The organism is Pantoea pleuroti (assembly GCF_014156615.1).
Lineage (GTDB): Bacteria > Pseudomonadota > Gammaproteobacteria > Enterobacterales > Enterobacteriaceae > Pantoea > Pantoea agglomerans.
Window position 1 is genome coordinate 619,825 of the sequence record NZ_SBFD01000001.1, and the last position, 56,274, is coordinate 676,098.

The 56,274-nt window shown below is 55.0% G+C and carries 57 protein-coding genes, 3 tRNA genes, 1 other RNA gene and 1 other annotated feature (2 of these 62 cut by a window edge); of the genes, 27 read left to right on the top strand and 34 right to left on the bottom strand.

The genetic code is table 11. The features are described from left to right. A protein-coding gene (locus EPG66_RS03025) for an MFS transporter (protein WP_182685934.1) crosses the window boundary here: on the top strand, positions 1-1,069 show its 3' portion. Its footprint begins 80 nt before the window's first position; only the last 1,069 of its 1,149 coding nucleotides appear in the window; the start codon falls outside the window, past its left edge; it ends in the stop codon at positions 1,067-1,069. Positions 1,070-1,219: 150 nt separating this feature from the next. Here the strand turns inward: EPG66_RS03025 and EPG66_RS03030 are convergent, their stop codons facing one another. Then, a complete protein-coding gene (locus EPG66_RS03030; protein ID WP_182686035.1) occupies positions 1,220-1,453 on the bottom strand; it encodes a hypothetical protein in 234 nt (77 codons plus the stop codon). Positions 1,454-1,742: 289 nt separating this feature from the next. On the opposite strand from EPG66_RS03030, the gene EPG66_RS03035 reads away from it, so the two are divergent. The 3 genes from EPG66_RS03035 (at position 1,743) to EPG66_RS03045 (ending at position 4,039) form a co-directional block, all read left to right on the top strand. Then, the gene (locus tag EPG66_RS03035) at positions 1,743-2,264 is read left to right on the top strand and encodes a GNAT family N-acetyltransferase (protein ID WP_031591514.1); all 522 of its coding nucleotides are present in this window, start codon (positions 1,743-1,745) and stop codon (positions 2,262-2,264) included. 100 nt (positions 2,265-2,364) lie between these two features. Next, positions 2,365-3,576 carry a diguanylate phosphodiesterase gene (locus EPG66_RS03040; RefSeq protein ID WP_182685936.1) on the top strand — a complete coding sequence of 404 codons (1,212 nt, stop codon included), beginning with the start codon at positions 2,365-2,367 and terminating at the stop codon, positions 3,574-3,576. 229 nt (positions 3,577-3,805) lie between these two features. Beyond that, entirely contained in the window at positions 3,806-4,039 is a 234-nt protein-coding gene (locus tag EPG66_RS03045) for a DUF4060 family protein (RefSeq protein ID WP_010245542.1), read from the top strand. 46 nt (positions 4,040-4,085) lie between these two features. Here EPG66_RS03045 and anmK read toward each other — a convergent pair whose 3' ends face one another. Further along, entirely contained in the window at positions 4,086-5,207 is a 1,122-nt protein-coding gene (gene anmK, locus EPG66_RS03050; RefSeq protein ID WP_115758997.1) for an anhydro-N-acetylmuramic acid kinase, read from the bottom strand. A gap of 282 nt (positions 5,208-5,489) precedes the next feature. On the opposite strand from anmK, the gene slyB reads away from it, so the two are divergent. Further along, entirely contained in the window at positions 5,490-5,957 is a 468-nt protein-coding gene (gene slyB, locus EPG66_RS03055) for an outer membrane lipoprotein SlyB (RefSeq protein WP_010245548.1), read from the top strand. Positions 5,958-5,997: 40 nt separating this feature from the next. Here the strand turns inward: slyB and slyA are convergent, their stop codons facing one another. After that, positions 5,998-6,435: a transcriptional regulator SlyA gene (gene slyA, locus EPG66_RS03060; RefSeq protein WP_010245551.1), complete on the bottom strand. Its 438-nt coding sequence runs from the start codon at positions 6,433-6,435 to the stop codon at positions 5,998-6,000. A gap of 150 nt (positions 6,436-6,585) precedes the next feature. On the opposite strand from slyA, the gene EPG66_RS03065 reads away from it, so the two are divergent. Genes EPG66_RS03065 through EPG66_RS03075 form a run of 3 tightly spaced genes read left to right on the top strand, consistent with a single transcriptional unit; the run spans position 6,586 to position 9,682 of the window. Next, positions 6,586-6,822 carry a DUF1656 domain-containing protein gene (locus EPG66_RS03065; RefSeq protein WP_010245554.1) on the top strand — a complete coding sequence of 79 codons (237 nt, stop codon included), beginning with the start codon at positions 6,586-6,588 and terminating at the stop codon, positions 6,820-6,822. Between the two features lie 5 nt (positions 6,823-6,827). After that, the gene (locus tag EPG66_RS03070; protein ID WP_010670044.1) at positions 6,828-7,685 is read left to right on the top strand and encodes an efflux RND transporter periplasmic adaptor subunit; all 858 of its coding nucleotides are present in this window, start codon (positions 6,828-6,830) and stop codon (positions 7,683-7,685) included. Then, the gene (locus EPG66_RS03075; protein WP_182685938.1) at positions 7,682-9,682 is read left to right on the top strand and encodes an FUSC family protein; all 2,001 of its coding nucleotides are present in this window, start codon (positions 7,682-7,684) and stop codon (positions 9,680-9,682) included. Before EPG66_RS03070 ends, EPG66_RS03075 begins: the two co-directional genes overlap by 4 nt. Here EPG66_RS03075 and EPG66_RS03080 read toward each other — a convergent pair whose 3' ends face one another. From EPG66_RS03080 to EPG66_RS03095, 4 genes are all read right to left on the bottom strand, one after another. Continuing rightward, a complete protein-coding gene (locus EPG66_RS03080) occupies positions 9,683-10,150 on the bottom strand; it encodes a hypothetical protein (protein ID WP_031590459.1) in 468 nt (155 codons plus the stop codon). It abuts the gene before it with no gap. A gap of 130 nt (positions 10,151-10,280) precedes the next feature. Continuing rightward, positions 10,281-10,799, bottom strand: coding sequence for a superoxide dismutase family protein (gene sodC, locus EPG66_RS03085; RefSeq protein ID WP_182685940.1), 519 nt, complete (start codon positions 10,797-10,799; stop codon positions 10,281-10,283). An 84-nt stretch (positions 10,800-10,883) separates the two neighbouring features. Then, on the bottom strand, positions 10,884-11,780 hold the full coding sequence (locus EPG66_RS03090; RefSeq protein ID WP_031590461.1) for an aldo/keto reductase: 897 nt from the start codon (positions 11,778-11,780) through the stop codon (positions 10,884-10,886). A gap of 68 nt (positions 11,781-11,848) precedes the next feature. Beyond that, positions 11,849-12,088, bottom strand: coding sequence for a DUF1289 domain-containing protein (locus EPG66_RS03095; protein ID WP_010245573.1), 240 nt, complete (start codon positions 12,086-12,088; stop codon positions 11,849-11,851). 175 nt (positions 12,089-12,263) lie between these two features. On the opposite strand from EPG66_RS03095, the gene EPG66_RS03100 reads away from it, so the two are divergent. The 4 genes from EPG66_RS03100 (at position 12,264) to rnt (ending at position 15,321) form a co-directional block, all read left to right on the top strand. After that, entirely contained in the window at positions 12,264-12,860 is a 597-nt protein-coding gene (locus tag EPG66_RS03100) for a TetR/AcrR family transcriptional regulator (protein WP_039391834.1), read from the top strand. A gap of 50 nt (positions 12,861-12,910) precedes the next feature. Then, the gene (gene nemA / locus EPG66_RS03105; RefSeq protein ID WP_010245578.1) at positions 12,911-14,008 is read left to right on the top strand and encodes an alkene reductase; all 1,098 of its coding nucleotides are present in this window, start codon (positions 12,911-12,913) and stop codon (positions 14,006-14,008) included. Between the two features lie 116 nt (positions 14,009-14,124). After that, a complete protein-coding gene (gene gloA, locus EPG66_RS03110) occupies positions 14,125-14,532 on the top strand; it encodes a lactoylglutathione lyase (RefSeq protein ID WP_182685942.1) in 408 nt (135 codons plus the stop codon). Between the two features lie 120 nt (positions 14,533-14,652). Continuing rightward, positions 14,653-15,321: a ribonuclease T gene (gene rnt / locus EPG66_RS03115; RefSeq protein WP_010245582.1), complete on the top strand. Its 669-nt coding sequence runs from the start codon at positions 14,653-14,655 to the stop codon at positions 15,319-15,321. A 43-nt stretch (positions 15,322-15,364) separates the two neighbouring features. Here rnt and EPG66_RS03120 read toward each other — a convergent pair whose 3' ends face one another. Continuing rightward, positions 15,365-15,700, bottom strand: coding sequence for a Grx4 family monothiol glutaredoxin (locus EPG66_RS03120; protein WP_170933470.1), 336 nt, complete (start codon positions 15,698-15,700; stop codon positions 15,365-15,367). Between the two features lie 365 nt (positions 15,701-16,065). Here EPG66_RS03120 and EPG66_RS03125 point away from each other — a divergent pair, with 365 nt between their 5' ends. Beyond that, on the top strand, positions 16,066-16,863 hold the full coding sequence (locus tag EPG66_RS03125; RefSeq protein ID WP_010245589.1) for a C40 family peptidase: 798 nt from the start codon (positions 16,066-16,068) through the stop codon (positions 16,861-16,863). A 47-nt stretch (positions 16,864-16,910) separates the two neighbouring features. Here EPG66_RS03125 and cydH read toward each other — a convergent pair whose 3' ends face one another. Next, a complete protein-coding gene (gene cydH / locus EPG66_RS03130) occupies positions 16,911-17,000 on the bottom strand; it encodes a cytochrome bd-I oxidase subunit CydH (protein ID WP_010245592.1) in 90 nt (29 codons plus the stop codon). 281 nt (positions 17,001-17,281) lie between these two features. On the opposite strand from cydH, the gene purR reads away from it, so the two are divergent. After that, the gene (gene purR, locus EPG66_RS03135) at positions 17,282-18,307 is read left to right on the top strand and encodes an HTH-type transcriptional repressor PurR (protein WP_010245595.1); all 1,026 of its coding nucleotides are present in this window, start codon (positions 17,282-17,284) and stop codon (positions 18,305-18,307) included. On the opposite strand, the gene punR is transcribed toward purR, so the two are convergent. Further along, positions 18,304-19,209: a DNA-binding transcriptional activator PunR gene (punR, locus tag EPG66_RS03140; RefSeq protein WP_069026167.1), complete on the bottom strand. Its 906-nt coding sequence runs from the start codon at positions 19,207-19,209 to the stop codon at positions 18,304-18,306. The genes purR and punR overlap by 4 nt on opposite strands. Before the next feature lie 107 nt (positions 19,210-19,316). Here punR and punC point away from each other — a divergent pair, with 107 nt between their 5' ends. Both punC and cfa read left to right on the top strand, forming a co-directional pair. Then, a complete protein-coding gene (punC, locus tag EPG66_RS03145; protein WP_039391828.1) occupies positions 19,317-20,519 on the top strand; it encodes a purine nucleoside transporter PunC in 1,203 nt (400 codons plus the stop codon). Between the two features lie 309 nt (positions 20,520-20,828). Next, complete coding sequence (cfa, locus tag EPG66_RS03150) at positions 20,829-21,977, top strand: cyclopropane fatty acyl phospholipid synthase (RefSeq protein WP_010245604.1); 1,149 nt, start codon at positions 20,829-20,831, stop codon at positions 21,975-21,977. A gap of 336 nt (positions 21,978-22,313) precedes the next feature. Here the strand turns inward: cfa and EPG66_RS03155 are convergent, their stop codons facing one another. Beyond that, entirely contained in the window at positions 22,314-22,973 is a 660-nt protein-coding gene (locus tag EPG66_RS03155; protein ID WP_010670039.1) for a riboflavin synthase, read from the bottom strand. A 202-nt stretch (positions 22,974-23,175) separates the two neighbouring features. On the opposite strand from EPG66_RS03155, the gene EPG66_RS03160 reads away from it, so the two are divergent. From EPG66_RS03160 to EPG66_RS03185, 6 genes are all read left to right on the top strand, one after another. Beyond that, complete coding sequence (locus tag EPG66_RS03160; protein WP_143790049.1) at positions 23,176-24,549, top strand: MATE family efflux transporter; 1,374 nt, start codon at positions 23,176-23,178, stop codon at positions 24,547-24,549. A 152-nt stretch (positions 24,550-24,701) separates the two neighbouring features. Next, a tRNA-Val gene (locus EPG66_RS03165) sits at positions 24,702-24,778 on the top strand. Positions 24,779-24,781: 3 nt separating this feature from the next. After that, a tRNA-Val gene (locus tag EPG66_RS03170) sits at positions 24,782-24,858 on the top strand. Positions 24,859-24,869: 11 nt separating this feature from the next. Next, positions 24,870-24,946, top strand: a tRNA-Val gene (locus tag EPG66_RS03175). 344 nt (positions 24,947-25,290) lie between these two features. Continuing rightward, positions 25,291-26,703 carry a pyruvate kinase PykF gene (pykF, locus tag EPG66_RS03180; protein ID WP_010245613.1) on the top strand — a complete coding sequence of 471 codons (1,413 nt, stop codon included), beginning with the start codon at positions 25,291-25,293 and terminating at the stop codon, positions 26,701-26,703. 304 nt (positions 26,704-27,007) lie between these two features. Then, complete coding sequence (locus tag EPG66_RS03185) at positions 27,008-27,244, top strand: major outer membrane lipoprotein (RefSeq protein WP_009090492.1); 237 nt, start codon at positions 27,008-27,010, stop codon at positions 27,242-27,244. Between the two features lie 80 nt (positions 27,245-27,324). Here EPG66_RS03185 and EPG66_RS03190 read toward each other — a convergent pair whose 3' ends face one another. Genes EPG66_RS03190 through sufA form a run of 7 tightly spaced genes read right to left on the bottom strand, consistent with a single transcriptional unit; the run spans position 27,325 to position 33,987 of the window. Further along, complete coding sequence (locus EPG66_RS03190) at positions 27,325-28,350, bottom strand: L,D-transpeptidase family protein (protein ID WP_083068161.1); 1,026 nt, start codon at positions 28,348-28,350, stop codon at positions 27,325-27,327. 56 nt (positions 28,351-28,406) lie between these two features. After that, entirely contained in the window at positions 28,407-28,823 is a 417-nt protein-coding gene (sufE, locus tag EPG66_RS03195) for a cysteine desulfuration protein SufE (RefSeq protein ID WP_182685944.1), read from the bottom strand. 21 nt (positions 28,824-28,844) lie between these two features. Then, positions 28,845-30,068 carry a cysteine desulfurase SufS gene (sufS, locus tag EPG66_RS03200; RefSeq protein ID WP_182686037.1) on the bottom strand — a complete coding sequence of 408 codons (1,224 nt, stop codon included), beginning with the start codon at positions 30,066-30,068 and terminating at the stop codon, positions 28,845-28,847. After that, positions 30,068-31,348: a Fe-S cluster assembly protein SufD gene (gene sufD / locus EPG66_RS03205; RefSeq protein ID WP_039391819.1), complete on the bottom strand. Its 1,281-nt coding sequence runs from the start codon at positions 31,346-31,348 to the stop codon at positions 30,068-30,070. Before sufD ends, sufS begins: the two co-directional genes overlap by 1 nt. Further along, on the bottom strand, positions 31,323-32,069 hold the full coding sequence (gene sufC / locus EPG66_RS03210) for a Fe-S cluster assembly ATPase SufC (RefSeq protein WP_010245631.1): 747 nt from the start codon (positions 32,067-32,069) through the stop codon (positions 31,323-31,325). The genes sufD and sufC overlap by 26 nt, the downstream gene beginning before the upstream one ends. A 42-nt stretch (positions 32,070-32,111) precedes the next feature. Then, complete coding sequence (sufB, locus tag EPG66_RS03215; RefSeq protein WP_003853227.1) at positions 32,112-33,605, bottom strand: Fe-S cluster assembly protein SufB; 1,494 nt, start codon at positions 33,603-33,605, stop codon at positions 32,112-32,114. A 7-nt stretch (positions 33,606-33,612) separates the two neighbouring features. Next, positions 33,613-33,987 carry a Fe-S cluster assembly scaffold SufA gene (gene sufA / locus EPG66_RS03220; protein ID WP_010245637.1) on the bottom strand — a complete coding sequence of 125 codons (375 nt, stop codon included), beginning with the start codon at positions 33,985-33,987 and terminating at the stop codon, positions 33,613-33,615. A 388-nt stretch (positions 33,988-34,375) separates the two neighbouring features. Between sufA and EPG66_RS03225 the strand changes: the two genes are divergently transcribed. Next, positions 34,376-34,780, top strand: coding sequence for a hypothetical protein (locus tag EPG66_RS03225; protein WP_031590472.1), 405 nt, complete (start codon positions 34,376-34,378; stop codon positions 34,778-34,780). Between the two features lie 33 nt (positions 34,781-34,813). Here the strand turns inward: EPG66_RS03225 and ydiJ are convergent, their stop codons facing one another. Then, positions 34,814-37,867 (bottom strand): D-2-hydroxyglutarate dehydrogenase YdiJ, encoded by a 3,054-nt coding sequence (gene ydiJ, locus EPG66_RS03230; protein WP_031590473.1) that lies wholly within the window; start codon positions 37,865-37,867, stop codon positions 34,814-34,816. A gap of 205 nt (positions 37,868-38,072) precedes the next feature. On the opposite strand from ydiJ, the gene ydiK reads away from it, so the two are divergent. Both ydiK and rprA read left to right on the top strand, forming a co-directional pair. After that, positions 38,073-39,191, top strand: a complete 1,119-nt coding sequence (ydiK, locus tag EPG66_RS03235) for an AI-2E family transporter YdiK (RefSeq protein WP_423210982.1) — start codon at positions 38,073-38,075, stop codon at positions 39,189-39,191. A gap of 292 nt (positions 39,192-39,483) precedes the next feature. Beyond that, positions 39,484-39,591: antisense sRNA RprA (rprA, locus tag EPG66_RS03240), an RNA gene on the top strand. A gap of 69 nt (positions 39,592-39,660) precedes the next feature. Here rprA and ppsA read toward each other — a convergent pair. Continuing rightward, positions 39,661-42,045 carry a phosphoenolpyruvate synthase gene (gene ppsA / locus EPG66_RS03245; protein WP_010245649.1) on the bottom strand — a complete coding sequence of 795 codons (2,385 nt, stop codon included), beginning with the start codon at positions 42,043-42,045 and terminating at the stop codon, positions 39,661-39,663. 438 nt (positions 42,046-42,483) lie between these two features. Between ppsA and ppsR the strand changes: the two genes are divergently transcribed. Further along, entirely contained in the window at positions 42,484-43,311 is an 828-nt protein-coding gene (gene ppsR / locus EPG66_RS03250; RefSeq protein ID WP_010245652.1) for a posphoenolpyruvate synthetase regulatory kinase/phosphorylase PpsR, read from the top strand. Positions 43,312-43,462: 151 nt separating this feature from the next. Then, entirely contained in the window at positions 43,463-44,509 is a 1,047-nt protein-coding gene (locus tag EPG66_RS03255) for a 3-deoxy-7-phosphoheptulonate synthase (RefSeq protein ID WP_182685946.1), read from the top strand. Positions 44,510-44,516: 7 nt separating this feature from the next. Here EPG66_RS03255 and EPG66_RS03260 read toward each other — a convergent pair whose 3' ends face one another. The 14 genes from EPG66_RS03260 to thrS all read right to left on the bottom strand — a co-directional run. Beyond that, a complete protein-coding gene (locus EPG66_RS03260; RefSeq protein ID WP_031590477.1) occupies positions 44,517-45,968 on the bottom strand; it encodes a protein adenylyltransferase SelO in 1,452 nt (483 codons plus the stop codon). A gap of 80 nt (positions 45,969-46,048) precedes the next feature. Beyond that, a complete protein-coding gene (locus EPG66_RS03265; protein ID WP_069026159.1) occupies positions 46,049-46,795 on the bottom strand; it encodes an EAL domain-containing protein in 747 nt (248 codons plus the stop codon). A 295-nt stretch (positions 46,796-47,090) separates the two neighbouring features. Further along, positions 47,091-47,549, bottom strand: a complete 459-nt coding sequence (locus EPG66_RS03270; RefSeq protein WP_010245666.1) for a C40 family peptidase — start codon at positions 47,547-47,549, stop codon at positions 47,091-47,093. A gap of 68 nt (positions 47,550-47,617) precedes the next feature. Continuing rightward, positions 47,618-48,367: a vitamin B12 ABC transporter ATP-binding protein BtuD gene (gene btuD, locus EPG66_RS03275; RefSeq protein WP_083068172.1), complete on the bottom strand. Its 750-nt coding sequence runs from the start codon at positions 48,365-48,367 to the stop codon at positions 47,618-47,620. Next, a complete protein-coding gene (locus EPG66_RS03280) occupies positions 48,368-48,913 on the bottom strand; it encodes a glutathione peroxidase (protein ID WP_182685948.1) in 546 nt (181 codons plus the stop codon). 50 nt (positions 48,914-48,963) lie between these two features. Then, on the bottom strand, positions 48,964-49,947 hold the full coding sequence (btuC, locus tag EPG66_RS03285; protein ID WP_083068175.1) for a vitamin B12 ABC transporter permease BtuC: 984 nt from the start codon (positions 49,945-49,947) through the stop codon (positions 48,964-48,966). A 179-nt stretch (positions 49,948-50,126) separates the two neighbouring features. Then, positions 50,127-50,429: an integration host factor subunit alpha gene (gene ihfA, locus EPG66_RS03290; protein WP_003853259.1), complete on the bottom strand. Its 303-nt coding sequence runs from the start codon at positions 50,427-50,429 to the stop codon at positions 50,127-50,129. A gap of 4 nt (positions 50,430-50,433) precedes the next feature. Further along, entirely contained in the window at positions 50,434-52,821 is a 2,388-nt protein-coding gene (pheT, locus tag EPG66_RS03295) for a phenylalanine--tRNA ligase subunit beta (protein WP_115764835.1), read from the bottom strand. A 14-nt stretch (positions 52,822-52,835) separates the two neighbouring features. Then, positions 52,836-53,819 carry a phenylalanine--tRNA ligase subunit alpha gene (gene pheS / locus EPG66_RS03300; RefSeq protein WP_010245680.1) on the bottom strand — a complete coding sequence of 328 codons (984 nt, stop codon included), beginning with the start codon at positions 53,817-53,819 and terminating at the stop codon, positions 52,836-52,838. Positions 53,820-53,890: 71 nt separating this feature from the next. Beyond that, positions 53,891-54,016, bottom strand: a sequence feature (Phe leader region). Further along, a complete protein-coding gene (gene pheM / locus EPG66_RS03305; RefSeq protein ID WP_106120997.1) occupies positions 53,967-54,011 on the bottom strand; it encodes a pheST operon leader peptide PheM in 45 nt (14 codons plus the stop codon). (Overlaps the previous feature by 45 nt.) 117 nt (positions 54,017-54,133) lie before the next feature. After that, on the bottom strand, positions 54,134-54,490 hold the full coding sequence (rplT, locus tag EPG66_RS03310; protein ID WP_003853267.1) for a 50S ribosomal protein L20: 357 nt from the start codon (positions 54,488-54,490) through the stop codon (positions 54,134-54,136). A gap of 44 nt (positions 54,491-54,534) precedes the next feature. Beyond that, a complete protein-coding gene (gene rpmI / locus EPG66_RS03315; protein WP_010245683.1) occupies positions 54,535-54,732 on the bottom strand; it encodes a 50S ribosomal protein L35 in 198 nt (65 codons plus the stop codon). 99 nt (positions 54,733-54,831) lie between these two features. Further along, positions 54,832-55,383, bottom strand: a complete 552-nt coding sequence (gene infC / locus EPG66_RS03320) for a translation initiation factor IF-3 (RefSeq protein ID WP_029519030.1) — start codon at positions 55,381-55,383, stop codon at positions 54,832-54,834. A gap of 3 nt (positions 55,384-55,386) precedes the next feature. Beyond that, on the bottom strand, positions 55,387-56,274 hold the 3' end of the coding sequence (gene thrS / locus EPG66_RS03325; protein WP_010245687.1) for a threonine--tRNA ligase. It continues 1,041 nt past the right edge of the window; the window shows 888 of its 1,929 coding nt (coding positions 1,042-1,929); the start codon falls outside the window, past its right edge; the stop codon is at positions 55,387-55,389.

Consider the following 56,274-nt stretch of genomic DNA (forward strand, 5'->3'; position numbering starts at 1 on the left):
ATTGATGTTGCCCGCTATCTCAGCGGAGATCCCGTTCAACCCGCAGCAGGCGGGTATGCTGTCAGCCTGCAGCTTTGTGGCATATTGCCTCACTATTCTTACCGCAGCCGCGCTGGCGGATCGCTATGGCACCCGGCTGACGGCGCTGCTGGCCTCACTCAGTGCGACGGCGGGTCTGCTGCTGCTCGCCTGTGCCTCATCAACGCTGCTGCTGGCGGCCGGACTCTTTATTGCCGGATTGAGTGCCGGTCTGGCTTCACCTGCTCTGGCGGCGGCGGTCAGTGATCGAATTCCTGCTGCGGGTCAGCCGCGCATCAATACCCTGATCAATGCCGGCACCAGCGCGGGCATTATCCTGACGGTAGTCATCCTGAGCGTTCTGCCCGGCGGCTGGCGTGCCGCCTGTCTGCTGTTCGCTCTGCTGTCGCTGGCCTGTGTACTGCCGGTGATGCGCGTGTTATCAGGTCACGCCGCCAGTCGCCCCACCAGAGTGCGTCACTGGCACCAGCGGCTGTATCGCCGCTCCATGCATCGTCTGATGAGTATTGCGTTGATTTCGGGTCTGGTCAGTGCTGCCTGGTGGAGCTTTGGGTCAGCGCTGCTGCGACAGCATGTCGGTGTTGATGAGGAGACCGCCCGCTTACTCTGGCTGATTGCCGGAGGAGCAGGCATCGTGGGTGCGGCAACCGGCCCGGTCGCTGCCCGTATCGGGCTGAAGGGTGTATACCGGCTCTCACTGTGCGGGATGGCAGTGCCACTGCTGGTGCTGGCCTGGAGTCGGGGCGAATCCACCGGCTTAGCGATCGCGGTTGCCTGCTGTGGCGCAGGTTACGTCACGCTATCGGGCGTGCTGCTGGTGTGGGGCGCACGCGCCACTGCTGAAGATCCGGCGACCGGCGTCGGCATCCTGTTCTTTATGCTGGCGGTGGGCCAGGTAGCGGGATCGCTGCTGTTTGGTCAGCTCTACGCCTCTTTGGGAGCCAGTACGGCATTAACGCTGTTTGCGTTCAGCGCCCTGCTGCTGCTGTTTATTGCACCCGCGCAGAACAGCAGCGAGTCGGGTAAATAAGCAGGCGTAAACGAATGGGTTGGCAGAAAACAGGGAAGGTTAAATAGCGTCGATGCTATTTACCAGACAGCGCCAATATTATCGCCCGGTTAATGAGAAACTATTACGCAGGTGTTATGGCTGAAGCGATAAACTCATCGCGGCGTCCGTTCAGATCGCGCGGATATTTTTAATGCGTGGATTTATTTTCTGCTGAAGCAAATCATCTTCGGGACCCAGATAATAAGGCACAGCACACTGCTTACCATCTTTGGTAAAAATAATCTGGTTATCATGCAGGAATAACGCAGTAAAATGGCCCAGTACCACACCATTTAATTCAAAGCAGTGATTTCTTGCTGCATGCAGCCCCTGCTTACTATTCAGAAAATCAACAAATCGCATCACGCTGCGCCTCCAGTTAATAAATCAACCCCATCAGAACCGCGACGATAATAGCCTTAACGCCGGCACGGATCATCCGGCTGACGCTGTTTTCAGAATAGGCTTAATTACCATTCAGTAGTGGCACTAAACCGACGTGATTTTTTATCCGTTTCCTGCCAGGAATAATCCTGGCGAACGACGCACTCATAAAATTTCATGAGCACGAAATATTTATATTGCGCCCTCACATCGCCCGCTATACCGTTGTTTTTTCACCAGGTGCAGACTTTCGGGGCAAAACCGCATAATGGAAATTTTTGAGGCAGATGAACGCCACATCACGGCGATTCAGCAGATCTACGCCTGGCATGTCCTTAACGGCACCGGCTCATTTGAGACAGTGCCGCCCGATGCGGCAGAGATTGGCGAGCGGATGCGGAAGATTCAGCAGGCGGGCCTGCCGTGGTTTATCGCCGTCAGCGACGGAGAAGTACGTGGGTTCTGCTATCTGACACCTTATCGTCCGCGCCATGCCTACCGGCATACGCTGGAAGACTCAATTTATATCGATCCCGGATTTCAGAAGCGCGGAGCCGGTTCGCGCCTGTTAAACCATGCAATCCGCTGGGCTGAGCAGGCAGGGTTCCGCCAGCTGATCGCCAACGTCGGCGACAGCGAGAACCAGGGCTCGATTGCCGTACATCGCGCCGCAGGCTTTGAAATGACAGGTATCCTGCGCTCGGTGGGTTTCAAACAGGGTCGCTGGCTGGATACCGTTTTTATGCAGCGCTCTCTGGGAACGGGCGATACCACGCTGCCGGTTGACTAAAACAGAGTCAGAGTGAGAAAGACGTACTGGCCCTCGTTTTCCCCGGAAGAAGCTTCTGGTAAGGTGCCATAACAAAAAATAAAAAATTCCGGAAATCTTTATGTTGTCGACAATCATCTATCGCAGCCACATTACCGAACATGTGCCGCTTGAGATCCTGAATGGTTTGGCGCTGAAAGCGAATAAAATCAATAAATCCTCCAGCATCACCGGAATTTTATTATTCAATGGCACGCATTTTTTCCAGCTGCTGGAAGGCCCCGAGGCGGCGGTCAATGCAGTCTACAGCCGGATTTGCCAGGATCCTCGCCACCATAATCTGGTTGAACTGCTGCGCGATTACGCCCCGGCACGCCGTTTTGGCCACGTCGGTATGGAGCTGTTCGATCTGCGACTGCATGATAAAGAGACGGTACTGGAGGCGGTGCTGGCAAAGTGCACCACAAAGTATCAGATGACCTATGCCGATCGCGCACTGCAGTTCCTGCGCACCTTTGTCGAAGCGCGGGAAAAAGAGAACTATTTTGAGATCCCTGCTGCCAGCGGCTGGACGTTTATCCGTGACGAGTCAGAACAGCGTGAAGGCAACGCATCGCTGGTGGCAGCGGATGAGGTCAGCTTTGCTTTTCAGCCGATCGTTGACCCCTTCGCCTGCGAAATCGTCTCGCTGGAAGCGCTGCTGCGCGGCCCGCAGGGTGAACCGCCGCTCGACTATTTTGCCCGACTGTCACGTGAGCAGCTCTATCAGCTCGATCTGAGGTCGAAAAAGATCGCCTTCGCGCAGGCGAAGCAGCTGGGGATTGAGGGCATGACTCTGTCGATCAATCTGCTGCCGATGACGCTTGTGGAAGTGCCCGACGCCGTCCCGTTTTTGCTGGATGAGATTGCTGCGCAGGGACTGGTGCCAGAGCAGATCATGGTTGAATTCACCGAGAATGAAATTATCTCGCAGCCTGAGGCCTTTGAAGCGGCCATCAGGCAGCTGAAGGCGGCCGGCATCAGCCTGGCGCTGGATGATTTCGGTGCCGGTTTTGCCGGCCTGTCGCTGCTGACGCGCATTCAGCCCGACAAGATTAAAATCGACCGTACCATCATCGCTGATGTGCATAAAAGTGGGCCGAAGCAGGCGATCATTCATGCCATTCTGAAATGCTGCTCCTCGCTGGAGATCGGTGTTATCGCCGAGGGTATTGAACAGCCGGAAGAGTGGATGTGGCTTGAAGCGGCAGGCGTGACCCAGTTTCAGGGCTTTCTGTTCTCAACACCTGAACTCAATGGCGTTGCGGCCGTGGCCTGGCCGGAGCTGATCTGACCGCCCCTGCGATTTGGATGAATTTGCGATTTCCTGCCTTGCTGGATCCCCCGGCGGCTGCTAAATAATTAACAGCCCCGGGGGATCATCTTTCTGTCATCTTCCCGCGGCAGAGTCAGTCATTACCCAGTCAGTGATTAAATGTTTAGCAGTCAGATGTTCAGTGTTTAGGCCAGCGCTACGCGCCATGCGTGCGACGTGACTCCAGGGACAGCATTTGAGGAACTGAATGAAGCAAATCATCCGCGGTGATAAAGAACCCTCCCATATTCTCGCAGCGACCCGTGCGCTTGAAGCGCACTACTCCCGCTACGGAGAAGGTAATAAGTACCATCCCGTTATCTATTCCATCGCCTACCGCAGCCGGTTTTATCAGGTTGAGGTGATTACCCGACGTGAAACCATGGTTGCCTCGGTGATTACTGGCGTTCGCAACCTGACGCATCTCTCCGGCGCCGCCTGAGGGCCGCCTGTAATTCTGCGGGGGCAGATTGCCCCCGACTCCCCGCTTAGCGTCGGTAGAGTGAATTCGCCGGAAAGATTGCGCCAATCACGCTTTTTTCCCGTGCGCCCGTCACCGCAGGCAGATTGCCCGGCAGGCCGGAGAGCGTGCGGAAAGCCAGCCAGGCAAACGCCAGCGCCTCCATATCGTCACCACTGACACCCGCCGCATCGGTAATTGTTACTTCCGTTCCCGGAAGATGCGCTGCCAGACGTGCCATCAGCAGCGGATTGCGGCTGCCGCCGCCACACACCAGCAGACGGTCGCAGCCATCATTGAGTAACACCTGCTGCGTGATGGTGATGGCGGTCAGCTCGACCAGCGTTGCCTGCACATCCTGCGCAGCCAGACCCGGGAAATAGCGCAGATGCTGCTCCAGCCAGCTGAGGTTGAAATGTTCGCGCCCGGTGCTTTTCGGCGGCGGCAACGCAAACCAGGGCTCACGAAGCAGCGCCTCCAGCAGTGCCGGAATCACTGACCCGCTGCGCGCCCACTGCGCATCTTTGTCATACGGCTGAGCCTGATTACGCCAGATCCAGGCGTCCAGCAGCATATTGCCGGGGCCGGTATCGAAGCCGCGCACCGGCTGACCCGGGATCAGCAGCGAGAGATTGGCGATGCCGCCAATATTCAGCACCATGCGGCGTTCAGTGGCATCCATCAGCAGCGCCTGATGAAAGGCAGGCACCAGCGGCGCACCCTGCCCGCCCAGCGCCATATCACGGCGGCGGAAATCCCCTACCACGGTGACGCCTGTGGCCGCCACGATCTGGTTATGATCGCCTATCTGCAGCGTATTGGGTGCGTCACTCTGTGGCTCATGCCAGACGGTCTGACCATGACAGCCAATCGCCGTGATATCGCTGGCGTCAAGCGATTCGCGCTTCATTAATGTCACTACCGCTTCAGCAAACAGCTGGCCGAGGCGGGTATCGAGCTGGCCGAGCTGCGACAGCGTCAGGGACTGTCCCTGACATATCGCCAGAATCGCCTGACGCAGTTCTGGTGGCATCGGATGGCAGTAGCTCGCCTGCTGCGCCACCATATTTTCATCAATGGCAGCCAGCACCACATCCACTCCATCCAGGCTGGTGCCTGACATTACCCCAATATAGCGTCCTGATTTCATAGCCATTCCTTACTTCCGGCGGGAAGTGCGATTCATCTGCGGTTAGCCTGACAAATAATGATCGCTAATTCTATGATTAAATTCTTTTTATCCAATCGTGCTGACTGATAACGTAATGGGACTATTTTTAGTCCACGATTGAATTATTGTTGATCCTGCATAGTCTATGCTTCGTCCAGCCGTGTTTTATTCGGACAGGGATTAATTTGCCAGGTTTGTGTCTTATACTGTGAGCAGGATACAGCGGTAAACGTGGCACCTTCTCGACTAAAGGAGTTTCAAATGATTAAGCGTGTAATTGTGGTCGCTCTGGCCGGTGTGATGCTGGCAGGTTGTAGCAATACCAGTACGCTGTCGGGTGATACCTACAGTGCCAGTGAAGCTAAGCAGGTGCAGAGCGTTTCGTACGGTACCTTAGTCTCAGTACGTCCGGTGAAAATCCAGGGCGGCGATGAGAGCAATGTCATCGGTGCTATCGGTGGTGCGGTGCTGGGTGGCTTCCTGGGTAACACCATTGGCGGCGGCAGCGGACGTAGCCTGGCGACAGCCGGTGGTGCGGTTCTGGGTGGCGTAGCAGGCCAGGGCGTACAGGGCGCAGTCAATAAAACCGATGGCGTTGAGCTGGAAATCCGTAAGGATGATGGCAACACCATCATGGTGGTTCAGAAACAGGCCGCCACGCGTTACTCTGTTGGCCAGCGTGTTGTGATGGCATCCAACGGCAGCCAGGTGACGGTTTCACCTCGCTAATGAAGCTAAACAAAAAACCGACGCCTGGGCGTCGGTTTTTTTATTTCTCTTTATGCTGAAGTTCGAGAATGTTTTTCTCAAGCCGGGCGATCAGCGTCACCATCTGACTGATCTCTTCCCGACTGATGCCGGACAAAATGTCATCCCGCGTCTCATCAATCACACTCTCAACCTGTTCGATAATCGGCTCGGCCTGCTGCGTCAGCTTAATGCGCTTGGCACGACGATCGTTGGCGCAGGTCGAACGGGTGATTAATCCTTTCTCTTCCAGCTGATCCAGCGTGCGCACCAGCGAAGGCTGTTCAATACCAATCGCCTTGGCTAACTGAATCTGCGACTGTTCGGGCGGCAGTTGATGAATATTGTGCAACGTCACCCAGTGAGTCTGAGTCAGCTCAAGCGGCTTCAGCCGCTGATCAATCAACGCGCGCCAGATGCGCACCAGGCGAGATAAATCCGTTCCGAGGGGCGTATCCATTTCATCTCCTTATAATTAGCTTGCTAGCTATCAAGCCAGATTTTACACTATTCTGCGAGTTTACAGGACAAATTACAAATCCCGGACCAGGCTACGATAACGTGGCAGCGCTTTCACTCTGCCGTTTGGGTTAACGAAGGATGTTATCACGTGCTCACTCCTGCTTTTTCAGGTGCGAATCCGCTGACCGATCTGGTGGTGGGTGCCTCACTGTTTTTCCCGCCGATATTCAAAGCGGTGATCCTCGGCTTCTTTTTCTGGCTGCTGATCCACCCTCTGGTGCGTGGCTGGATCTACTCCGGCGATGTCTGGCATCCCACCCTGTTTGATCTCTCCCTGTTTGTGCTGTGCGTTACCGCCGCACTCTGGCTCATCGGTCACGGATAATCGATATGAAATTTAACGCGGTAAAATACTTCTCCACGCTGATTGTGTTTGCCCTGGCGCTGCTGGCCGGTGGCTGGCTCTGGAACTACTACATGCAGTCGCCCTGGACCCGTGACGGGAAAGTACGGGCAGAGCTGGTGGATATCACACCTCAGGTGTCGGGCCGGATTACGCAACTGAAGGTCAGAGACAATCAGTTTGTGCATCAGGGCCAGCAGCTGTTAACGCTGGACCCGGTGCCGTGGCAGATCGCGCTCGACAATGCCGCCGCCCAGCTCAGCAAAGCGCAGGCGGATCTCGCGAAAGCGCAGCATGAATTTAACCGTCGCAGCAGCCTGCCGCGCAATATCATCTCCGCAGAGGACCTTGATGCCGCGCGATTAAGCGCCGGCGCGGCGGCCGCCAGCACCAAAGCGGCACAGGCGGAGTGGGAACGGGCGCGCTGGAATCTGCAGCAGACGACGCTGACCGCACCGGCGGATGGCTGGATCACCAATCTGACGCTGCGTCCCGGCAACTATGCCACCGCGGGTTCGCCTCTGTTTGCCCTGGTCGACAGCCACTCTTACTACGTAATGGGCTACTTCGAAGAGACCAAACTGCGCCATATTCACCCAGGCGCAGCGGCCCAGGTGGTGCTCTACAGCAATGGCATGCGGCTGCAGGGTCAGGTGGATAGCATTGGCCGCGCCATCTATGACCAGAGCATTGAGACCGACAGCGGTCTGGTGCCCGATATCAAGCCCAACGTGCCCTGGGTGCGGCTGGCGCAGCGGGTGCCGGTGCGTATTCGTCTCGACCCGCTCCCTGCCGATGCAGACCTGGTGGCGGGAACCAGCTGCACCATCACCATCCAGCCATGAATTTTCAGTGGCTGGCCTGGGATCAACTGCCCTGGATTAAGGCTAACGCCGGCCAGTGGCGCTATGCGTTGCGCAACGCTATTGCGATGTGCCTGGCGCTGAGCATCGCCTACGCACTGGATCTTGATGAGCCGTACTGGGCAATGACCTCTGCCGCCGTGATTAGCTTTCCCACCGTCGGCGGCGCGATCAGTAAAAGCCTGGGGCGCATCGTTGGCAGTCTGATGGGGGCCAGCGCTGCGCTGCTGATCGCCGGACATACGCTGAATGAGCCGTGGCTGTTTACCTTCGCCATTGCCGGCTGGCTGGCGCTCTGCACCGGCATAGCGAACCACTACCAGAATAACGTTGCATACGCCTTTTCGCTGGCGGGCTACACCGCCGCCATCATCGCCTTTAGCAGCGTTAATATCACCGATATCACCTCGCTATGGACCATCGCTCAGGCACGTGTCTGCGAGGTGATCTCCGGCATTCTCTGCGCCGGATTGATGATGATGGTACTGCCGAGTACCTCCGATGGTGAGACGCTGATTACCTCACTGAAACAGATGCATGCCCGGTTGCTGGAACATGCGGTGTTACTGCTGCAGCCCTCAGCCAGCGAGACCATCCGGACCGCGCATGAAAATGTCATCAGCCAGATCCTGACCATGAATCTGCTGCGGATTCAGGCGTTCTGGAGCCACTACCGCTTTCGCCGACAGAACAACGTGCTGAACTATGTGCTGCACCAGCAGCTGCAACTCACCAGCGTGCTCTCCAGCCTGCGACGTATGCTGCTGAACTGGCCCGACGCGCCAGAGGCGCTGTTTGAGGCGCTGCAACAACTGCTGGCGGAGCTGGCGAAACCGGCGTGTGATAAATATCGTCTGGCGCAAATCCTGCGCAGCGTAACCCCGGCAGCGGATGGTGACTACCGGCAGCGCGCTTTTTGTCAGCGGCTGCGTTACTTCTGCTGGATGTACCTCAACGTGCAGCGCTGGATCCGCCTGCTGGATCGCGCCGATGCCGACACCCGCTTTCAGCCACCGCCGGTTCCGGCGCTGGCGCGCGACAGTGACAGTGCCGAGGCGGGCTGGAGCGCCCTGCGTACTTTCTGCGTTATCGTGCTGGGCTGCGCCTTCTGGATCAATACGCAATGGTCTTCCGGTGCCGCCGCGCTCACCTTAACCGCCATAGCCTGTGTGCTCTACGCTTCATCACCCTCACCTGGCGGCAGCGTCACGCTGCTGCTGAAAACCCTGCTGTGGCTGTTTGCGTTTAGTTTTGTGATGAAGTTTGGGCTGATGGTGCAGATTAGTCAGCTGTGGCAGTTTTTGCTGTTTCTGTTCCCACTGCTGGTGACGCTGCAACTCTTTAAGCTGCAGCAGAAACAGCGCGCCGGGATGTGGGGACAGTTCATCGTCTTTATGGGTTCGTTTATCGCGGTGACTAACCCGCCCACCTGGGATTATCAGGACTTCTTTAACGATAACATCGCCAAAGTCTGTGGGGTGCTGCTCGCCTGGCTGGCGTTCCAGATTCTGCGACCCAGCTCCGATGCGCTGCGCAGCCGACGGCATATCCGGGCGCTGCGGCTGGCATTTCTCGATCAGCTGCGGCAGCGGCCCCGGCTCAGCGAGAGCCGCTTCGAATCGCAGATTTACCACCGTATCAGCCAGCTCAGTCACAGCCGGGACGAGCAGGCACGCGTCTGGCTACTGCGCTGGGGCGTGGTGCTGCTCAACTGCTCGCATATTGTCTGGCAGCTGCGTGAATGGCGCACCGGTTCAGCCGCACTGATGGGGTTTCGCGATCACTGCCTGCAAGATTTACAGCAGATTATCAGCAGCCGAGGCGTCCGCCACAGCTCGCTGGATCGGATGCTGACGGAGCTGGAGGAGACCATCACCGCATTACTGGCGCGGGAAAGCAACGAGGCCAGCGAACTGGCGGGGATTATCTGGCGGTTACGCTGCTCACTGGCACAGCTGAAGCAGGCGGTGCCGGAGTGATCACTGGCAATATTGCTGCTGTTGCCGGTTAAAATCATCCTGCAGCTGTTGCAGCGTTTTATGGCCTTCGAAGCGGGTTTTATCCATTTCGGTCATCGGTTCAATCACCAGCACTTTCTCATCGGGTGAGAAGATAAACCGGCGTGTCAGTTCGGTACCGGTAAAACTCTGACCATGAATGCCACCGCACACCATAGTCATGGTGCGGCGATAGATGGTGCTATCCGTGAAATTGGTTTCGGTGGCGCTGCGAAAGACCTGATCGCAACCCTGCGCTTCCAGCTTATGCACCATATTGCGGCTCAGCCATTCACGACCCTTCGCGATCTTTTCACAGGTGATACGCATCGGGTTGGTATCAATGGTGCGCTGCAGTTCGCGTCCGGTTTCGGTGACCAGTTGCGTATCATTGGGTTTATCGCATCCCACCAGCAGCAGACACAGCAGTAATGCGCCCTTGAATTTCATTTTCCTGCTCCTTTCCCCATCACGCTTTCTTACCTGAATCAATATCATAGGGGGGAAATGTCAGGGATGGTACAACAATTCATAAACAGGCAGGAGAAAAGCGGGCGGCCATCGCCTGCCGCCCGGAAACTCAGATGACACCGCAGGCGTAGCGTGCCCCGCCACCGCCCAGCGGTTTAGGATGGTCTGCATGATTGTCACCGCCGACATGCACCATCAGCGCTTTGCCTTTGATCTCTTTTAACGATTTCAGACGCGGCGCCAGCACCGGATAAGTGGCGCTGCCTTTGTCATCGACATAGACTGCGGGCAGGTCGCCCAGGTGCCCCTCTGCATAAGGCCCCAGATGTTTGCCGCTGTTGGCCGGATCAAGGTGCCCACCCGCCGCACCGGCGGCGACCACTTTGCCCTCAGACTCGCCCGGCTCACAGCTGCCTTTGGCATGGACATGGAAACCATGAATTCCTGGCTGAAGCCCCTGCAGATCCGGCGTGAACTGCAGACCATACTGTGTCTCGTCAATCTTAACGGTGCCCAGCGATTTTCCAATCCCTTCAGCGGTAACCTGATGGATCGTAACCTGCTCGCTGGAAGCCTGTGCTGAGCCGCAGGCGATCAGTGCGAATAAGGCAACTGCTTTCATTTTCATGGTGACTCCATTTGCATACCAGGGTTTGAGATAAGTCTGGTCGCTGTTGCGCTATTTTGCCGGAGATTGACGCAGTTTTACGCTTCAGGGCACATCAAATCCCAGCGCCGCCTTGCGAATACGGAACCACTGCTGACGCGACAGGGATAAATCCAGTGCCCCGGCGGCTTCGCTGACCCGCGCCGTTTTACCTGAGCCGATGATCGGCAGCGGGCGAGATGGCAGCATCAGTATCCAGGCATAGACCACCTGATCCAGGCTGGTGGCACCGGTTTCCTGCCGCACGGCTTCCAGTTCGTTACGCAGCGGCTGGAAATGGGGATCGTTAAACAGGCGGCCGCCACCCAGACAGGACCAGGCCATCGGACGAATGCGCAGCTGCTGACACTGATCCAGCGACCCATCCAGCAGCACACTTTGCTGCACCGGTGAGATCTCCAGCTGATTTGTCACCAGCGAGAACGGCAGGCGGGATTGCAGCAGGGAAAACTGTGATGGTGAGAAGTTGGAAACGCCAAAATGCAGAACCTTGCCGCTGTGATGCAGCGCCATAAAGGCTTCGGCCACCTCGTCAGCCTCCATCAGCGGATCGGGACGATGGATCAGCAACAGGTCGAGACGATCGGTATGGATATGGCGCAGTGAGTTTTCAGCACTCTGAAGGATATGACGTTTGTCGGTAATGTAGTGGCCTATCTGATGCTCAGGCTGGGCGCGGGTGGCGATGCCGCACTTGGTCACAATCTGTAGCTGGTCGCGCAAACCAGGTGCCAGTTTCAGTGCCTCGCCAAACGCCGCCTCACACTGGTAGTCACCGTAGATGTCCGCATGGTCAACGGTGGTGATGCCGAGCCTCACATGGTGCTCAATAAAGGCGACCCGCTCCTGTGGCGACATCCCCCACTCCATCAGACGCCAGTACCCCATGACCAGCGGTGAAAAATCGGGCCCCTGTGAAGCGATGGCTTGCGGTTCTAACATGACGTTCTCCCTGTTGCGCGTTGGCTGAAATTAGCGTGTCAGAGAGTATAACGGAAAGCGCAAAGTCGTCAGAATAACTCCGGCTGTTGTGGCGCGTGCGGCTCCTCGCCTTTCTGTTGCCGTTGCAGACGCTGACGCCGCTGCTGACAAAGACGAATGACTTCACGCTTTTGCGCATCGCTGAAGCGCAGCCAGTTGAACCGCTCATCGCGGCTGCGTAAACATCCCAGGCAGTAGCCGCGCGCATCAGTCTGGCAGATGCCGCGACAGGGGCTGGGAACCGGGAAAAACTCAAGCTGCTCAGCCACCACGCCTCCGGATTCACAGAATAAACAGTCCAGTAAAAAGCGTAGCCTGGTTGCGCAGGAAGTAAGCCCCACCCGGCCAGAATTAATCCTGTTCTTTGACTCAGGAGTGAACACTCTGTGCCAAATATAGAGGGTTGCATTGCATTAGACCGACTGGTCTACTAATCTCACTGCCATGAATAAGACGCTACAACGCAACGAAACCCGCGAACACCTGCTCCAGACAGGTGAGCAACTCTGTCTGCAACGCGGCTTTACCGGAATGGGCCTCAGCGAACTGCTGACGCAGGCGGCGGTGCCGAAAGGCTCCTTCTACTACTACTTCCGTTCTAAAGAGGCGTTTGGCGTGGCGTTACTGGAACGCTATTTTGCGCGTTACCTGCAGGATGTGGCGTTGCAGCTTAACCAGACCGATGGCACGCCGCGTGAGCGCCTGCTTAACCACTTTCGTGCTGCCGTTGATCTGTTTGTTCAGCAGGGCCACATCGTAGGCTGTCTGGGCGTCAAAGTCTCCGCGGAGGTGTGCGATCTCTCAGAGCCGATGCGTGATGCACTGCAGCAGGGTGCCGGAAAGATCACGGCACTCTACGCCCGGACCCTGATTGCCGCAGAGCAGCAGGAGTCGCTGAGCCTGCCGCAGCCCCCCGCGCAGATGGCGGAATTGCTGTCGCTGCTGTGGCTGGGTGCCAGCCTGCAGAGCAAAATTTCCCGCGAGGCGCAGCCACTGCGTCTGGCATTGAGTACCATCGAACAGTGGCTTGAACGCCACTGATTTTTAAAACACATGTTTGTAGACGACTGGTCTACTAATCAGGAGCTATTATGGCGAGTACCCAGCTGTTTCGTCCGCTAAAAGTCGGTGCAATTACTGTCCCAAACCGCGTATTTATGGCACCGCTGACCCGTCTGCGCAGCATTGAGCCAGGCGACATCCCTACCCCGATGATGGCTGAATATTATCGCCAGCGCGCCAGCGCCGGTTTAATCATCACCGAAGCGACCCAGATCTCTTTCCAGGCGAAAGGCTATGCCGGTGCGCCAGGCTTACATACTCAGCCACAGATTGCAGCGTGGAAAGCGATTAACGAAGGCGTGCATCAGGCTGGCGGTCACACCGCAGTACAGTTATGGCACACCGGTCGTATCTCACATAACAGCGTGCAGCCGGAAGGCAAAGCACCGGTTGCGCCATCGGCGATTGCCGCTGGCACCCGTACCTCACTGCGTGCTGAAGATGGCAGCGTCTATCGCGAAGATACCTCAACGCCGCGTGAGCTGACAGTGCCAGAGATTAAGCAGATCGTGGCAGATTTTGGCCAGGCCGCAGCCAACGCGCGTGAAGCGGACTTTGACCTGCTTGAGCTGCACTCGGCGCACGGTTACCTGATGCACCAGTTCCTGGCACCTGGCTCAAACCAGCGTACTGATGAATATGGCGGCAGCATCGAAAAACGCGGTCGCTTTGCGCTGGAAGTGGTTGATGCGGTGATCGCTAACTGGTCAGCCGATCGCATTGGTATTCGCGTCTCACCTATCGGCAGCTTCCAGAATCTGGACAACGGCCCGGATGAAGAGGAAGCGGCGCTGTGGTACATCGGCGAACTGGCAAAACGCAACATCGCCTATCTGCACCTCTCTGAGCCAGACTGGGCCGGCGGTCAGCCTTACACCGATGCTTTCCGTCAGAAAGTGCGTGATCTCTTCCCGGGTGCCATCATTGGTGCCGGTGCCTATACCGTTGAGAAAGCGGATGACCTGATTGGTCGCGGTCTGATCGATGCGGTTGCGTTTGGTCGCGATTACATTGCTAACCCGGATCTGGTTGAGCGTCTGCAGCAGGACGCCCCACTCAATCCACAGCGTCCGGAAAGCTTCTACGGCGGCGGCGCTGAAGGTTATATCGACTACCCGACGCTGTAACCGGTTCGGGCTGCCGTCCGGGATGATGACGGCAGCCATTATTCAATAGCGATTTTCATCGCTATACTTAGCGCCTGAGTCATCGGGCGATGGCGTTTTATTTAAAAGAGGATGTTATGCGTTTACTTCATACCATGCTGCGCGTTGGCGATCTGCAACGTTCAATCGATTTCTACACCCGTGTGCTGGGCATGCGCGTGCTGCGTCAGAGCGAAAACACCGAATACAAATATACCCTGGCATTTGTGGGCTACACCGACGAGAGCGAAGGTGCGGTGATCGAACTGACCTATAACTGGGGCGTCGATAAGTATGACCTCGGTGATGCCTATGGTCATATTGCGCTGGGCGTTGATGACGCAGCAGCGGCCTGCGAACGTATCCGCAGAGATGGCGGCAACGTGACGCGTGAAGCTGGCCCGGTTAAAGGCGGCTCCACCATTATTGCCTTTGTTGAAGATCCCGATGGTTACAAAATCGAGCTAATCGAAAACAAAGATGCCGGTAACGGCCTCGGCAACTAAACCTGCCTGTCAGCCTGCCCGATCGGGTGGGCTGAATCCCCTTCTCTGCGCTTCATCTGCTGCACCCGGCCCCGTTTTTTGCCATAATACGCGCTGCCCTTTTTCTGCAACGAGATCCTGATGTCTGAATCGAATTCCCCTAATGCACTCAATCAACGTTTCCGTGGCTTCTATCCGGTGGTGATCGACGTTGAAACCGCGGGTTTCAATGCGCAAACCGATGCGTTACTGGAGATTGCCGCTATCACGCTGAAGATGGATGAAGAGGGATGGATTCAGATTGACCAGACGCTGCATTTCAACGTCGAACCTTTTGTCGGATCGCTGCTGCATCCGGAAGCCCTGGCCTTTACCGGCATCGATCCCAGCAATCCGCTGCGCGGCGCGGTCAGTGAATATGAGGCGCTGCACGCCATTTTCAAAATGGTGCGTAAGGGCATTAAAGACAGCGGCTGCAATCGCGCCATTATGGTGGCGCACAATGCCACTTTCGACCTGAACTTTATGTCAGCGGCGGCGGAACGAGCCAGCCTGAAGCGCAATCCGTTTCACCCGTTTGCCACCTTTGACACCGCGGCCCTGAGCGGGCTGGTTTTGGGTCAGACGGTGCTGGCGAAGGCCTGTATTGCGGCAGGAATGGAGTTTGACAGCACGCAGGCGCATTCTGCGCTCTATGACACTCAGCAGACGGCAACGCTGTTCTGCGAGCTGGTGAACCGCTGGAAACGGTTAGGCGGCTGGCCACTGCCCTTCGCGGAAGGCGATGCAGAAGCCACGACATCCGCATAAGGGATGCCGCAATGAAAAAGGCCGACATGATGTCGGCCTTTTTTTATTCTGCTTCTTTAAATTTTTCTGCGGTCTCTTTGATCAGCGTCTGCAGTTCACCACGTTGTAACATCTCAACGATGATGTCGCATCCACCGACCAGCTCGCCATCGACCCAGAGCTGCGGGAAAGTTGGCCAGTTAGCGAATTTCGGCATCTCGGCACGAATGTCCGGGTTCTGCAGAATATCCACGTAAGCAAAACGCTCACCGCAGGCTGACAGCGCCTGCACCGCCTGTGCAGAGAAACCGCAGCTTGGCAGTTTCGGGGAACCTTTCATGTACAGCAGGATCGGGTTTTCTGCGATCTGGCGCTGAATTTTTTCTACAGTACTCATAATTGCCTTCCTTAATTCGTCACATCGTGTTTGTTTATTGTAGCGACTTCGCAGCGTGACTGAAAACGAGATTTTGATCGCTGCCCGATTAAATCGCCATCATTGTTAAGTCATGCTCCGGAACACCTGAACACCTGATTATTAACAGCAGGTAACAGATTAATAATTCGTAATAATTTCGTTGATATAAGACGCTGAAAATGTTCATTTTCAGCACGATTACGTGAGTTGCAAAGATTAATATTAAAAGGCATTACAGTTTTTAAAAGAACTGGACTAGAATGGCCTGGGCGCTGATCCTGGATCAGATTAATCTCAACTTTGTCGCGGTGCGTAGTGGCCCTGACAACTTAACTATTCAACGGACTATGCGTTTAATCATTACGTTTTTCATGCTGGCCTTTGCGCAACTGTTTTTCAACATCGCCGCTGCGTCGCCTCACGCGCCGGTGAACGTCAGTACGCATAAAGCAGAGAAAAAGAGTGCACGCGACGATGAGCGTCGCAAGCGTCGCCCGGTGAAAACGGTGACGAAAAAGACTCGCCTCAGCCCGGTTCAAAAATTAAAAACAAAAAAACTGAAAAAAGTCGAACTCACCGCGAAACAGACGCCTGCTAAGAAGACCTCGCTAAAAACCGCCCGTCTCAGTAAGAACAAAGAGAAAAAACGTTATGGTCATCAGCGCCTGCTGAAAACCGCTGAGGTCACCACCAGCGAGACCGGCACGATTAAGATGAGCAAATCTCACCGTCAGCGCTACCAGAAGGCCCGCGAAACCGCGATGACCAAGCTGATGGGTCAGTTGGGTAAACCCTATCAGTGGGGCGGCACCTCTCCCCATACCGGTTTCGATTGCAGCGGCCTGGTCTGGTACGCCTATAAAGATCTGGTGAAGTTTAAGATCCCACGTACCGCTAACGAGATGTACCACCTGCGTGACGCCGCGCCGATCAAGCGTGAGTCGCTGGAGAAAGGCGATCTGGTCTTCTTCCGTATCAATGGACGCGGTACTGCGGACCATGTCGGCGTTTACCTGGGTGATGGCAAGTTTATCCAGTCGCCACGCACCGGCAAAGATATTCAGATCAGCGCGTTAGGAGAGGATTACTGGCAGCGCCACTATATCGGTGCCCGTCGGGTGATGACGCCGAAAACCATACGCTGAGCAGCAGAACAACCAGAAGAGAGCCGGGATAATCCCGGCTTTTTTTATTAGTGCAGAATAGCGGTAAAACTAAAGGCCACAATCATCAGCAGGCAGCCCGCGGTGGTCATTAAAGCCAGTTTAAGATCGGTACTCATTGCTTGCTCCTTAGTCACACAATTAGCAGGGGTATCGCATTTTCCCACAGGGCCCGGTAAAAATCTCGTTTTATCCATTCAGCCTTGTTAGAATCCCGCCTTTGTTGCGCAACGCGCGCAACCCTGATTCTGTTTGCGCACGTTTTCAGGCGTTTTTATTACGCCAGCGGCCTGTTTAGTGGCCAGGAAAGCTGAATTTTTGCGGAAAAAACCCTGAGCAGACGCAAACGTTTAACACTACGCTTATCATAGAGTTAGATAAGCACTGGAGTCCGATTTTCATGGCAACAATTAAAGATGTGGCGAAACGCGCTGGCGTCTCAACGACCACCGTTTCGCACGTCATCAATAAAACCCGCTTTGTGGCTGAAGAGACGCGCAACGCGGTCTGGCAGGCGATTAAAGAACTCCACTACTCGCCGAGCGCCGTGGCGCGCAGCCTGAAAGTGAACCATACCAAGACGCTGGGCCTGCTTGCCACCTCCAGCGAAGCGCCCTATTTCGCTGAAATTATCGAAGCGGTTGAAAATCACTGTTTTGACAAAGGCTATACGCTGATTCTGGGTAATGCACATAACGATCTGCAAAAACAGCGCGCCTATCTCAGTATGATGGCTCAGAAACGCGTCGATGGGCTGCTGGTGATGTGCTCTGAATATCCGGACGATCTGCTGCAGATGCTGGAAGAGAATCGCAATATCCCGATGGTGGTGATGGACTGGGGTGAGTCGCGCGCCGACTTCACCGACACGGTACTGGATAATGCTTTCCAGGGCGGCTATCTGGCGGGACGCTATCTGATTGAACGCGGACACCGGGATATTGGTGCTATCCCCGGTCAGATGGAGCGTAACACCGGTGGCGGACGTCATGCTGGTTTCCTGAAGGCGATGGAAGAAGCGGGTATTCAGCCACGCGCCGAGTGGATTGTGCAGGGTGACTTTGAGCCGGAGTCAGGCTATCAGGCGATGCAGCAGATCCTGTCGCAGAAGCAGCGTCCGACGGCGGTGTTCTGTGGCGGTGACATCATGGCGATGGGCGCGATTTGCGCCGCCGATGAGATGGGTTTGCGCGTCCCCCAGGATATTTCGGTGATCGGCTATGACAATGTGCGCAACGCCCGTTATTTTGCACCGGCCCTGACCACGGTGCATCAGCCCAAAGCCCAGTTGGGTGAGAAAGCGCTGGAAATGCTGCTGGACCGCATTACCAGTAAGCGCGAAGTGTCACAAACGATTGAGGTCCATCCGACGCTGATTGAGCGCCGTTCCGTGGCCGATGGCCCATTCCGCGACTATCGTCGTTAATGCTCGCTTAACCACTCCTGATTAAGCGTTTGCGCATCACCCAGATAGCTGAGCAACCAGGCTGTCGCCGGTGATGCGCGATCCTCTGCCCAGCTGACGCAGCATGGGCTGTCCGGAAACGCCACCGGCAGCGTCAGTTCAACCAGCTCGCCACTGTCGAGCAGTGGCCTGGCCAGATGGCCCGGCACCATCGCCACACACAATCCCGCCTGCACGCACTCCAGCCCGGTTTGCCACTCCGGCACCACCAGCCTGCGCTGGTTATCCAGCGTCCATGTCATACGACGCGGCAGCGCGCGTGAAGTATCTTCCAGCACCAGGGACGGCCAGCTACGCAGCGTGTCATCATCTATCTGGCTCGCCTGTGTCAGAGGATGGTCGGGCGCAACCACGCAGCGCCAGTTAAGCGTGCCCATATCCCGAAAAGCAAAGCGTCCGCCCACCGGTATTGCCTGCGTGGCACCAATCGCCACTTCCACCCGGCCATCGGCCAGCGCATCCCAGACGCCGTTAAAGACTTCATAGCTGATGATCAGCTCCATATCGGGAAAGTGGCGATAGAAATCTTTGACCAGTTGTCGGGTGCGCTGAGGTTTAGCGATACGGTCAACGGCTATGCTTAGCTGGCCGCGCCAGCCGTTAGCCAGCTGCTGACACTGTCGCCGGGTGGCAAGCATTTTTTTGATGACGCTGCGTCCTTCCCGGACAAAATGCTCACCCGCCGGGGTCAGAACCACTTCGCGATGCTGCCGTTCAAACAGCGGTACCGCCAGCCAGTTTTCCAGCTGACGCACCGTATAGCTGATGGCAGAGGGCACACGATGTAACTCCTGCGCGGCGGCGCTGAAGCTCCCTCCACGGGCGACAGCGTCAACCACCTCTAATGCATATTCTGACCACATAATTTGCCTTCAAAAATTTTAACAGCAATCGGCAAATATTACCGTTTCACAGCAGCAAACGCACCTTTTACACTCTGCCGCGTTTATCCTGCAAAAAAGAGAATCAGATGCTGTCGAATAAAGGGTTTATGCCCTACCTTGCCCTGCTGAGCATGCTGGGCTTTTTAGCCACTGATATGTATCTGCCCGCCTTTGGTGCGATGCAGCAAACCTTTAACACTTCACCCGGTCTGATCAGCGCCAGTATGAGTCTCTTCCTGGGCGGCTTCGCCGTGGGTCAGCTCTTCTGGGGACCGCTTTCCGATCGCATCGGCCGTAAACCGGTGCTGCTGGCCGGACTGGCCATGTTTGGCGCTGGCTGCGCAGGCATGCTGTGGGTGAATGATATCTATCTGATGCTGGCGCTGCGTTTTGTCCAGGCGATTGGTGTCTGTGCCGCTGCCGTAAGCTGGCAGGCGCTGGTGGTGGATCGCTATCCTGCAGCACGCGCTAACAAAGTCTTTGCCACCATTATGCCGCTGGTTGCGCTCTCTCCGGCGCTGGCTCCGCTGCTGGGTGCCTGGCTGATCGGCCACTTCCACTGGCGTTCGATTTTCCTGGTGCTGACTCTGATTGCGGTGGCGTTGATTCTGACTACGCTGCGTCTGCCCACCGTGCGCAAGGCAGCGGGAGAAAAAGGTGCGCAGCCGGGCTTTTTCACGCTGCTTAAATCCCGGGTCTACAGCGGCAACGTGCTGATCTATTCCGCCTGCTCCGCCAGCTTCTTTGCCTGGCTGACCGGATCGCCCTTTATTCTGGCGGATCTGGGTCTGTCGCCCGCCGATATCGGTCTGAGTTATGTGCCCCAGACGCTCGCCTTTTTAATTGGCGGTTTCGGCTGTCGCACCCTGCTCAACCGCTTTAACGGCGCACAGTTGCTGCCCTGGCTGCTGGGCGTCTACAGCCTGAGCATCCTGGCGCTGTTTGCTGTTGCGCTTGCTGGCAGCAGCACGCTGGTGAGTCTGATGGTTCCGTTCTGCGGTATGGCGCTGGCTAACGGCGCGATCTATCCGATTGTGGTGTCCAGTGCGCTGATGCCCTTCCCGACAGCTACCGGTAAAGCCGCCGCGTTGCAGAATACACTGCAGTTAGGACTCTGTTTCGCTGCCAGCCTGGCGGTATCGGCCGGTTTAACGCAGCCGCTATTTACCACTACACTGATGATGACGGTGACAATTGTGCTGGCGCTGATGGGTTACGCCATGCAGCGTGCCGCAAGCGCACAAACTGTTGTTGCCTCTGCGCAACCTGCCTGCCAGGATAATCAGTGACACACTGACTTTTTAGTTAGCGCCCTAACAATAAGTTATTGAATATTGACCCGCGTGAGCATATACTCATCCGGGTCAACAAATCTGTAATAAATCAAGAATATAATAACGTAATAATCTGATTGGCACCCTGCTGCCGGGATGGTATTCGCGCGCGTTATTCTCACCTTACCCGACCTGCTGCAGGCTGTTCCAGTCCTCTGTATCACACAAATAACCGGTTGCGGAGCCATCCGCATCGTTTCTCAATGCCTGAATAAATTGGCTACTCTTTGTTCAGGTTCAGATTGGACAGGTGGTGGAAAATCTATGAGTTCATCTTATGCAGAAGAAGTGAGCCTCGAAGAAAACCATTGGTATCGCATCGTTCATGAACTGCTGGAAAAAGCGGATATCGAAATTAATGGTTCACGTCCCTGGGATATTCATATTAATCATCCTGGTTTTTTTAAACGTGTTCTGCAGGAGGGCTCTCTTGGGCTCGGTGAGAGCTATATGGATGGATGGTGGGAGTGTGACCGGCTGGATATTTTCTTCCATCAGGTACTTAAGCATAAACTCGATCAGCAGCTGCCTCATCACTTTAAAGATACGCTGCGCATTGCCGCCGCACGCTTAACCAATCTGCAGTCAAAAAAACGGGCGTGGATTGTCGGTAAAGAGCATTACGACCTGGGCAACGACCTCTTTTCACTGATGCTCGATCCGTACATGCAATACTCCTGTGGCTACTGGAAAGAGGCGACGACACTGGCGACGGCGCAGGAAGCCAAGCTGGATATGATCTGCCGTAAATTAGCGCTGGAACCCGGAATGTCACTGCTGGATATCGGCTGTGGCTGGGGCGGACTCGCGGAATTTGCCGCACGTCATTATGGCGTTAAAGTCCATGGCGTGACGATTTCCGCCGAACAACAGAAACTGGCGCAGCAGCGCTGCAGCGGATTAGACGTCACGATTCTGTTGCAGGATTATCGCGATCTGAATGAGCAGTTTGATCGTATTGTGTCGGTGGGTATGTTTGAGCATGTCGGACCGAAAAATTACGCGACCTATTTTGACGTGGTCGATCGTAATTTAAAGCCTGACGGTATTTTCCTGCTTCACACCATCGGCGCGATCAAAACTGATATGAGTGTCGATCCCTGGATCGATAAATATATCTTCCCCAACGGCTGCCTGCCTTCGGTGCGCCATGTGGCCGATGCCAGCGAGCCCCATTTTATTCTGGAAGACTGGCACAATTTCGGCGCAGATTACGACAAAACACTGATGGCCTGGCATGAACGCTTTTTGCAGGCCTGGCCAGAGCTGGCCGATAAATATGGCGAACGCTTTAAACGGATGTTCTCCTATTATCTGAATGCCTGTGCCGGTGCCTTCCGGGCGCGTGATATTCAGCTGTGGCAGATCGTGTTCAGTCGCGGCGTTGAGGGGGGATTACGGGTGGCGCGGTAGGGGTTAAAAAGCGGGCAATTAACAAAGCGCTACCCCGGCCAAAGACTTTATAAGAGTGGCCTGTTTTGCTTTAAGAGGAAGCGTTGCGCCAGGAACAGGGTCAGACCGGAAAGTCGCAAAACCTGTCATCCCTGACACGCCCGGCCCACGCGATTACGCACCTCATCCCTGAGGTGCGCCCATATCCGGGCCAACGCTTTGCGTTGTTCAAAAACGCTCCCGGCGTTTTTATCCGGGCGGCGGGACGCTTTCCTCTTCTGACCCGGCGCCCTGCGCTTTTAGAGTGCTGACAGAGTAAAACCGATTGGGCTGGCTGCGGTGCTTACGCGCCTTTTATCAACTCTCTGTCGTTGACTGGCCGGTCAGCATGCTCATCGCCGCCGCGGCATCGCGCTGTGCTAACACCCGCTCAACGGTCTCCACGATTGCCTGCGTGTGCGGATCGATTTCAATATTCACCCGATCGCCAAAGGTCTTCGCCCCCAGCGTGGTACGCTCCAGCGTTTCCGGGATCAGATAGACGCAGAACTTAGTCTTAGTCACATCGCCTACCGTCAGGCTGATACCGTCGATGCCGACAAACCCTTTATGCAGAATATATTTCATCTGCGCCGCATCCTGGATTTTAAACCAGACTTCGCGGTTATGTTCTGACTGGATAATCTTGCAGATTTCAGCGGTGGTCATAATATGACCAGACATCAGGTGTCCGCCTATTTCATCGCTGAATTTCGCTGCACGCTCAATATTGACCACATCGCCCTGACGTAAATCGCCAAGGTTAGTCACCCGCAATGTCTCTTTAATTAAATCAAAACTGACGCGGTCGCCTTCAATTGCCGTTACGGTTAAACAGCAACCGTTATGGGCTACGGATGCGCCCAGCGCCAGACCCGGTAAGAGCTCTTCCGGCAGACGGACAGTATGGGTACGAAACAGTTCTTTCTCTTCAATGGACACGATTTCTGCGGTGCCCTGCACAATACCGGTAAACATAGTCTTTGCCTCTGCGAAGTTTACGCTAGTTTATCACAGCTCAGGTCGGCTGTTAGATTTCAGCCCGCACCGCCGCTTTATAGCGGAGCAAACCGCATTGTGTGACAAAGATTGGCGAATTCTGTTACGCCAGTTACACTAGCTCGCGAAATTCCCCGGGCTTCCTGCCCCTTTTAATTCATTCAATAAGTCAGGTGTTAACGTGCAGAAGTATTTAACAGAAGCGCGTCAATTGCTGGCCCTTGCGATTCCGGTCATCCTTGCTCAGGTGGCTCAAACCGCAATGGGATTTGTGGATACCATTATGGCCGGCGCAGTCAGCGCCACGGATATGGCCGCCGTTGCTGTCGGCACCTCTGTCTGGCTACCGGCCATCCTGTTTGGTCATGGTCTTCTGCTTGCATTGACGCCCACCGTTGCGCAACTCAATGGTTCTGGCCGCCGCGAACGCATCGGTGAACAGATCCGCCAGGGATACTGGCTCGCCTTTTTCGTCTCCCTGCTGATTATGGTGCTGTTGTGGCATGCCGGTTATCTTATCCGGGCGATGCATGACATCGATCCAGTGCTGGCGCTGAAGGCAGAAGGCTACTTGCATGCCCTGCTGTTCGGCGCGCCTGGCTACCTCTTCTTCCAGGTGCTGCGCAATCAGTGCGAGGGGCTGTCGAAAACCAAACCCGGCATGGTGCTGGGCTTTTTAGGCCTGATGTTCAACATCCCGCTCAACTATGTCTTTATCTATGGTCACTTCGGCATGCCTGCCCTGGGCGGTGTCGGCTGCGGCGTGGCGACCGCCTCGGTCTACTGGGTGATGTTTATCTGCATGCGCTTCTGGGTGCGCCGGATGGGTAGCATGCGCGATATCCGTATGGAGAGCCGCTGGTCACCCCCTTCCCGTCCGATTCTGAGCCGCCTGATGACGCTGGGATTGCCGGTGGCGCTGGCACTCTTCTTTGAGGTCACGCTGTTCGCCGTGGTCGCCCTGCTGGTTTCGCCACTGGGCATCGTTAACGTGGCCGGTCACCAGATTGCGCTCAATTTCAGTTCACTGATGTTTGTATTGCCGCTGTCGCTGGGTGTCGCGACCACCATCCGCGTCGGTTATCGTCTGGGTCAGGGCTCCACCGAGCAGGCACGGGTCGCGGCCTGGACCGCCCAGGGGGTTGGCATCAGCATGGCGGCGCTGACCGCCATTTTTACCGTGACGTTTCGTCATCAGATTGCCCTGCTCTATAACGACAACCCTGAAGTGGTGACGCTGGCGGCACAGCTGATGCTGCTGGCGGCAATTTATCAGTTCTCAGACTCGATACAGGTGATTGGCAGCGGGATCCTGCGCGGCTATAAAGATACGCGGTCGATTTTCTTTATTACCTTTATCGCTTACTGGCTGCTGGGACTGCCCGCCGGTTATCTGCTGGCGCTGACCGACTGGCTGGTGCCGCGCATGGGACCTGCGGGCTTCTGGTGCGGCTTTATTATCGGCCTGACCTCGGCTGCGGTGATGATGATCTGGCGCATCAGACGGTTACAGCAATCACCTGCGGAGATTATCCTGACGCGTGCAGCGCGATAACGTTCGGGGCGGGTCATTCATGGCCCGCAATGACGAAAAAAACGACGGTTAGCACAGTTGCTGTGCAGTCATGGCGAAAAAACTATTTTCCCCTTGCCAGCCTCACACGCTGCCGTTAATATTCGTCCCCGCTGTCGCCCTGACAGCATGTTGCGCTCTTAGCTCAGTTGGTTAGAGCACCACCTTGACATGGTGGGGGTCGATGGTTCGAGTCCATTAGAGCGCACCAAGTGCGTCCGTAGCTCAGTTGGTTAGAGCACCACCTTGACATGGTGGGGGTCGGTGGTTCGAGTCCACTCGGACGCACCAATATTCAGAATGCGCTCTTAGCTCAGTTGGTTAGAGCACCACCTTGACATGGTGGGGGTCGATGGTTCGAGTCCATTAGAGCGCACCACTTTCAGAATTCCTTCAGCTTGCGCAACTCCACTTTTATTGATCTGCATCGCTTCCCCCTTCTGCTTTTTGATTGGTTTTCGCATACTTAGCGTCTATACTGTCCCGCGTTGCTTACTTGAAAGGTTTCAGCGATCACGTGCTTACTGCGATAACTCAAATGAATTGCGCAACAACAGCGTGGTGGTTACCAACCGTAACCGCACAACTTCCCTGCACGCCTGGCCTTCGTCACCTATTCTTACTCAGTACTGCCCTTTTCAGTCTCAATCAGAAATTTCACTTCGATGCGCTGCCATCGGATTCCGCCCTTATTCATCCATCACAACTTACAGAAAATCCGTCATGAAAAAGACTAAAATCGTTTGTACAATCGGCCCGAAAACCGAATCCGAAGAGATGCTGACTCAGCTGCTTGAAGCTGGCATGAATGTTATGCGTCTTAACTTCTCTCACGGCGACTACGCTGAGCATGGTCAACGCATCACCAACATGCGTGCCGTTATGCAAAAAACCGGCCGTCAGGCCGCTATCCTGCTGGATACCAAAGGCCCTGAAATCCGCACCATGAAACTGGAAGGCGGCAACGATGCGGCTCTGAAAGCGGGTCAGACCTTTACCTTTACTACAGATCAGAGCGTGATTGGCAACAGCGAGCGCGTTGCGGTGACTTATCCGGGTTTCACTGCTGACCTGAAAATCGGCAACACGGTGCTGGTCGATGATGGCCTGATTGGTATGGAAGTGACCGAAGTCACTGAAAATACCGTGGTGTGTAAAGTCCTGAACAATGGCGATCTGGGTGAAAACAAAGGCGTTAACCTGCCAGGCGTCTCTATCCAGCTGCCAGCACTGGCCGAAAAAGATAAGCGCGACCTGATTTTTGGTTGTGAGCAGGGTGTAGACTTTGTCGCCGCCTCTTTCATCCGTAAACGTTCAGATGTGCTGGAAATTCGCGAGCACCTGAAACAGAACGGCGGCGAGCATATCCAGATCATCTCCAAAATCGAAAACCAGGAAGGCCTGAACAACTTCGATGAAATCCTCGAAGCGTCAGACGGCATCATGGTTGCGCGTGGCGACCTGGGTGTTGAGATCCCGGTTGAAGAAGTGATCTTCGCGCAGAAGATGATGATCAAAAAATGTAATAAAGCACGCAAAGTGGTCATCACGGCTACCCAGATGCTCGATTCCATGATCAAGAACCCGCGCCCTACCCGCGCAGAAGCCGGTGACGTGGCAAACGCCATTCTCGACGGTACCGATGCTGTGATGCTGTCAGGTGAGAGCGCCAAAGGCCGTTATCCGCTGGAGTCGGTCACCATCATGGCGACCATCTGTGAGCGTACCGATCGCGTGATGAAGTCCCGCATCGACAGCCAGAGTGATAACCGCAAAATGCGTATCACAGAAGCTGTCTGCCGTGGTGCTGTAGAGACCGCTGAGAAGCTGGAAGCGCCACTGATTGTGGTTGCTACCGAAGGGGGTAAATCTGCTAAAGCCGTGCGTAAATACTTCCCGAACGCGACCATCCTGGCGCTGACCACCAATCCGATGACTGCCCGTCAGCTGATCCTGAGCAAAGGGATTGAGACACGTCTGGTGACAGAGATCGCTTCAACCGATGATTTCTATCGTCTGGGTAAAGAAGCGGCGCTGGAAAGTGGCTACGGCCAGAAAGGCGATGTTGTGGTGCTGGTGTCAGGTGCATTAGTACCAAGCGGAACTACCAACACCGCTTCTGTACACGTTCTGTAAAACTCTCTCTGACCATTATTTTGAAGCGCCTTTTTCGGGCGCTTTTTTTTATTTCTACTTAAACCAAATGTCAGAAAATTCCAATCGAAAATAACTATTCAAATACTCTTAATATTAAGGTTAATCCGATTAAATCTCTCTGTTTTCGCTAAATTTTTTTATCATATTCTGTGATTCGCTGCTTCTTTGAGCGAACGATCAAATTTAAGCATCTTCTCATCAAAAATTTATTCTCAACTTAAAAAGCTTTGTGTAATACTTGTAACGCTACATGGAGATTAACTCAATCTAGAGGGTATAAATAATGAATCGTACTAAACTGGTACTGGGCGCGGTAGTTCTGGCTTCAACTCTGCTGGCTGGTTGCTCAAGCAACGCTAAAATCGACCAGCTGTCTTCAGACGTTCAGACTCTGAACGCTAAAGTTGACCAGCTGAGCAACGACGTGAACGCAGTGCGTTCAGACGTTCAGGCTGCTAAAGATGACGCAGCACGCGCTAACCAGCGTCTGGACAACCAGGCTCACTCTTACCGTAAGTAAGAGTTCTGGTTTAAAAATGGCGCCTTTATGGCGCCATTTTTTTTGCTCCGAATTCAGTGCCCTCAAGGGCACTTATCCGGTCAGGGCTGAACCGCGTTACCCTCAGCCTGTGCCACCGGGCTATCAGCCCCCACAGATGCACTCTCCAGCCCCGCAGGCGGCACGGTATCACTCTGCACCGGCTCCCCACTGCTGACCAGCACAGGCATGCCTGAGCGTCGTGCTAAGCTGGCTTTAATCAGCGCGCTATCACTCTTCTCACTTTTCATAAACTGCTTCACTCCGGCAGTGAGTGCAATCGGCATGGTCTGCGGATCGTCCTTGTCGTTGCGTGACAGCGGCTGATGCACTTCCACGTAGCGTTTCCCATCCGGCTCTACAGCGTATTTCACCGGCTGATTGATGATCTGTACCCGCGTCCCTTTCGGAGCTGAATTAAACAGCGCTTCGATATCTTCTGAACGCAGACGGATGCAGCCTGAACTGACGCGCATGCCGATGCCGAATTTCGCATTAGTGCCATGGATCAGATATTGGCCGGTGCCGCGCGCCAGACGCATGGCAAACTGCCCCATCGGGTTATCCGGTCCGGCGGGGACTACGCCAGGCAGCGTGATGCCCTCTTTGGCGTAGCGTTTGCGGATGTTCGCCGTGGGCGTCCAGGTAGGATTAGGGATCTTCTGGCTGATCTGCGTCACCATCACTGGCGTGGCCGCACCCAGCTGGCCAATGCCGATGGGATAGACAATGACCTTATCCTCCCCTTTGGGGTAGTAGTAGAGACGCAGCTCGGCCAGATTCACCACAATCCCTTCGCGCGGCGTATCGGGCAGGATCATCTGCAGTGGAACCGTCAGCTGGGTGCCCGCTTTGGGCAGCCAGGGATCGGTACCGGGATTCGCCTCCAGCATGCTCAGCAGGCCGACCTGGTAGCGCGCCGCAATCGCTTCCAGCGGTTGTTTATTGTCAGGAACCTGAGTCAGGACGTTTTCGCCAATCAGGCGACTGTCAGGTGGTGGCAGCGGATATTCGGTGGCGAACGCGGATGCAGAGAGCCCAAAGCAGGTCAGCAGCAATGCACCGGCTAAACGTAAAGCAGGTTTCATGCAATTTTCTCGTCAGATAAAAAAACAGACGCCGGATGGCGTCTGTGGAGTGTAACTTAGCTGAGGTTCTGAGCGGTATGGCGAATAGACCGAATCATCGCCTCCAGCCCCTGCGACCGGGTGGGCGTCAGGTGCTGCATCAGTGCCAGTTCGCCAAACCAGTGGCGCACATCCAGCGCCAGGATATCGGCGGGCGGCAGGTTCTGATAGAGGCTAAATACGATAGCAATCAGTCCTTTAACGATAGCGGCATCGCTGTCGCCTTCAAACGCAATGGAACCATCCGCCTTCGGGGTCATTCTGATCCACACCTGACTCTGACAACCCGAAATCACGTTCTCCGGCTGGTGTAAGGTTTCAGAAGATTCCGGAAGCTTTGAACCCAGCTCAATAATGTAGAGGTACTTCTCTTCCCAGTTGGCGCAACGGTTGAAGTTGCGAACCAGTTTCTCTTTTTCAGGCAAATTCGCCATCAGTGACTCCGTTAAAACTGTTCAGCCGCCCAGCAGACGATGAATGCGCGTCAAACCGGCAGCCAGACGATCCACTTCCTCTTCACTGTTGTAGAACGTGAAGGAGGCACGGCACATCGCCGGTACATTGTAATGCTGCATCAGCGGCATCGCGCAGTGATGCCCGGTGCGGATGGCAATGCCATATTGATCCAGGAAGCTGCCGACGTCGTAGGCGTGGTGTTTACCGAGATTGAAGGCGATAACGCCAGCTCGTGACTGTGGCCCGTAGATCTGAATATCCGGAACGGTACCCAGCTTATCGAGCGCATAGTTCATCAGTGCCGTCTCGCGCTGATGAATCGTATCCAGTCCCAGCGCCTGCACATAGGCCATTGCCGCACCGAAGCCGATAATGCCGCCGGTATTCGGCGTACCCGCTTCAAAGCGCCACGGCGCACTGTTCCAGGTGGTGCCGGTGGGCAGCAGGACGCGCTCAATCATTGAACCGCCCCCTTCCCATGGTGGCATCTCTTCCAGCAGCGCTTTGCGGCCGTAGAGAATACCCACGCCGTTCGGGCCATAGAGTTTATGGCTGGAGAAGGCGTAGAAGTCGCAGCCGATATCCTGCACATCAACCTTGTCATGCATCACCGCCTGGGCACCATCCACCAGCGTTACCACGCCAGCGGCTTTTGCCTGAGCAACGATCGCTTTAACCGGGTTAACCGTGCCGAGCACATTTGAAACATGCGTCACCGCCAGCAACCGCGTACGGCTGTCGATCAGCCCCGCCAGTTGCTCCAGCGCCAGCTCACCGTTGTCATTTAATGGCAGGACCCGCACTTCTGCGCCGGTGCGCTGGGCCAGCATCTGCCATGGAACGATATTGGCGTGATGCTCCATCTCAGTGATGATCAGGTTATCGCCAGCCTGGAGGTTACTGCTGCCCCAGGTGTTCGCCACCAGATTGATGCCTTCGGTGGTGCCTTTAACGAAGACAATCTCTTCCTGTGACTGCGCATTGATAAAACGGGCAGCCTGATCGCGCACGTTCTCCATGTCGCTGGTCGCCTGCTGGCTCAGCGTATGGATACCACGATGCACGGCCGCATAGCCGTGCTGATAGAAATGACTCTCGGCGTTAATCACCGAGAGTGGACGCTGTGCGCTGGCCGCACTGTCAAGATAGGCCAGCGGATGACCGTTGACCTCACGCTTCAGGATAGGAAAATCAGCCCTGACGCGTTCGAGATCGAAGTTCATCATATGTCGCCTCCGGGAAAACGTTGCGCGATACGCTGCAGCACGGCCTGACGCATCACCTCATTTTCCAGTGTCTCGGTCAGTTCTGCGGCAAACGCATGAATAATCATGGTCTGCGCAGCATCCTGCTCAATACCGCGCGAACGCAGGTAGAACATCTGCTCATCATCAATACGACCGATGGTGGCACCGTGGCTGCACTTGACGTCATCCGCATAAATTTCCAGCTGCGGTTTGGTATCGACTTCTGAGAGCTTGCCCAGCAACAGGTTGTTGTTGGTCATCTGCCCGTCGGTCTTCAGCGCATGCTGTGCCACTTTAATGTGGCCGTTAAACACCGCACGGCCTTTATCGCGCACGATGGTTTTATGCATCTGGCGGCTGACGCAGTGGCCCTTGTTGTGCTCCAGGTAAGTACGGGTATCCGCCACTTCCTGTTTCACCGGCAGCACCAGGCTATTGATCGCCAGCGTAGTGTTTTCGCCGTTCAGCTGGGTACTGGTGTTGTGACGCGACAGCCCGGCACCCAGCAGGAAGCTGGTGCTGCTGACCTGACCATCGTTGCCAATGACCAGATCGTTATGCGCAAAGTGATAGCTGGCGCTGCTTTCAAAGGCCAGCTTCGTGTGCGTCAGTTTTGCATTGTCGCCTACCGCAAAGGTAAAGCGCGTGCCGGTGAAATGGGCGCGCTCATCCAGTGAAACGTAGTGCTCAATCACTTCCGCTTCGGCACTCTCTTCCAGCTGCAGGTGATGACGATAGTGAACCGTGTTCATACCCGTCTGCTGACCGCTGGTGATATGCAGCAGATAGACCGGACGCGCAGCGGATTTACCGCGCGCCAGACGCAGGGTCGTCACCTCTTCTGCCAGACTCTCAGTCAGATGCAGAAAGACTTCAGGCTGAACCGCAGCAGGCAGCGGACGGCGCTCGGCGGCCACGCTGTGCTGAACCTCAAACAGATCGCAGTCGCGACTGCTGAAGGCTGGCTGGAACTGACCGTCAACATAGACCAGACGGATCGCATCCAGCGGCAGCGCGAGTGCATCAACCTGTTCAGCGCTCAGGGTCTGCGGCGCGTCAGGCAGTACAAACTGCTGAGACAGTAAGGTGTCCAGCGGCGTGTACTTCCAGTTTTCGTGCTTGCGGGTTGGCAGGCCAACGCGCATCAGTTGCTGCCAGTGCTGCTGTGCCTGCAGAGAACGCACGTCGCCACGCGACTCAAACAGGTGATGCCACTGTTGCAGCGCAGAATCACTCTTCGTCGGTAAGCCAGCCATAACCTTGCTCCTCCAGCTGTTTCACCAGCGAGAAGTCGCCAGATTTCACGATTTTGCCCTGATACAGAACATGAACGAAGTCTGGCTTGATGTAATCCAGAATACGCTGGTAGTGGGTCACGATGATAAAGGCACGTTTTTCGTCGCGCAGGCTGTTTACGCCATTCGCCACGATTTTCAGCGCATCGATATCCAGGCCTGAGTCGGTCTCATCCAGGATGCAGAGCTCCGGCTCCAGCGCCGCCATCTGCAGGATGTCGTTACGCTTCTTCTCACCGCCGGAGAAGCCGACGTTGACTGAGCGGGTCAGCAGATCTGCCGGCATCTTCAGCAGCTCAATTTTCTCTTCAATGAAGTCCTGGAAATCGAAGCGATCCAGCTCTTCCTGCTGACGATATTTGCGTACCGCATTGACCGAGGTCTGTAAAAAGAACTGGTTGCTGACGCCCGGAATTTCTACCGGATACTGGAATGCCATAAAGATGCCTTCACCGGCGCGCTCTTCAGGGGCCAGTTCCAGCAGATCTTTACCTTTGAAGCTGACCGAACCGCCGGTCACTTCATAATCTTCACGGCCTGCCAGCGTCGCTGACAGGGTACTTTTACCTGAGCCGTTCGGGCCCATGATGGCATGCACTTCGCCGGGTTTTATTTCGAGATTCAGGCCACGCAGAATGGCTTTATCTTCAACACTGACCTGCAAATCTTTAATGCTTAACATACTTATTCCTTCACATTGCTTCCGGCAACGCGTGTGACGGCATCAGCCCACACTGTGCTCAAGGCTGATGGCTAACAATTTCTGGGCTTCCACAGCAAATTCCAGTGGCAGCTCCGAGAATACGTCTTTACAGAAGCCGTTCACGATCATCGAGATGGCGTCTTCTTCACTGATACCGCGTTGCAGACAGTAGAACATCTGATCTTCGCCGATACGTGATGTCGTGGCTTCATGCTCAAGCTGAGCGGTATTGTTGCGGGTTTCCACATACGGGAAAGTATGTGCGCCGCAATCAGGACCGATCAGCATCGAGTCACACTGCGTAAAGTTACGGGCATTGGTCGCGGTTGGCATGATTTTCACCAGCCCGCGATAGGTGTTCTGACTTTTACCGGCCGAAATCCCTTTAGAGATAATGGTCGATTTGGTGTTTTTACCAATGTGGATCATCTTGGTGCCGGTATCGGCCTGCTGACGACCGCTGGTCAGTGCCACTGAGTAGAATTCACCCACTGAATAGTCCCCGCGCAGAATGCAGCTTGGGTATTTCCAGGTGATAGCAGAGCCGGTTTCAGACTGTGTCCAGGACATCTTACTGTGGTCACCTTCACACAGCGCACGCTTGGTCACGAAGTTCAGGATACCCCCCTCACCTTCGCCACCCGGGAACCAGTTCTGAACGGTCGAATATTTCACTTCGGCATTTTTGTGGATGATGACTTCCACCACGGCCGCGTGCAGCTGGTAGGTGTCACGCACTGGCGCTGAACAGCCTTCGATGTAGCTGACGTAGCTGTCTTCATCGGCAATCAGAATGGTGCGTTCGAACTGACCGGTTTTCGCTGCGTTGATGCGGAAATAGGTCGACAACTCCATCGGGCAACGCACCCCTTTCGGGATATAAACGAAGGTGCCGTCAGAGGCGACCGCCGAGTTCAGCGCCGCAAAGAAGTTATCGTTCGCCGGAACAACCGTGCCGAGATACTGCTTCACCAGCTCCGGGTGCTCCTGGATCGCTTCGCCAAAGGAACAGAAGATAATCCCCTGCTCCGCCAGCTTGCCGCGATAGGTGGTCGCCACCGAAACGGAGTCAAAAATGGCATCAACCGCCACTTCACGGCCTTCACGCACCGGGACACCCAGCTGATTAAAGGCGTTTTCCACTTCCTGCGTCAGATAATCGCTGGCTGGCGCGCTGCCTGAAGCCTGCATTGCACCGGGTTCTGACGCGCAGCTGTCATCACAGTTGCCGCAGGAAGGCGCGGAGTAGTAGCTGTAATCCTGGTAGTCGAGTTTTTCGTAGTGCGCTTTCAGCCAGTGTGGCTCTTCCATTTCAAGCCAGGCACGAAACGCTTTAAGACGAAACTCCAGCATCCACTCTGGCTCGTTACGCTTGGCCGAGATCGCCCGCACCACATCTTCGTTGATGCCGTTGGCAAATTCTTCGGTTTGCAGTTGGGTAAAGAAGCCCTCTTTATAGTTGAGCTTGCCTTCCCAGATTTGTACATCGTCAGATGTTTCGCTGTGTCGTGACATATTTCACTTACTCGACGCCAAAGCTCTCACCGCACCCGCAGGCGTGCTGAGCTTTAGGGTTATTGAATTTAAAAATCTGATTCAGGCCTTCACGAACGTAGTCCAGTTCGGTGCCATCAACGAATGGCATCGCCTGTAGCGGCACAAACAGCGTTGCGCCATGGAATGAGAACTGCAAATCATCCTCGACTGGCTCTTTCACCAGATCCATGACGTAACCAAAACCGGCGCAGCCGGATTGTTTTACGCCAAGCCGCAGACCCTTGACATCGGGGTCCTGAGCCGCCAGATTGAGAATTTGTTGCGCTGCGGTTTCAGTCAGCGTCAGCCCTTTCCAGACAAAATCGTCGGGTGAGAAAGAGTCTGTATTAACGGATGCCATGTTGATACCTCTTGAGTCCGGACCTTTTCAGGCTATCCCCCTATGGTAGTGATCTGACCAATCACTTCAACCTCTTGTTTTGCAGGGATAATCATCTTGTGCGGTTTTATTTGCTTAATTATTAAGCATAGCCTCTTCAGCTCACCTTGTGGTGAGAGCGTCAGCATAAATAAGCCAGTGTTAACCTATTAATAAATCACTCTTTTTTAAATAACCATTTTTGATAAAAATGCTTATTGATAGGTTACGCCTTTCTGCGATGTAAACAGATTGTTATTTCCGATTATACCGACAGGCAGGATAAATCGATAAATTTTTCTGCCCGCCAATTGCAATCACAGCCCAATTGAATATGATAATTATTATCATTCACATTCAGGGTGGCGTTATGACGCTTTCTGTCTCAGCCTGGCTGCAGCACAAAATCGACGAATATCAGTTTGCGGTGCGTGATATCACCGTCGACTTTTATATGGCGCAGGCAAAGCTCGACCGGGCCGACTGCTCGATTCATCAGCTACGTCAGTTTAACGATGCCTGTCAGGATATGGCAGAAATCTGCCAGTTGAACGGTGACGACCAGAGTTACCTGCATGCCATGGGTAAACTGCATCACCGACTGGTGCAGGAGATGGGAAACAGCGATCGCGATCGCCTGTTTCGCCTTCAGGCTTATCAACTGGCGCGATTGTCCCTGACCCGCCTCTGCCATCAACTGGCAATGGTCGGGGAGTGGAACCAGGCCACTGCGTTGCAAAGTGACTTTATGCGTCACGCAGGCTGGATATTCTAATCCAGCCAGGCCGTGACGTCGCGCACAATTTTTTTACATTAGCTCTAACAATGCCTGAAGCGGATGACGCATTCCGTTGCCCTCTACACGTTTGACCTGACTGCGGCACGAATAGCCGGTGGCCAGGCAGCGCTGGCGTGGCAGTCGCTGAAGCTGGGGATGCCAGGAGAGCGCGTAGATCCCCAGCGAGTTTTCTAGGTTCTTACTTTCGTGACCGTAGGTGCCTGCCATACCGCAGCAGCCAACATTGATGTTTTCCAGCTTCGCGCCAAAACGGGAGAAGATCGCCTGCCACTGATTCGGCGTGGAGGGCAGCGCGGTCACCTCGGTGCAGTGTGCAAACAGATACCAGGATTCTCCGCCCGCGACCTGCACGTCACGCCCGGCCAGTGCACGCTCTAACCACTCATGTACCAGCAGGACGTTAAAGTCGCCGCGTGATTCGCCCAGCGTCTGACGATACTCATCGCGATAGCAGAGCACCGTAGCCGGATCGACACCGACCATGGGCAACCCCAGTTTTGCCACCCGATTCAGGAAATCGGCGGTGCGGGACGCCGTGCGGGCGAAACGTTGCAGGAAGCCTTTCACATGTTGCGCTTTGCCATTTGGTGAGAATGGCAGGAGCACGGGCCGGTAGCCCAGTTTCTCAATCAGCCTGACAAAATCGTTAACCAGCTGCGCCTCATAGAAGCTGGTAAAGGGATCCTGCACCACCAGCACACAGTTTGCGCGTTCAGCGGCTGACACCCCTTCCAGCTGCTCCAGCGTCATGTTCATGGCGGGATGACCACTGAGTTGCTGTTTCAGATTAGGGGCCGAAAGCAGCGGCAGATCGACCATACCAATATGGGTTTTACTTATCTCTTTCAGCCACGGCTGGCGCAGGAAGAAGTTAAATACTTTCGGTGCTTTCGCCATCAGCGGCGCATAGCCCTCTACTGCTGCCACCAGGTGATCGCTGACCGGACGCAGATACCGGGTGTGGTAGAGCTGTAAGAAGCGCGAGCGGAAAGCGGGCACGTCAATTTTAATCGGACACTGGGTAGAGCAGGCTTTACAGGCCAGACAGCCCGACATCGCCTCTTTCACCTCGTGCGAGAAGTCATACTCCCCTTTGCTGGCGTGCCAGCTATTGCGGGTGCGGGCAATCAGGGCGCGAAGCGACAGTCGATTTTCAGGCAGCTGCTTTTCCAGGGTTAGCGGATCGACGCCCTGCCCGGCCAGCAGCCGCAGCCACTCCCGCGTCAGCGTTGCCCGCCCTTTGGGCGAGTGAATGCGGTTGCGGGTGATTTTCATGGAGGGACACATCGGGCTGCGGGCATCAAAGTTAAAACATAACCCGTTGCCGTTACACTCCATGGCGCCACGCCATTCATCCCGGACCGTTAACGGAATCTGACGATCATAGGTTCCGCGCTTCACCGCATCGACCTGCATCATTTCATCATTACTGTTGAATGGCGTACAGATCTTGCCCGGATTCAGGCGATTGAGCGGATCAAAGGCCGCTTTGATGCGGCGCAATTCGTTAAACAGCGTCTCACCGAAGAATGCCGGACTGTACTGGGCACGGAACCCTTTGCCATGTTCACCCCACAGCAGGCCACCATAGCGCGCTGTCAGCGCTACGACTTCGTCGGAGATCTGTTTCATCATCATCTCCTGCTGCGGATCGCACATATCCAGCGCCGGACGCACATGCAGGACGCCTGCATCGACGTGACCAAACATGCCGTAGCTCAGCCCGTGGCTATCCAGCAGCGCGCGAAACTCGACGATGTAGTCCGCCAGTTTTTCCGGCGGGACCGCGGTATCTTCCACAAAGGGAATCGGTTTAGCCCGGCCTTTGGCATTTCCCAACAGACCCACCGCTTTTTTACGCATGTTATAGATGCGTTCAATGCCATCCAGGTCGTTACAGAACTGATAGCCAATCACGCCGCCCTGCTGCTGTGCCATCAGTGCGTCAAGGCGGCCACAAAGCTGTTCAATCTGCTGATCGATCAGCGCGGCGTTGTCACCCGCAAACTCAACAATATTCAGACCCAGCATCTCTTTGTCGGGTACATCGGCGATCAATTCGCGCACTGAGTGCCAGACAATGTCTTCGCGTGCCAGGTTCAGCACCTTTGAGTCAACGGTCTCTACCGAGAGCGCCTGCGCTTCCACCATAAACGGCGCATTGCGCAGGGCTGAGTCAAAGGAGTCATATTTGATATTTACCAGTCGCCGCACTTTAGGCAGCGGCGTGATATCAAGCCGCGCTTCCGTGACGAAGGCCAGCGTGCCCTCTGCTCCGCACAGCAGGCGCGTCAGGTCAAAGGTCTGCATATCGTCGCTGAAGACATGGCGCAGGTCATATCCGGTCAGGAACCGATTCAGCTTTGGAAACTTTTCCAGAATCAGCGCACGATGCTCGCGGCAGCGCGTCAGCACCTGCTGATAGAGCCGGCCTTCGGGAGTTGCCGTCTGCGCCAGGGTTTCAGCCAGCGCGGTGGCCATTGGCCGCGTATCAAGGATATCGCCGCCCAGCAGCACGGCGCGCAGGCCCAGCACATGGTCCGAGGTTTTGCCATAGACCAGCGAGCCCTGGCCGGACGCATCGGTATTAATCATGCCGCCCAGCGTGGCACGGTTACTGGTGGATAACTCCGGCGAGAAGAAAAAGCCGAATGGCTTCAGCCAGGCATTAAGCTGATCTTTGATCACCCCCGCTTCAACGCGCACCCACCCCTCATCCGTATTGATCTCCAGGATGCGGTTCATGTAGCGCGACATATCCACCACAATCCCCTGATTCAGCGACTGACCGTTGGTGCCGGTACCGCCGCCGCGCGGGGTAAATACCAGACTGGCAAAGCGCGCTTCTCCGGCCACACGGGCGAGCAGCGCAACATCCGCAGTCGAGCGCGGAAAGAGCGCCGCGTCGGGCAGCAATTGATAGATACTGTTATCGGTGGAGAGTGAAAGACGATCGGCATAGCTGGTTGCCATGTCACCGGTAAAACCCTGCTCTTTCAACGACTCAAGGAACGTCAGCACCAGTTGAACGAGGCCCGGTGCCTGCGAAATCTGTGGGATCATGATTGTCTGACCGAAGGTGTTGTAAACGTTTGCGTTTATAGATTAGCGATTTCTCGTTTTATCATATTTTTCCTGCGCCTGCCCTTTTTTCAGAAAAGGCAAAAACCTTTCTCCGCGACTCTGTTTAATCCTCAGCAAATAGATCATGATAAAAACGGGCATCCGAATGCCTGAAAATGAAGGATTAAGACGAGGTTATGAGTCAATGATGAAAAGCCAGTACCGGGATATGGATTTACCGCAAATACTCTTCACCCTGATGTTCATTCTGCTGCTTATTGTCGCCTGTTTATGGGTCGTGCAGCCGTTTATTCTGGGCTTTGCCTGGGCCAGCATGGTGGTGATTGCCACCTGGCCATTGATGCTGAAATTCCAGCGACTGTTATGGGGACGCCGTTCTCTGGCAGTGATCGTGATGACACTGCTGCTGCTGCTGCTGTTTATTATCCCTATCGCCCTGCTGGTCAGCAGCCTGATTGATAACAGCGCGCCGGTGATTGCCTGGGTTACTCAGGGGCATATGATGCCGCGACTGTTATGGCTCAACGATGTACCGATGGTCGGCAAGAAGCTTTATGTCAGTTATGACACGCTGGTGGCGAGCGGCGGTGCCGGCGTCATGGCCAAAATACAGCCCTATATCGGCCGTACCACCGGCTTTTTTGTCGCACAGGCCGGTCATTTCGGACGCTTTATGATCCATCTGGGCGTGATGTTACTGTTCAGCGTGCTGCTTTACTGGCGTGGCGAACAGGCTGCCCAGGGCATTCGTCACTTTGCTTTCCGCATGGCGGGACGCCGCGGTGATGCCGCCGTACTGCTGGCGGCGCAGTCCATTCGTGCCGTGGCGCTTGGCGTAGTGGTGACGGCGCTGGTGCAGGGCGTGCTGGGCGGTATCGGTCTGGCGATCTCCGGCATTCCCTATTCCACGCTGTTGACGGTACTGATGATCCTCTGCTGCCTGGTACAGCTCGGCCCGCTGCTGGTGCTGGTCCCCGCCATTATCTACCTCTACTGGAGCGGAGATACGACATGGGGAACGGTGCTGCTGGTCTGGAGCTGTGTTGTCGGCACAATGGATAACGTGCTGCGACCGATGCTGATCCGTATGGGTGCCGATCTGCCGATGATCCTGATTCTTTCTGGTGTTATTGGTGGACTGTTTGCGTTCGGGATGATTGGTCTGTTTATCGGGCCGGTGGTTCTGGCGGTCTCCTACCGTCTGGTTTCCGTCTGGGTTCACGAAGCGCCTGCCCCCGATAGTGACCAACTGGCCGTGGCTGATGCCCTGGCCGATCACGATGATATCCCGCCTGCTGCATGATGGGGTGCAATAACCCGTTACACCGCTACCACCCATAAGCATTGATTAGTGCGGTTAATGATGATTAACCGCACCCCTTCTCTCAGATCAGATAAATTCCATTTTTCATTAGCGCTTTTTAAGAAAAAAGCCATCTTTGGCCTGAAAGTGACCTTTTCGGGCCAAAAAAGATTACTTTCTGCACTGTTTCTTAAGCCAAATGGCGAAGTAAAGGTCACAAAAGATTATTGGCTTTAAACTAATAAGAGGATTCTTAAAGACGCCAGCCAGCCGTATGAATAACATGTTTCCTATGTTCGAAATCAACCTGATGATTTCCAGACAATCTCATTCCCCTGAGTAGACTAAAGAATTGCTGTGTGTAGTCTTTGCCCATCCCCTGTGATGGACTTTTTTTTTGCCTGAATCCGACCAGATATAAACAGAAAAGGCCCGCATAGCGGGCCCTGAAGAGTGCTAACAACCCGTATCAGGCTGTTTTATTTAACTGCGCCAGACTCACCCAGGTCTCCACCACAGTGTCCGGGTTCAGTGACAGACTGTCGATGCCCTCTTCCATCAGCCATGCGGCAAAATCCTGATGGTCTGACGGCCCCTGCCCACAGATTCCGACATATTTCCCCTTCTGCTTCGCAGCCCTTATCGCCATTGAAAGCAGCATCTTCACAGCCTCGTTACGCTCGTCAAACAGCGCGGAGACGACGCCAGAGTCGCGGTCCAGCCCCAGCGTCAGCTGAGTCATGTCGTTTGAGCCAATAGAGAAGCCATCGAAGTGCTCCAGGAACTGATCCGCCAGCAGGGCATTGGATGGGATCTCACACATCATAATGATCTTCAGCCCGTTCTCGCCGCGCTTCAGTCCCTGACGCCCCAGCTCTTCCACCACGGCCTTCGCCTGCTCAACGGTGCGCACAAAGGGAACCATAATCTCGACGTTTGTCAGGCCCATCTCGTTGCGAACACGTTTCACCGCTTCGCACTCCAGCGCAAAGCAGTCCCGGAAGCTGTCAGCGACATAGCGACCCGCACCCCGGAATCCCAGCATCGGGTTTTCCTCTTCTGGCTCGTAGCGTTCACCACCCACCAGGTTGGCATATTCATTGGTTTTAAAGTCAGAAAGTCGGACAATTACGCGTTTCGGCGCAAAAGCCGCGCCAAGCGTAGCAATTCCTTCAGTCAGGCGAGCAATATAAAACTCCACCGGATCATCAAATCCTTTCATCATTTTACGGATCTGCTGCTGCAGTTCCGGCGTCTGTTGGTCAAACTCCAGCAGCGCTTTAGGGTGGACGCCGATCATACGGTTAATGATAAATTCCAGCCGCGCCAGCCCCACGCCTTCGTTAGGCAGACAGGCGAAATCAAAGGCGCGATCGGGGTTGCCCACGTTCATCATGATCTTCAGCGGCAGTTCAGGCAGTGAATCGACCTGCGAACTGGTGACGTCGAAGTCGAGCAGTTGATCGTAGACGTAGCCGGTATCACCTTCGGCACATGAGACAGTGACGTTATGCCCCTCTTTCAGCCGGTCGGTGGCGTCACCACAGCCCACCACTGCCGGAATGCCCAGTTCACGCGCGATGATCGCCGCATGACAGGTCCGTCCGCCGCGGTTAGTTACAATCGCTGACGCCTTTTTCATGATCGGTTCCCAGTCCGGGTCGGTCATGTCGGTCACCAGCACATCGCCTTTTTCAATGCGGTTCATTTCGCTGATATCGTGGATGACCTTCACCACGCCTGCGCCAATACGATGACCGATAGCACGACCTTCCACGACAACGCTGCCCTGCCCCTGCAGCGTATAACGCTCCATGACCTGACCATTTGAGCGCACGGTTTCAGGGCGCGCCTGAACAATAAACAGTTTGCCGGTGTGCCCATCTTTGGCCCACTCAATATCCATCGGGCGCTGATAGTGCTGTTCAATCAGCACCGCCTGCTTCGCCAGCGCCTGCACTTCCTCATCGCTCAGGCAGAAACGGTCGCGTTCGGCCTCAGGCACATCTTCGATCCGCACCTGCTCGCCATGCGCCTGGGAATCGGCGTAGACCATGCGAACCTTTTTCGAGCCCATATTGCGGCGCACAATCGACGGACGATCGGCTGCCAGGGTTGGCTTGTGCACATAGAACTCATCCGGGTTAACGGCACCCTGCACCACCATTTCCCCCAGCCCCAGTGCGGCGGTGATAAAGACCACCTGATCAAAACCGGACTCGGTATCAATGGTGAACATCACACCCGAGGCGGCCAGGTCTGAACGCACCATGCGCTGTATTCCCGCAGAGAGCGCAACGCCACGATGGTCATAGCCCTGATGCACGCGGTAGGAGATAGCGCGGTCATTAAACAGCGAGGCGAAAACATGTTTTACCGCCACCATGACGGCGTCGATGCCCTGTACATTCAGGAAGGTTTCCTGCTGGCCGGCAAAAGAGGCGTCAGGCATATCTTCTGCGGTTGCAGAGGAGCGCACGGCAAACGACGCGGCATCATCATCCGCAGAAAGCTGCTTATAGGCGTCCAGAATGGCGGACTCCAGCTCGGGCAGGAACGGTGTCTCCACGACCCACTGACGAATCTGCTTACCCGCTTTTGCCAGCGCATCAACGTCATCAATGTCGGTCTCATCCAGCAGCGCGTAAATACGCTGATTCAGCCCGCTTTGATCGAGGAACAGGTTAAAAGCGTACGATGTGGTCGCGAAACCATTGGGCACGGAAACGCCCAGCGACGACAGATTAGTAATCATTTCACCCAGAGAGGCATTTTTGCCTCCCACCCGGTCAACATCATGCATGCCAAGCTGGTTATACCAGAGCACGAGTGGCTGTTCGCCTTTACTGGACATTGAGCTTATCCTTTATCAATTATCAATGAATGGACACAGGGAGTAATCTGTCTTCAGCCTGGCATATCACCCCCCCGATAACGATCTGTTGAATCGTTAAAGCAGAATTTCAGCCACAGTTTCGGAATTGTGAGCGCATTATTTTGCTGTTGCGCAAAGTCGCCTTTTTTCTCTAAATGATTGATGCGAAAGGAAATGGCAGATTTTCAGCCACTTAAGCATTCTGTTTTGTTGCGCAACAACTGCGTGGCTATTTGCGGCTTAACGACGGATTAAAAAAGAATTCTGGCTCAACGAACCCCTTTTTCATTTTTAGTATCGTGATGAAACGGCAGACAAATAATCCGGACAGACATTCCAGAAATTAAAATCAGAGATGATTTATTTAATCACATGGCCCATGCTGAACGCTCACTCTTGTCTGAGGCTGATTTCGTTATGACAACTGACAGAAGCGTTTTTTATATCTCCGATGGTACGGCCATTACGGCTGAGGTGCTGGGTCATGCGGTGCTGTCGCAGTTTCCGGTCAATATCACCAGCCTGACGCTGCCGTTTGTGGAAAATGTTCAGCGGGCGCTGGCGGTTAAAGCCCAGATTAACGCGCTCTATCAGCAAAGCGGCGTCCGGCCGCTGGTCTTTTTCTCCATCGTGACGCCGGAAGTGCGCGACATCATCGTACAGAGTGACGGCTTTTGTCAGGATATCGTCCAGGCGCTGGTCGCCCCGCTTCAGCAGGAGCTGGGGCTATCGCCCGCGCCGGTGGCACACCGTACCCATGGACTGGATGCCAGTAATCTGGGTAAATATGACGCACGTATCGCGGCCATCGATTACACCCTGGCGCATGATGACGGCATCTCGCTGCGCGGGCTGGAAGATGCGCAGGTGATTCTGTTAGGCGTCTCGCGCTGTGGCAAAACACCCACCAGCCTCTATCTGGCGATGCAGTTTGGTATTCGCGCCGCCAACTATCCATTCATTGCCGACGATATGGATAACCTTAAACTCCCGCCCGCGCTGCGCGCGCATCAGAATAAACTGTTCGGGCTGACCATCGACCCGGAACGGCTGGCTGCGATACGTCAGGAGCGGGCGGAAAATACCCGTTACGCCTCGATGCGTCAGTGCCGGCTGGAGGTGGGCGAAGTGGAAGCGCTGTTTCGTACCCATCAAATCCGCTATCTCAACAGCACCAACTACTCGGTGGAGGAGATTGCGACCAAAATTCTCGACATTATGGGCCTGACTCGCCGCATGTACTGATGGGTAACCTGCGCTGAACTGTAAAGCGACGCTGCCGTCGCTTTTGATTTCATTATTAAATTCCGGGTTGAATTCGCAGACTAATGGTTTATTGTGACCACCATCACTTCCCGGTATTTCACCGCTGCGAAGAACCGTTTTCGAGAATCCCATGAACAAAACCGACGAACTGCGTACCGCACGCATTGGTAGTCTGATTACCCCCGCCAGCCTGGCGGCTGAGCATCCTGTCTCTCCGGCAATTGCCGACAATGTCACCGCTGCCCGTAAACGTATTGCCCGTATTCTGACTGGCGAAGATCCCCGCCTGCTGGTGGTGATTGGACCCTGCTCGCTGCACGACCCGAAAGCGGCACTGGAATATGCTGAGCGTCTGAACACGTTACGCCGCCGCTATGAAGATCGGCTGGAGATTGTGATGCGCGCCTACTTTGAAAAGCCGCGCACCGTAGTGGGCTGGAAAGGCTTAATCTCCGATCCCGATCTGGATGGGAGCTACGATGTGAACCGCGGCATAGGCATCGCCCGCCAGCTGCTGATTGATATCAACGCGCTGGGCCTGCCTACCGCCACGGAATTCCTGGATATGGTGATCGGCCAGTTTATTGCCGATCTGATTAGCTGGGGCGCGATTGGCGCACGTACTACCGAAAGCCAGATCCACCGCGAAATGGCATCGGCCCTCTCCTGCCCGGTAGGCTTTAAAAACGGCACCGATGGTAACGTACAGATTGCCGTGGATGCGATTCGCGCCGCGCGCGCCAGCCACATGTTCCTTTCGCCCGATAAGCTGGGCCAGATGACCATCTATCAGACCAGCGGTAATCCGCATGGTCATGTGATCCTGCGTGGCGGCAAACAGCCTAACTATCATGCCAGTGATGTTGCCGCCGCGGCCGAAAGTCTGTCGGCGTTTAATCTGCCACAGCAGCTGGTGATCGACTTCAGTCACGGTAACTGCCTGAAGCAGCATCGTCGTCAGATGGATGTCGCGGCAGAGGTGGCAGAACAGATTAAAGCGGGATCGCAGGCCGTTGCCGGTGTGATGATTGAAAGCTTCCTGGAAGAGGGTAATCAGAAAGTCGTCAGCGGCGAACCGCTGGTCTATGGCAAGTCGATTACCGATCCCTGCCTCGGCTGGCAGGAGAGCGAAAAGGTGCTCGCCCTGCTGGCCGAGACGGTTTCTCACCGCCTCTGAGTCTGCATCAGCTGGAGCAGCTCACTTCAAGGGTTTTGCCCCAGTCTGGCGGCCGCTGACGATATTCAGCGGCTGTCTGATCGCTAAAGGGTTGCTGTAACGCCTGATGCAGACGTGCCAGCGCCCCCTGCTCTCCCCGCTCCGCCTCTTCAATGGCCTGCTGAGCCAGATAGTTGCGCAGAATCACCGCCGGATTGGATGCCTTCATCACGGCCTGGCGTTCTTCATCACTGACCTGCTCATCCATCAGACGGCTGCGATAGCGCTGATACCAGCTATCAAACGCCTCACGATCGATAAACTCATCCCGCAGCGGTGAACGGCTTTCAGCCTGCTGCGTCTCACTGAGCAGGCGGAACGTCAGGGTGTAATCGCTATGCTCCTGCGTCATCAGTGCCAGCAGATCGGTCAGAATCTCATTATCGCTGCTCTGCTGCGTCAGCAGACCGAGTTTCGCCCGCATCCGTTCGCCCCAGACCCGCATCAGTTCGGGTTCGTAGGCGCTCAGTGCCGTCCGCAACTGCTCGGTGGTCAGCAGACCCGACAGCGCATGTGCCAGCCGGTTAAGATTCCACATGCCGATCATTGGCTGATTTTCAAAGCTGTAACGACCCTGATAGTCGCTGTGATTACAGATGAAGTCGGGCTGATAATCATCCAGAAAACCAAAGGGGCCATAGTCGATGGTCAGACCCAGAATCGACATGTTATCAGTGTTCATCACTCCATGAGCAAAGCCCACGCTCTGCCACAGCGCAATCAGACGCGCAGTGCGTAACACAATGTCGGTAAACCACTGTTGATAGCGGTCTGCTTCAGCATCCAGATGCGGCCAGTGATGGCGAATGGCGTAGTCGGCCAGTTGCTGCACTTTCTCCTGCTGCTGGCTGTAAAAGAAATGCTCGAAATGACCGAAACGCAGATGACTCGGTGAAATGCGCATCAGCATCGCGCCACGCTCTGTTGTTTCGCGGTAGACCGGCTCATCACCTATCGACAGGGTCAGCGCACGCGTGGTGGGAATGCCCAGATGATGCAGCGCTTCCGAGGCGAGAAACTCACGCACGCTGGAACGGATCACGGCACGGCCATCGCCCATGCGGGAATAAGGCGTCAGACCTGCGCCCTTGAGATGCCAGTCCAGCTTGCTGCCATCCTCCAGACGCTGCTCACCCAGCAGAATGCCGCGTCCGTCGCCAAGCTGGCCCGCCCAGACGCCAAACTGATGGCCGCTGTAGACCTGCGCCAGCGGCTGCATGCCTGGCAGCAATGCTGCACCGTGCCAGACGGCATGACCCTTATCGGCAAAGAGCGCGTTATCCAGCCCCATTGAGGCTGCAAGCGGTGCGTTATGATATAGCAGGCGTCCGCCTGCCAGTGGCGTGGGGTTCAGCGCGGTGTAACACCCGGTAAGTTCACGGAACCAGGTGTTGTCAAAAGAGGCCTTGCCTGAGGACATTGTTTCTCCCGTGCGATGCTCAGCGTTACTTAAGGTTAGTCCTCTAGTGTAACGCTGATAGCGGGGATTAACAGGAAGTATCAGCCGGGATGCTGCGCGGATGGCACACGATCGTCGGCGCAGATCAGCGAATGCAGCGCGTCAGATTTTACCACCGGGAAGAGCGCACCCTGAAACTCGGCACTGCTCAGCTGGCTGACTTTATCCAGCAGCACGTCGTCATCAATGCCACAAATAATGAGCCGGTCACAATGGGCGCGGAAATTATCGATAATGCTCTGAAGAAACGGCACGAATGAAGCGCGCTTTGCCAGCGAATGAATAAACTCTTTGTCCAGGCAGATGCAGCTGAATAAATTATCGTAGACCGCATTAGAGGGGGTCTTACCCGCGCCAAAATGAGAAATCGCTAAATTAAACTCAGCATGCAGGCTTGCCAGCAGGGGATTATTTTTCCCCAGTTTTAGTTGCGGAAACGTTTCAGTGATATTCAACAGAATGAATGGCAACTGCTTTATTTTGCGCATCACTAATTCGCTGGCCAGCAGCGTCCGGGCCATGCCTTCATCAATACGTATAAATGCTGACACGAAATGCGCTTCAAAAAAGCCGCGATTCTGCTCCAGCAATCCAATCTGACTTTGCAGCAGGCGCAGCTGCTGCGACTCATCGAGCTGCGGCAGCAACAGATCCTGCGGCAGGGTGATGGGGGCACTTTCATGCACAAACTGCGTGACCAGCTCGACAGCGGTCAGTCGCCCATTAACATCACAGACAGGATAAAACCAGATTTCCGACTGATAGTCGGCCGAAAGATGAATTTTCATTTTAATGCCAGAATATGCGGCGATGGTGATATCGTATAGTAATGGTCCGGCGCAGGCAATAGTGCCAAATCATTGAAGAGACGAACTTCTTTACTCTTCCATTGCCGTTTGGCAGCAGGCGATCACCCTTAAGCCAAATAGTAGCGACAAAACAGCGGTTATTAGTGGAATTAAATAAGCGTTTATTATGTTTATTAAAACCCATGCTCAATAACTGTCATTTAAAATAAACCTTTTACTCTCTGTTTTAACTCTATTTAAAATTGGACTTAAGTCTGATTCCCCGAACCTGCGTTTAAATACGACGCGCCTGCCAGAACACTTTTCGCCAGTAGACATTGTCGAGCGAAGAGCGGATGACACCCTGGCTGGTTGAGGCATGAATAAAGGCGTTATCGGTGTCATAAATGCCCACATGCAGGCCATTCTCCCCGCGACCGGTTTTGAAGAAGACCAGATCGCCTGGCAGCAGCTCGTCTTTGCTGATTCGGGTGCCAATATCGCTTTGAGCTGAGGTGGTGCGTGGCAGTTGCAGCGCAAATTTATCCCGGAAAGTCAGATAGACAAAGCCGGAGCAGTCAACCCCATTACGGCTCATGCCGCCATAGCGATAAGGCGTACCACGCCAGTTACCGAGCTGATCGTTCAGTTCCGCAATCACGGTGATCGAATCGGAAAGACGGCCATTAATCGGCGGAGCGTGATGACTGCATCCCGTCAGCAGCAGAACTAAAATCAGCAAACCCAGGCGCATCGCCAAATGTCCTTATCAGAAGTTGCAACCGGCTTAATGTAGCGGTAAAGCCCGCCGGGTAGCAAGTGTCAGGGCAATACGGTCAGCAGCGTGCGTCCTTCAAGTTCAAGCTGCCGGAAAGCAATCTGATAGAGCGGTGTCAGGCGTTGCGGCGTCAGAACCTCTGCTGGTTCACCCTGGGCAATCAACTCTCCCTGATCCATCAGCCAGACCCGATCCGCCTGTTGCAGGCTGTGGTTGAGGTCGTGACTGCTGGCGATAACGCTGATGCCCGCCGCGCACAGTTCGGCAATCAGATCGTCCACCGCTTTTTGCTGGGCGATATCCAGCGCGGTCATGGGCTCATCAAGGATCAGCAGCCGCCCGTGTGGATTGATGTGGGGATCAATCTGCACGCAGACCGCCGCCAGCCTGACGCGCTGCCATTCACCACCGGAGAGCCGGGTCAGTGAACGCGATAATTTATCCTGCAGCTGAAGCCGTTTCAGCAGCGTGCTGAGGCGATTGTCTGCCTGCCCCCCCGCCTGTTTCAGATGCAGACGCAAATAGTGCCAGACCGGCATCTGGCTCAGCGGTGCCTGCTGCTGAGGCAGCCAGCCGCGAACCCGGGCCATCGCCGCGCCGTTCCAGTCACTCAGCGGCTGTCCGTCCAGCAGCACAGTGCCGGAGGCGGGTTGCAGTCCCGCAATCACACTGAGTAAGGTGCTTTTGCCTGCACCGTTCGGGCCTGCCACATGCAGCAGCTGACCGGCGGCAAGCTCACCGGTCAGTGGCAGCAGCCGTCCGGGGACGGCGGCCTGTTGCAGGCGCAACAGCATCTATTTTGCCAGCGCCTGCTTGATGGTTTCCAGAATGATCGGATCTTCCGGCGTCATGTCAGGTGCAAAACGCTGGATCACGCTGCCGTCACGGCCAATAAGGAATTTTTCGAAGTTCCACAGGATGTCGCCCTGCTCTTTCGGCGCGCGTCCTTTGCTCTCCATGCGCTCGTAAAAGCCGCTGCCTTCCGAGCGCACCGCGTCAGGTCGGGCCGCAATCAGCTGGGCATAGAGCGGATGGCGGCCTGCGCCATTCACGTCGGTTTTGGCAAACATCGGGAACGTGACGCCATAAGTGGTGCTGCAGAAGGTTTTAATCTCCTCACTGCTGCCCGGCTCCTGCTCCAGAAACTGGTTGCAGGGAAAACCGAGTACGCTGAAGCCCTGATCCTGCCAGGCTTTCTGCAGGTTCTCCAGCTCTTCATATTGCGGCGTCAGACCACATTTCGAGGCAACATTGACCACCAGCAGTACCTTGCCCTGCCATTGTGACAGCGTGGTTTTTTCCCCATCGAGCGTAACCAGTTCAGTTTGATATATGTTCATGCGGTTTCCTGTTGTGGATGCTGTTGTGGATGCAGAGTCGCCAGCCGAAGCTAGCGTGAAGACTTCACCAGTAAAATAATAAACAGCGGCGCGCCCAGTGTCGCCGTCACGACACCTATCGGTAATTCTGCCGACGTCAGCGCCAGACGAGCCACAATATCGGCTGCCAGTAATACACCTGCGCCAGCCAGCGCCGATGCCGGCAGCAGATAGCGGTGATCGCTGATGCCGCTCATACGCAGCAGATGCGGGATCACCAGTCCGACAAAACCAATAGCACCGGCCATCGCGACGCTGATGCCGACCAGCCAGCCCATGGCGAGCACCAGCAGATTACGCCAGTAGAAGAGAGACAGTCCGAGCTGGCGGGCAGATGTCTCGCCCAGCGCCAGCAGATTAAGAATCTGCCCGGTCGCCCCCAGGGCCAGCATCACCGGCAGCAGCGCCAGCATCATCCAGCCATAGCGCCAGTCAATCCCGCTGAAGCCCCCCATCATCCAGTACATCAACTGGCGCAGATCGAGGCTGGTACTGAAGTAGACCGCCCAGGTCATGATGGCACTACAGATAATTCCCAGCGCCACGCCGGTAAGCAACAGCCGGGTGACCGAGAGCTGACGATGGGCAAAACGCAGCAGGATGAGCGTAATAATCAGCGCACCGGCCATCGCCGCCAGACCAAGGCTCCACAGTGAGCCGCTGCCCAGCAGCACGCCAAGCACCAGGCCAATACCGGCACCGTTCGAGACGCCGAGCAGGCCGGGCTCCGCCAGCGGATTTGTAAACAGCGCCTGCATCACTACACCGCATACCGCCAGCGATGCCCCGACCAGCACCACCGCCAGGCTGCGGGGCAGCCGCAACTGCCAGACAAAAAGCCTGCCGCTTTCCGTGAACCAGTCTGAGGGCGCGATCCAGCTGTCACCGGCACACAGGCTGAGACAGAGCAGTGCAGAGAGCGTAAGTGCTAACACAATAAGCCATTTCTGGCCGCGCTGGTCGGCCTGGCGCGCGAGCTGGTCGAGCAGAGACATAAGCAGGATTAGCTGAGAAAACAGAGATTTGATTGTAGAGGGATTGCAGAAAAAAGAAAGGCAGATGAGGCGGTTTGCATTTTGCTGTCAGGGAGATTAACGGGCGCGGGAAGCGGGATTGCTGCTTACTGAAACCATGAAAAAAGGCCGCTTGCGCGGCCTTTTTGAAACGCTGAAATTCAGTCAGTCTCTTTGGGTGTAGCGTTCTCTACGCGGCTTTTCAGCTTCTGTCCTGGGCGGAACGTTACTACGCGACGCGCAGTAATCGGAATATCTTCACCCGTTTTCGGGTTTCTGCCAGGACGCTGGTTTTTGTCACGCAGGTCAAAATTACCAAACCCAGACAGTTTTACCTGTTCTCCATTCTCCAAAGCGCGACGTACCTCTTCGAAAAACAGCTCTACTAACTCTTTGGCATCGCGTTTGCTCAGCCCGAGTTTCTCAAACAGGTACTCTGACATCTCAGCTTTTGTAAGCGCCATAGGTTCAATCCCTCAAGGTTGCCTGGAATCGCTCTTTTAATGCCGCAACGCATTTGCCAACGGTCGCGGCAATCTCCTCTTCTTCGAGTGTCCGGCTGGTATCCTGCAAAATCAGGCTGATTGCGAGGCTCTTGTAGCCCTCAGAAACGCCCTTACCGCGGTACACGTCAAACAAGTTTACGCCAACTACCTGATTTACGCCAACTTTCTTACACTCCGCGATGATATCTGCTGCAGGGACGTTTTCAGCCACCACAACGGCAATATCACGACGGTTCGCCGGGAAGCGAGAAATCTCGCGCGCGTCAGGCAGGACGCGGTCTGCGACCTTATTCCAAAGCAGTTCAAAGACTAAGGTGCGGCCATTGAGATCAAGCTTACGTTCCAGCTCAGGATGAACCACACCGATAAATCCGATATGTTCATCATGCAAATAAATCGCCGCGCTCTGTCCTGGATGCAACGCCGGATTCGCTTCAGCACGGAAGCTGATGTCATCCAGTTTGCCGGTTAAATCGAGCAGCGATTCTAAATCGCCTTTCAAATCATAGAAGTCAACTGTCTGGCGCGCCAGATCCCAGTGCTCTTCAACGCGGTTACCGCTGATGACGCCAGCCAGCATAAGATCCTGACGGATGCCTAAATCTGCCTGGGTATCCGGCACAAAGCGTAAGCCGCTCTCAAACAGGCGCACGCGGCTCTGCTGACGGTTCTGGTTGTAGACTACCGCGCTGAGCAGGCCAGTCCAGAGTGAGAGTCGCATGGTCGACATATCGCTGGAGATTGGGCTCGGCAGCAACAGCGCCTCTTCACCCGGGTGCAGCAGCTGCTGAATTTTCGGATCGACGAAACTATAGGTAATCGCTTCCTGATAGCCCTTGTCCACCAGCAGGTTTTTCGCGCGCTTCAGCGACAGATTCGCTTCGCGATGCTGAGTCATCACCAGACCCGCCTGTACCGGCACATCCGGAATGTTGTTGTAGCCATAAATACGGGCCACTTCTTCAACCAGATCTTCTTCAATCGCCATATCGAAGCGCCAGCTCGGGGCGACGGCCTGCCACTGTCCTTCCCCCACGGTCACTTCACAGCCGAGGCGCGTCAGAATGTCAGTAACCTGCTCATCCGCGATCACGTGGCCAATCAGACGGTCCAGCTTTTCACGACGCAGCGTAATCGTCGCTGGTACAGGCAGGGCGGACTGATGAGTCTGATCGATGATCGGGCCCGCTTCACCGCCGCAGATTGACAGCAGCAGCTGGGTAGCACGCTCCAGCGCGATATGTTGCAGCGCCGGATCAACACCACGCTCGTAGCGATGTGACGCGTCGGTATGCAGACCATGACGACGGGCGCGGCCGGTAATAGAGAGCGGATCAAAGTAAGCACACTCGAACAGGATGTTCTGCGTTTCGCCGTTCACGCCCGAATGTTCGCCACCAAAGATACCAGCCATCGCCAGCGCTTTCTGATGATCGGCGATCACTAAGGTATCACTCTGCAGGCTGGCTTCAGTGCCATCCAGCAGCGTCAGCTTTTCGCCCTCTTTCGCCATACGCACCACGATACCGCCGTCGATGCGGTCGAGATCGAAGGCGTGCATCGGCTGACCCAGCTCCAGCAGAACGTAGTTAGTGATATCCACCACCGGATCGATAGAACGAATGCCACAACGACGCAGCTTCTCTTTCATCCACAATGGCGTTGGCGCCTTAACGTTTATGCCTTTTACTACACGGCCCAGATAGCGTGGACAGGCTTCTGTCGCATCAACCTGAATCGGGAAAGTGTCGTTCAGCGTCGCAGCGACCGGCTGCATCTCCGGCACATTCAGTGGCAAACCGTTGAGGACGGCGACATCACGGGCGATACCGATCAGACCCAGACAGTCAGCGCGGTTAGGCGTGACGCTGATTTCGATGGTGTTGTCATCAAGCTGCAGGTAGGTGCGGATGTCGGTGCCAATCGGCGCATCGGCTGGCAGTTCGATGATGCCGTTGTGGTCGTCGGAAATCCCCAGCTCGGAGAAAGAGCAGAGCATGCCTTCAGACGGCTCGCCACGCAGTTTGGCCGCTTTGATTTTGAAATCACCTGGCAGCACGGCGCCTACGGTGGCGACGGCGACTTTCAGTCCCTGACGGCAGTTCGGCGCGCCACAAACGATATCCAGCAGGCGATCGCCGCCCACGTTGATTTTGGTCACACGCAGCTTGTCTGCATTCGGGTGCTGGCCGCACTCCACCACTTCCCCGACCACGACGCCGTGGAAGGCACCGGCAACCGGATCAACGCCGTCGACTTCCAGACCGGCCATAGTGATTTGTTCAGACAGCGCAGCGCTGTCCAGGGCTGGATTTACCCATTCGCGTAACCAGAGTTCACTGAATTTCATTGGATATCCTGCCCTTACTTAAATTGTTTGAGGAAACGTAAATCATTTTCAAAGAAGGCACGCAGATCGGTCACGCCGTAGCGCAACATGGTCAGACGCTCCATGCCCATACCAAAGGCGAAACCGGAGTAGACTTCCGGATCGATGCCGACATTGCGCAGCACGTTAGGGTGAACCATGCCGCAACCCAGCACTTCCAGCCACTTGCCGTTTTTACCCATGACGTCTACTTCTGCTGATGGCTCAGTAAACGGGAAATAGGAAGGACGGAAACGAATCTGCAGATCTTCTTCGAAGAAGTTGTTCAGGAAATCGTGCAGCGTGCCTTTCAGGTTGGTAAAGCTGATGTTTTTATCCACAATCAGCCCTTCCATCTGATGGAACATCGGGGTATGGGTCTGATCGTAATCGTTACGGTAAACGCGGCCCGGCGCAATAATGCGAATCGGCGGCTGCTGAGCCTTCATAGTACGGATCTGCACGCCGGACGTCTGGGTACGCAGCAGGCGCGTGGCGTCGAACCAGAAGGTGTCGTGATCGGCACGGGCCGGGTGATGGGCAGGAATATTCAGCGCATCGAAGTTATGGTAATCATCTTCAATTTCTGGCCCGGTTACGACGCCAAAGCCTAACTCACCAAAGAAGGTCTCAATGCGATCCATGGTGCGAGTCACCGGATGCAGGCCGCCATTCTCAATGCGACGACCTGGCAGAGAGACATCAATGGTCTCTTCAGCCAGACGGGCATTCAGCACCGCAGCTTCCAGGGCATCTTTGCGCGCATTCAGGCGCTCGGTGACCTGCTGCTTCGCTTCATTGATTACCGCACCCGCTGCCGGGCGCTCTTCGGCTGGCAGCTCGCGTAACGTAGTCATCTGCAGTGTCAGATGTCCTTTCTTACCCAGGTATTCGACGCGCACCGCGTCAAGGGCGGCGATATCCGTCGCCCCGTCGATGGCCGCCGTGGCGCTGGCCACCAGTTCTGCGAGTTGGGACATAGTTTCCTCTTTTTCCAGTCAGGCTGGTCAGTTCTCGTTGGGACCTGCCGGTCCAATATGCTAGCGCCAGAAACAAAAAAGCCTCCACGAGGGAGGCTTTTAGCGCGATTTTTCGTTTCTTTTCTTATGCGCAAAAGCCCCTGGATGTCAGGCGCTAAAGTAAAAAAAGAAACGGAAAATAGCAGCGTTCATGCTTGCGGTTACCTTGTCATGCGATACAGGGGGTCTATTGAAATGCTCAGCGCCGAAAATGTCAATCTTTTGCGTAAGTTACAGGCAATAAAAAAGGGAGCAAGCTCCCTTTTCCATCTGACTTACGCCAGGGCTGATTTCGCTTTTTCGACCAGTGCAGAGAATGCCACTTTATCGAATACCGCGATGTCGGCCAGGATCTTACGGTCAATCTCAATGGCTGCTTTTTTCAGACCATTGATGAAACGGCTGTAAGACATGCCGTTCTGACGTGCCGCTGCGTTGATACGCGCGATCCACAGCTGACGGAACTGACGCTTACGTTGACGACGGTCACGGTAAGCATACTGACCAGCTTTGATAACAGCCTGGAAGGCAACGCGGTAAACACGTGAACGTGCACCGTAATAGCCTTTAGCTTGTTTTAAGATTTTTTTGTGACGTGCGCGAGCAACTACACCACGTTTTACACGAGCCATTTAGCTCTCCTGTTTAATATTCTGAATTAATGAAAAAAATTTACTTATGCGTACGGCAGGCAGGCAATAACCAGACCCAGATCGCCTTTTGACACCATGCCTTTCGGACGCAGGTGGCGTTTACGCTTAGTAGATTTTTTAGTCAGAATATGACGCAGGTTTGCGTGTTTACGCTTGAAGCCGCCAGAAGCGGTCTTCCGGAAGCGCTTGGCCGCGCCACGTACAGTTTTAATCTTTGGCATTTTAAAAATATCCACTTCGCATTGTTAATAACATGACCCAGACAGGCGAACAGTTAACCGCACAGCGCGAACGCTGCGCGGTTAGTGTTACTTGAAAGCCTACTGTTTCTTCTTAGGAGCGAGCACCATGATCATCTGGCGGCCTTCGATCTTCGAAGGGAAGGATTCGACAATGGCCAAATCCAGATCTTCACACAGATCTTTACGGACGCGGTTAAGCACTTCCATACCGATCTGCTGGTGCGCCATCTCACGACCGCGGAAACGCAGCGTGATTTTGGCTTTATCGCCTTCTTCCAGAAAGCGAATCAGGTTGCGTAGTTTGACCTGATAGTCGCCATCATCGGTTCCAGGACGGAATTTGATTTCCTTAACCTGAATAACTTTTTGCTTCTTCTTCTGTTCCTTAGAAGATTTGCTTTTTTCATAGAGGAACTTGCCGTAATCCATGATGCGGCAGACCGGCGGTTCGGCATTCGGGCTGATTTCGACTAAGTCGCCGCCCGCTTCCTCGGCTTTTTCCAAAGCTTCGCGTAATGTGACAATGCCAATCGGCTCGCCATCCATGCCTGTTAAGCGCACTTCAGTTGCGCGGATTTCACTGTTGATTTTGTTCGGACGCGTCGGTAGTACTCGTTTTCCGCCTTTAATACTTTATTCCTCCAATTGTTGAAGATTTCGGCTGCGAATCTCTTGTTGAAGCTTCTCAACAAACACATCGACATCCATCGACCCAAGGTCTTTACCACGGCGGGTGCGAACGGCAACTTTGCCAGATTCCACCTCTTTATCACCGCAGACCAACATATAAGGGACGCGACGTAATGTGTGCTCGCGGATTTTAAAGCCTATCTTCTCATTTCTCAAGTCTGCCTTCACACGAATGCCAGCATTCTGCAGCTTACGCGTCAAAGACTCAACATATTCTGCTTGTCCGTCGGTAATATTCATTACCACGACTTGCAGCGGTGCCAGCCAGGTTGGGAAGAAACCGGCGAATTCTTCGGTCAGAATACCGATGAAACGCTCCATTGACCCCAGAATCGCACGGTGAATCATCACTGGCGTCTGACGATCATTGTTTTCACCCACGTAGGTTGCTTCAAGGCGTTTTGGCAGGGAGAAGTCTAGCTGAACTGTTCCGCACTGCCAGGCGCGATCAAGACAATCGTACAAAGTAAACTCAATTTTAGGACCGTAGAACGCGCCTTCGCCTGGCTGGAACTCAAACTCAATATTGTTTTCGTTCAGCGCCGCAGCCAGATCTTCCTCGGCACGATCCCACATCTCATCCGTACCGATGCGCTTCTCAGGACGGGTGGATAACTTCACCACAATCTTTTCAAAGCCGAAGGTGCTGTACATGTCATAAACCATGCGGATACAGCTGTTCACTTCGTCACGCACCTGCTCTTCAGTACAGAAGACGTGTGCATCATCCTGGGTAAAGCCACGAACACGCATCAGGCCGTGCAGCGCGCCTGAGGGTTCATTACGGTGACAACTGCCGAACTCTGCCATACGCAGCGGCAGGTCACGGTA

What these genes read in the sequence shown, in the direction of transcription:
- EPG66_RS03030 (WP_182686035.1), bottom strand. Translation starts at nt 1,453, where the DNA reads ATGCGATTTGTTGATTTTCTGAATAGTAAGCAGGGGCTGCATGCAGCA.
- EPG66_RS03035 (WP_031591514.1), top strand. Translation starts at nt 1,743, where the DNA reads ATGGAAATTTTTGAGGCAGATGAACGCCACATCACGGCGATTCAGCAG.
- EPG66_RS03040 (WP_182685936.1), top strand. Translation starts at nt 2,365, where the DNA reads ATGTTGTCGACAATCATCTATCGCAGCCACATTACCGAACATGTGCCG.
- EPG66_RS03045 (WP_010245542.1), top strand. Translation starts at nt 3,806, where the DNA reads ATGAAGCAAATCATCCGCGGTGATAAAGAACCCTCCCATATTCTCGCA.
- anmK (WP_115758997.1), bottom strand. Translation starts at nt 5,207, where the DNA reads ATGAAATCAGGACGCTATATTGGGGTAATGTCAGGCACCAGCCTGGAT.
- slyB (WP_010245548.1), top strand. Translation starts at nt 5,490, where the DNA reads ATGATTAAGCGTGTAATTGTGGTCGCTCTGGCCGGTGTGATGCTGGCA.
- slyA (WP_010245551.1), bottom strand. Translation starts at nt 6,435, where the DNA reads ATGGATACGCCCCTCGGAACGGATTTATCTCGCCTGGTGCGCATCTGG.
- EPG66_RS03070 (WP_010670044.1), top strand. Translation starts at nt 6,828, where the DNA reads ATGAAATTTAACGCGGTAAAATACTTCTCCACGCTGATTGTGTTTGCC.
- EPG66_RS03075 (WP_182685938.1), top strand. Translation starts at nt 7,682, where the DNA reads ATGAATTTTCAGTGGCTGGCCTGGGATCAACTGCCCTGGATTAAGGCT.
- EPG66_RS03080 (WP_031590459.1), bottom strand. Translation starts at nt 10,150, where the DNA reads ATGAAATTCAAGGGCGCATTACTGCTGTGTCTGCTGCTGGTGGGATGC.
- sodC (WP_182685940.1), bottom strand. Translation starts at nt 10,799, where the DNA reads ATGAAAATGAAAGCAGTTGCCTTATTCGCACTGATCGCCTGCGGCTCA.
- EPG66_RS03090 (WP_031590461.1), bottom strand. Translation starts at nt 11,780, where the DNA reads ATGTTAGAACCGCAAGCCATCGCTTCACAGGGGCCCGATTTTTCACCG.
- EPG66_RS03100 (WP_039391834.1), top strand. Translation starts at nt 12,264, where the DNA reads ATGAATAAGACGCTACAACGCAACGAAACCCGCGAACACCTGCTCCAG.
- nemA (WP_010245578.1), top strand. Translation starts at nt 12,911, where the DNA reads ATGGCGAGTACCCAGCTGTTTCGTCCGCTAAAAGTCGGTGCAATTACT.
- gloA (WP_182685942.1), top strand. Translation starts at nt 14,125, where the DNA reads ATGCGTTTACTTCATACCATGCTGCGCGTTGGCGATCTGCAACGTTCA.
- rnt (WP_010245582.1), top strand. Translation starts at nt 14,653, where the DNA reads ATGTCTGAATCGAATTCCCCTAATGCACTCAATCAACGTTTCCGTGGC.
- EPG66_RS03125 (WP_010245589.1), top strand. Translation starts at nt 16,066, where the DNA reads ATGCGTTTAATCATTACGTTTTTCATGCTGGCCTTTGCGCAACTGTTT.
- cydH (WP_010245592.1), bottom strand. Translation starts at nt 17,000, where the DNA reads ATGAGTACCGATCTTAAACTGGCTTTAATGACCACCGCGGGCTGCCTG.
- purR (WP_010245595.1), top strand. Translation starts at nt 17,282, where the DNA reads ATGGCAACAATTAAAGATGTGGCGAAACGCGCTGGCGTCTCAACGACC.
- punR (WP_069026167.1), bottom strand. Translation starts at nt 19,209, where the DNA reads ATGTGGTCAGAATATGCATTAGAGGTGGTTGACGCTGTCGCCCGTGGA.
- punC (WP_039391828.1), top strand. Translation starts at nt 19,317, where the DNA reads ATGCTGTCGAATAAAGGGTTTATGCCCTACCTTGCCCTGCTGAGCATG.
- cfa (WP_010245604.1), top strand. Translation starts at nt 20,829, where the DNA reads ATGAGTTCATCTTATGCAGAAGAAGTGAGCCTCGAAGAAAACCATTGG.
- EPG66_RS03155 (WP_010670039.1), bottom strand. Translation starts at nt 22,973, where the DNA reads ATGTTTACCGGTATTGTGCAGGGCACCGCAGAAATCGTGTCCATTGAA.
- pykF (WP_010245613.1), top strand. Translation starts at nt 25,291, where the DNA reads ATGAAAAAGACTAAAATCGTTTGTACAATCGGCCCGAAAACCGAATCC.
- EPG66_RS03185 (WP_009090492.1), top strand. Translation starts at nt 27,008, where the DNA reads ATGAATCGTACTAAACTGGTACTGGGCGCGGTAGTTCTGGCTTCAACT.
- EPG66_RS03190 (WP_083068161.1), bottom strand. Translation starts at nt 28,350, where the DNA reads ATGAAACCTGCTTTACGTTTAGCCGGTGCATTGCTGCTGACCTGCTTT.
- sufE (WP_182685944.1), bottom strand. Translation starts at nt 28,823, where the DNA reads ATGGCGAATTTGCCTGAAAAAGAGAAACTGGTTCGCAACTTCAACCGT.
- sufS (WP_182686037.1), bottom strand. Translation starts at nt 30,068, where the DNA reads ATGAACTTCGATCTCGAACGCGTCAGGGCTGATTTTCCTATCCTGAAG.
- sufD (WP_039391819.1), bottom strand. Translation starts at nt 31,348, where the DNA reads ATGGCTGGCTTACCGACGAAGAGTGATTCTGCGCTGCAACAGTGGCAT.
- sufC (WP_010245631.1), bottom strand. Translation starts at nt 32,069, where the DNA reads ATGTTAAGCATTAAAGATTTGCAGGTCAGTGTTGAAGATAAAGCCATT.
- sufB (WP_003853227.1), bottom strand. Translation starts at nt 33,605, where the DNA reads ATGTCACGACACAGCGAAACATCTGACGATGTACAAATCTGGGAAGGC.
- sufA (WP_010245637.1), bottom strand. Translation starts at nt 33,987, where the DNA reads ATGGCATCCGTTAATACAGACTCTTTCTCACCCGACGATTTTGTCTGG.
- EPG66_RS03225 (WP_031590472.1), top strand. Translation starts at nt 34,376, where the DNA reads ATGACGCTTTCTGTCTCAGCCTGGCTGCAGCACAAAATCGACGAATAT.
- ydiJ (WP_031590473.1), bottom strand. Translation starts at nt 37,867, where the DNA reads ATGATCCCACAGATTTCGCAGGCACCGGGCCTCGTTCAACTGGTGCTG.
- ydiK (WP_423210982.1), top strand. Translation starts at nt 38,073, where the DNA reads ATGATGAAAAGCCAGTACCGGGATATGGATTTACCGCAAATACTCTTC.
- ppsA (WP_010245649.1), bottom strand. Translation starts at nt 42,045, where the DNA reads ATGTCCAGTAAAGGCGAACAGCCACTCGTGCTCTGGTATAACCAGCTT.
- ppsR (WP_010245652.1), top strand. Translation starts at nt 42,484, where the DNA reads ATGACAACTGACAGAAGCGTTTTTTATATCTCCGATGGTACGGCCATT.
- EPG66_RS03255 (WP_182685946.1), top strand. Translation starts at nt 43,463, where the DNA reads ATGAACAAAACCGACGAACTGCGTACCGCACGCATTGGTAGTCTGATT.
- EPG66_RS03260 (WP_031590477.1), bottom strand. Translation starts at nt 45,968, where the DNA reads ATGTCCTCAGGCAAGGCCTCTTTTGACAACACCTGGTTCCGTGAACTT.
- EPG66_RS03265 (WP_069026159.1), bottom strand. Translation starts at nt 46,795, where the DNA reads ATGAAAATTCATCTTTCGGCCGACTATCAGTCGGAAATCTGGTTTTAT.
- EPG66_RS03270 (WP_010245666.1), bottom strand. Translation starts at nt 47,549, where the DNA reads ATGCGCCTGGGTTTGCTGATTTTAGTTCTGCTGCTGACGGGATGCAGT.
- btuD (WP_083068172.1), bottom strand. Translation starts at nt 48,367, where the DNA reads ATGCTGTTGCGCCTGCAACAGGCCGCCGTCCCCGGACGGCTGCTGCCA.
- EPG66_RS03280 (WP_182685948.1), bottom strand. Translation starts at nt 48,913, where the DNA reads ATGAACATATATCAAACTGAACTGGTTACGCTCGATGGGGAAAAAACC.
- btuC (WP_083068175.1), bottom strand. Translation starts at nt 49,947, where the DNA reads ATGTCTCTGCTCGACCAGCTCGCGCGCCAGGCCGACCAGCGCGGCCAG.
- ihfA (WP_003853259.1), bottom strand. Translation starts at nt 50,429, where the DNA reads ATGGCGCTTACAAAAGCTGAGATGTCAGAGTACCTGTTTGAGAAACTC.
- pheT (WP_115764835.1), bottom strand. Translation starts at nt 52,821, where the DNA reads ATGAAATTCAGTGAACTCTGGTTACGCGAATGGGTAAATCCAGCCCTG.
- pheS (WP_010245680.1), bottom strand. Translation starts at nt 53,819, where the DNA reads ATGTCCCAACTCGCAGAACTGGTGGCCAGCGCCACGGCGGCCATCGAC.
- rplT (WP_003853267.1), bottom strand. Translation starts at nt 54,490, where the DNA reads ATGGCTCGTGTAAAACGTGGTGTAGTTGCTCGCGCACGTCACAAAAAA.
- rpmI (WP_010245683.1), bottom strand. Translation starts at nt 54,732, where the DNA reads ATGCCAAAGATTAAAACTGTACGTGGCGCGGCCAAGCGCTTCCGGAAG.